Genomic DNA, 42,196 nt, shown 5'->3' with positions numbered 1-42,196 from the left:
CCACCGGAGTTATAACCTTCGATCTTTGACCTTTAACCTCTAACCTTTAACCTCTAACCTTTAATCTTTAACCTTTGACCTTTAACCTTTTTTCACCTTATTCAAACGGTAAAGATAGGTAATTACTTTTAGGAGATATGGCTAATTCGGTTTCTGGGTCGAAAAAGTGAATTTTCTCTGGATTTAGGGATAACCATACTTTCTCTCCCCTATTTACCAATTTTTCTGGTGGTAATCTTACTTGTAGTAAATCTGTTGTTAAATATTCTTTTTGAAAGCTTGTTTCAATCAGTTTGACTGCCAGATAACTATCGTTGCCGAGGTTTTCTGTCCATTCTACTTGTGCTGGTAAATTCTTAGTCGCAGGTAAACTTAAATGCCAGTGTTCCGGACGAACTCCTAATATCAGGGTTCGTCCGTTATATTTTCGTAAGGCGCTACCCCAGGCTTCTGGTAAAGTTAAGCGGAAATCACCTTTAGTAATCAAACAAGGTGACTGAAATTTAACTGTAATAAAATTCATTGGTGGTGAACCGATAAATTCTGCTACAAAACGATTTGCGGGACGATTATAAATTTCTAATGGGGGAGAAACCTGAATTATTTCACCGCGATCAAGAATTGCGACGCGATCGCCCATTGTCATTGCTTCTGTTTGGTCGTGAGTAACGTAAATTGTAGTTATACCTAGTTGACGTTGCAACTTGACTATCTGGGCGCGGGTTTGAGTTCTTAATTTTGCATCTAAATTAGAAAGCGGCTCATCCATCAAAAATACTTGGGGATTGCGAGCAATAGCTCGTCCTAAGGCTACTCGCTGTCTTTGTCCCCCAGATAATTCCTTGGGATATCTATTTAACAACTCTTCAATTTGCAATAATTGCGCTACACTACTTACTTTCTCGTTGACTAAGTTTTCTCGATCCGAAACGTATCGCAAACCTTTTGGTAACTTTTTTGTTGTCGCTACCAGTAGATTTACTGCTATTTTTGATAATTTTCCTTGCTGTTTTTCTGCACTATTTGCTTGCAATCTTAATCCAAAAGCGATGTTGTCATACACCGTCATGTGGGGATAAAGAGCGTAATTTTGAAACACCATTGCAATGTTTCTTTGAGAAGGAGGAAGGTAGTTTACAAGACGATTCCCTACTGAAATATTACCTCCCGTAACATCCTCTAAACCTGCAATTAACCGCAGCAAGGTGCTTTTTCCACAGCCAGAAGGTCCCACCATTACCATAAATTCGCCATCTTTGACGGTGAGATTAATTCGCCGCAGTACATTCACACTTTCGGTACGATGAGCGCCCTTAGAAGCAACATTTTCAGCTTTGCGATTAGGAAAACTCTTGTAAACGTTTTCTAAAACAACTTGCGCCACGAGTCCTGACCATAGCAATATTTTTTAATTGTTGACACTGAACGATGACCTTTCGCCGAGTAGAACGGTTTGGGCTAATAATACAACTTAGATTTGGGAAAAGAAAGTAAATAGACTTACATTAAGTATTATTGCCATATTTAAATCTCATTAAATACTCAGCAATATCACTGTTGTTAAATATTTATAAGTATGAATTTAATTTAAATCAAATTTCATTCAATTGTATTTTCTAAAGCTTTCTTTATCAATCTTTTACACCGAAAATATATATGTAAATTTTAAATTGTCGGTGTCAGTGATTGCACTAAAGTTAGAGTGTGATGCCGCTCAACGAAGATTTAAGGGTGTCCGCGCAGATAAGTCGTCGGCACTCCGCCGACCGGCGTTCCCCGGTGATGTTGTGGAGACACTTTAATATATGTATATTACAAAAGAAATTGTCAAGTATAAAAGCTACGTAATACAGCCATATTATCATTCTCATGAAGCATTAGATAAACGATGGGGATATCGAGTATGGAAAGGTTATGAATTGATGTGCGTTGATGAAATTGGGTGTAAATCGTTTCAAGAAGCTATAAAGATTGCAATCCAGGAAATTGAAAAAGGTTCCCTGTGTCGATCTTGTTGATTTTAATGGTACACTAGTACTGAAAAACAGAATCAGTAGTCAGCGGTACACCGCCGGCGTTCCCCAGTCAAGGAAAGTTGCCGAACGATTGATTATAAATGTTTGTTAGTAACTTTCCCTTGGCTTTTATCATAAAAATAGGTTTTAGGTGAGAAACTAATTTTTGATTTGATTAACAAAGTTTGAAAAACGGGTAAAAATTTAACATAACATAAATGAAATTCATCACAGCAAGTATAATTTAATTTTTTAATTTTTATTTGTTGTTGGCAACTTACAAATATTTAATTGGAGATATTTAGGAGGATTAAATGAATAGTTGTGTATTGATGGCAGAAATTATTCAAGAACCCGAACTGCGTTATACAGCAGAAAATCAATTAGAGATTACGGAAATGCTGGTACAGTTTGGGGGATTGCGAGAAAATGACCCTCCAGCCAACTTAAAAGTAGTGGGTTGGGGTAACTTAGCCAAAGAAATTCAACAAAACTATCATATTGGCGATCGCGTGATTTTGATTGGACGTTTGAACATGAATACAATTGAACGTCCGGAAGGTTTCAAAGAGAAGCGTGCTGAAATGACGGTTCAGCAAATTCAGCATTTGGGAACAGGGTTTGAGATGAACTCTACGGGAGATAATTCTTTATCGGGTGAGTTTCCCATCAATGGGATGCAAACACAACAAACTCAAACAATTCCGATTACCACTCCCCAGCCATCTCCCGTAGCTACAACCACTATACCGATAAATAAAGTTAATACCCCACCTCCCCAGAGTATTCAGCCGCAACCCGCACCCCAAACTGACAATTACGAACCTAGTAGCTATCCAGCAAAGGTACAAGAAGACATTCCCGAAGATGAGATACCGTTTTAGGTATTGTTAGATGTAGAGACGTTGCATTGCAACGTCTTTAATTTTTCACCGCATCACAAATAATTTTGCATTTATAGTTTACAAAACAAACACAAAGCAAATATTCGTTACATTTGTTACCGTATCTATTGCAACATTTGTTATAACCTATCTAATATCTATAATATTTAGAATATTTAGAATATTTAGTTTTTGTTGGAAACAATTTTGGTGTTGTTTAATCAAAATATTATCAAGTGGTGATTTCAGGTGATTTGGGACGTAAGCCCGGCTAGGTCTGTACAGGAGTTTCGTTTTTAATCAAAAATGTAAATAAATCAGGATTTAGGCAAAAATGAACGACAGTAGAATCCAGCAACGCCAAAAGAATGTTGAAAAATCAAATAACTAAGTACTTAGACAGAATTAATTATATACCTTGTTTTTCTGTTCCCTGTTGCCTGTCTCGACAAATGAACTTTCCGGAAAGTCCAACTAGCTTGAAAAAAGGCAGCTTTGCTGTAGGGAAGAATTTTTTTCATTCATTCTGGTGTACGCAGTTGATGATGGCTACTTATTTAACTTTTCAGCCACTTTTGATGCCAAAATCCTAAAAATCACTTAACATTACTGACAAATCCCAAGCTCCTGTTAAAATCCAGTTAAATTAAAGTTAAGAATCTACCCCCGACTTCCATGAGAGAAACAGTCTTAGATGTTCGCAATCTGCAAGTTGAATTTTCCGATGATGGTAACGTTGTCAAAGCAGTAAACGGAATCTCTTTTGAATTGCATAGAGGAGAGACTTTGGGAATAGTCGGGGAGTCGGGGAGCGGTAAATCTGTGACATCTCTGGCTGTGATCGGTTTGTTGCAGAATCCTGGTAGAATTAGCGGTGGTGAAATTTGGTTTCGTCCTCAAGAAAATGGTGAAGCACTGAATTTAGTGAATTTACCAGCAAAAGAGCTGCAACTCTACCGGGGTGGCGATATTGCGATGATTTTCCAAGAACCGATGACTTCGCTCAACCCGGTTTATAACATTGGATTTCAGCTAACAGAAGCAATTTTACGACATCAGAATATTTCTCAAACAGAAGCACGTGAAAAAGCAATTGATAGTTTGCAAGAAGTAAAGCTGCTTCCTAGTGACGAGCAAATTCGTGAGAACTTAATTAAAACATCGCCGAAATTACTAGACGAACAACAGCTTCCACAGCTTGTTAAACAACATAAACAAGCAATATTAGAACGTTTTCCCCATCAACTTTCTGGGGGACAGTTACAACGGGTGATGATTGCAATGGCAATTTCGTGTAACCCATTGCTGCTAATCGCTGATGAACCCACAACCGCTTTAGATGTAACAGTACAAGCGACGATTTTAGATTTACTCGCAGAATTGCAAAAACAGCGCAATATGGCGATGATTTTTATTACCCACGATTTGGGATTAATCGCGGAAATTGCGGATAAAGTCGCCGTGATGTACAAAGGAAAAATCGTTGAACAAGGTAATGCAGTACAAATATTTACAAATCCCCAACATCCTTATACCAAAGGTTTGCTCGCTTGTCGTCCAACTTTAGACCGTCATCCTCAAAAATTGCTGACAGTTTCCGACTACATGAATGTAGAAGAAACGCCCACAGGGGATGTAATAATTAAAGCAAAACAACCAGCAGAACCACCGGAAGTAACTTCCGCAGAAATTGCTCAAAGATTAGCAACATTAGAAAAACAACAGCCGCTTTTACAAATCCGTAACTTGAAAGTCGGTTATCCCATCAAGGGAATGTTTGGTGGTACTAAACGCTATTTTATGGCAGTAGATAACGTTTCCTTTGAAGTTAAACAAGGGGAAACCTTGGGATTAGTGGGAGAATCGGGTTGCGGTAAAACAACCCTTGGTAGAAGTTTACTGCGATTGGTAGAACCTTTAGACGGTCAAATAATTTTTGAAGGGAGAGACATCACTAAACTCCAAGGAAAAGCATTACAAAAACTGCGTCGAGAAATGCAAATCGTCTTCCAAAATCCTTTTAGTGCTTTAGACTCGCGGATGAAGGTAGGAGAAGCGGTAATGGAACCTTTGGTAATTCACTCTATTGGTAAGAATAAAAAAGAACGACAGCAGCGGGCAGTATATTTATTAGAAAGAGTTGGATTGAGTGCTGATGCAATGAATCGTTATCCGCACCAATTTTCTGGAGGTCAACGTCAACGAGTTTGTATTGCACGTTCCCTAGCTTTGAATCCTAAGTTTATCATTTGTGATGAGTCCGTTTCTGCTTTAGATGTATCGGTACAAGCGCAAGTATTAAATCTGCTTAAAGAATTACAGGATGAGTTTGGTTTAACGTATATTTTTATCTCCCACGATTTGAGCGTTGTCAAATTTATTAGTGATAGAATTTTGGTGATGAATCGCGGTGAAATAGTCGAAAGTGGAAATGCACAACAAATTTACCGGGAGCCAAAAGAAGAATATACTCAAAAATTGATTGCATCTATTCCCACAGGTAGCTCTGAAAGAATGCGAAACCAGCAATCTGTTAATAGTTAAGAAGTCGGGTTTTGATCAGCTTTTTTTGGTATTAGCGATAGAATATTCTAAAAACCCGATGTTGCTGAATCCAGGTATGAATTTTAAATGTAGAGAGACGTGATATATCACGTCTCTACAATAATTTCGGTTTTCCAAAAAATCCGCTTCATAGATCAAATCAGCAAAACCAAAAAGCCGACTTCTATGATGATAGCTGGGGAAATTTTGTGCCGACTTAGTTAAGAGTTAAGAAATAAAAAACAAATTCTGGGTTAAAACCGTTAGGATTAGATAATAATCTGAATTAAGTTAATTAAGTTAAAATAAGTCTTTAAATTTGAAGTTGAGTTGCTTATGTCACGTTCTCGCTTTGCTTCCCCTCGTTTACGTTACCTTAAAGCTCGGTTATCGGTTTTAACCCGTCCGAGTTTTCTAATTGCAGCGGTTTTTTTAGCTGGGATGGGATTTGTAATTAGAGAATATTGGACAAATCCCGACTTTTTAAAATTTGCTCAAAATCAAACAGCATCTTCACCGACATCATCAAATCAATCTTCACTGTCGGAAGAAGATAGAGCTATTGCTGCTGATATCGATAATTTATCAATACTTGATTACGACCAAAAAAAAGCCGAGATACCGATAATTACAAATTTTCCAGATAGTAATAAATTAAAAAAACAAAACGAAGAGCAATTATCAAAAATATTAGAGTTATCTAAAAAGAATGAAACAACAAACGAAATCAAATCAAATACAACATCAGAATCTAATAATACTAATAATTCGTTAACATCGTCGCAAAACCCTTTTATAAGTCAAGCTGAGAATTTATTAAAATTTAATTTTCGTAGCAAAGAAGAGGGTGGAAACACTAATAATTTAACTAATAGTTTATCTCCATTTGCTTCTGGTTTACAAACTCCTCAAAGTTCACTTAATCTGGGTATAAACAGTGGTAATTCAGCGAATCAAAATCAGAATGGAGTTTCCGAAAGTGCTTTAAAGGCAGCAATAAATCAGTCAAATAATCAAAGTAAAGAGAATTCAACAACAACATCAATTAATACTTCAAACAATCCTTCAACTAATACAAATAATTTTGGTCAATTACCGCTAAATAATAATAGCTCAACTGTGCCAACTTCATCACTAAATCAACAATTGCGGCAAAGCGAAACTACTCCCCTTGTTGATACTACTATTTTTAATCAACCTTTGAATAATCAACAGCAAAATCCCTATAGCAATTTCAATCAATCTGGTTTAAATAATCAAATACAAAATCCTAACAATAATTTTTATAATCAACAAAATTTTAATAATCAATTACCTGTAACGAATTATAATCAACCAAATCCAAATTTTAATAATCAATTACCTGTAACGAATTTCAATAATCCAACTTTGAATAATCCAACTTTCAATAATCAAATACAAAATCCTTATAATAACTTTAATAATAATCAACTACCTACAAATAACTACAATCAGTCAAATTTTAATAATCAATCTTTAAATAATCAAATACAAAATCCCTATAACAACTTTAATAACACTCCAATAACAGGTAATAGATATAATCCAGAAATACAGCAAAGGGTTAATAATATCTATAATAGATTGACTAATAGAGACAACCCAACAGTTAATCCTAATACTTATAATTTACCGATTAACAACGGCAATACCAATTTTCAACAACCCAATATACAACAGTTTAATTCTCCTTATTCAACTCAAACTCCCCTACAGTATCCGAATAGTGGGTATTAAATTGGTCAAAATAGCTGAAAATAAAATTTGTCCACTATCCAGATGTAGAGAATTAAACCACTCCCTACGAATAAAATTTTATTTTTACCTAGCGCAAAAACCCTTTACAAAGGATATTACAAACAATTACGATTAATGTAATAATATTAATTCTTAATTAATTCTGCATTATTCTCAGCTTTTATCTCATGTCGCAAATCATCTGGATAGCCAGACACGCTAATCGTCTCGACTTTGTAAACCCCGAATGGTTTTTAACAGCCGAAAGACGTTATGACCCACCGCTATCAGATGATGGTATAGTACAGGCGCAGCAATTAGCAAACCGTCTCAAGAAAGAAAACATTAGTCATATTTTCGCTTCCCCATTTTTACGCACCGTACAAACAGCAGCTATAATTGCCTCGGTTCTAGATTTATCGATCAAGTTGGAAACTGGATTGAGTGAATGGTTAAATCCCGATTGGATGACTGAAGAACCAAGAAAACTTTCAACTCGAAAATTAGCTCAATTTTATCCTCAGATCGACATTAGCTACACATCACAAATCGCAGCCAATTATCCCGAAACTCGCGAAAAAATGCGTCAACGTTCCGCACAAACTGCTAGATGTTTAGCAAGGGAATATTCTCCCCAAGATATTTTATTAGTTGGACATGGTGCATCAGTACTAGGTGCAGCCATGGGTTTAGTAGGAGATATTGCGATCGCAGAAGTCAAAGCTTCTTTGTGTAGCTTAGTAAAAGTCGTTCGTCAAGAACCAAAATGGTTATTGGAGTTAAAAGGAGATACTTCCCATTTGACAGAAGTCGAACAAGTGGTGAGGTTTAATTAAATAAGGTTAAAGGTTAAAGGTCAAAGGTCAAAGGTGAATTTTTAGTAATAACTATGAACCAACAACCGACAACCGGCAACCATCAACTAACAACCATCAACCAACAACCAACAAACAACAACCATCAACTAACAACCATCAACCAACAACCATCAACTAAATTATGACATTATTATTAGCAGGAGATATCGGCGGTACAAAGACTATTCTGCGCTTAGTTGAAGCCTCAGATAAGCCTGTATTACGTACTTTGCACGAAGAACGCTATTCTAGTAAAGATTTTCCCGATTTAGTGCCGATAGTAAAGCAATTTTTAGCCGCAGTTGATACACCGACACCACAAAAAGCTTGTTTTGCGATCGCGGGCCCTGTGATCAACAATACGGCTAAATTGACAAATCTTGCTTGGTTTCTGGATACTTCCCGTTTACAAGAACAATTAGGTATTGCTCAGGTTGCTTTAATCAACGATTTCGCTGCTGTTGGTTATGGTATTTTGGGTTTAGAAACAGAAGATACTTTAACCTTGCAAGAAGGTAAACCGAATCCCGAAGCACCTATTGGTATTATTGGTGCGGGTACTGGTTTGGGGCAAGGATTTTTAATTAAAACTGGAAGTGCTTATCAAGTGTTTCCTTCAGAAGGGGGACATTCTGATTTTGCTCCTCGTACAGAATTGGAATTTCAACTGTTGAAATATTTGCTTGATAAACACGATATTCAACGGGTATCGGCAGAAAGAGTAGTTTCCGGCATGGGAATAGTATCAATTTACCAATTTTTGCGAGATCGAAAAATTGCCGCAGAATCACCCGAAGTTGCTCAAGCTGTGAGAACATGGGAACGAGAAGCAGGACAAGAAAAAAGTGTAGATCCCGGTGCCGCAATTGGTACGGCTGCTGTGGAAAAGCGCGATCGCCTTTCTGAACAAACCATGCAGTTGTTTGTGGAAGCATACGGTGCGGAAGCGGGAAATTTGGCTCTGAAACTTTTACCTTATGGTGGTTTGTATATTGCTGGTGGAATTGGACCAAAAATCCTTCCCTTAATCAAAAACGGCAGTTTTTTATTGAATTTCAGTAGTAAAGGTAGAATGCGAAGCATCTTGCAAGACATTCCTGTACATATAATTCTTAACTCTCAAGTTGGTTTAATAGGTGCTGCAATTAGTGCTTCTAGGTTATAACGGGAGCGAACAAGTTAAGTAATATCAGCATCTTCTTAAGCAACAACTATGACAAAAAAATCTTTTTTACCTTTAATTGCGGCTGGTTTGGTACTCAGTAGTCTGACAGCAGTAGAAGTACAAATGCAGCAAACAGCTATAGCTCAAGCTAGCCAGTCACAATGGAGAGTATTTAATTCCCCAGATGGTAGTTTCAAGGTATTAATGCCGGGAATGCCAAAAGCAATGAGCGAAACCAAAAAAACCTTTATGGGAGAGATTAATTTAAACATCTTTCTCGCTCAACCTGCTAAACAGCAAGTAGCCTATGTTGTCGCATACAACGATTTTCCCCATAGTTACGGGGATTTGGCAAACCCCGAAATTGTGTTGAACAATGCGCGGGATATGGCTTTAAAAACAACGCAGTCAAAATTAATCAGTCAGCAAGACATCCGTAGTTCCAACAATCAGCCTGGTAAAGAAATTGAATACGTAAATTCTGGCGGTAAAATCACTAGAAACCGGATGTTTTTTGCTGAAGGGCGTTTATATCAAGCGATGGTAATTACCACAAAGGAGCAGGAAAAGTATCTGAGTAAAAGTATTCGAGGGTATTTGAATTCTTTTCAAGTGGTGTTGAGGAAATAGGTTAAAGGTTAAAGGTTAAAGGTTAAAGGTTAAAGGTTAAAGGTTAAAGGTGTAATAACTCCTAACTCCTAACTCCTAACTCCTAACTCCTAACTCCTAACTCCTAACTCCTAACTCCTAACTCCTAACTCCTAACTCCTAACTCCTAACTCCTTTACAACTTTTAAGGTATGCAAACTTGTATCCGCACAATTACTGATAAATCCGCCCATTTTTTGTATACTTTGCAGATATTCTAAAGCTGCTGCGGTAATGAGTTCTCCGGGCATTAATACGGCAATTCCCGGAGGATAGGGACAGACAATTTCGGCACAAGTACGGTTGATTGTTTCTTCGATGGGTACAGTTTCTGTAGGAGCGAAGAATGCTTGACGTGGTGATAAGGATGTGCGGGTATTCAAGTTGGATATTACATTTTTCAACCCTTTGTCGATCGCAACAAGGGGTTTACTCTGTTTACTGTATTTGTTTGCGAGAATGGTAAAGGCTTTGACTAATTGTTCTATATCCGTTGCGGTATTCCCTAAGCTGATAATAAATGTGAGATGTTGTAGTGAAGCGAATTCTGGGGTGACGTTAAATTGTTCGTCTAAAATTTCTTCTGCTTCAAATCCTGTGATTCCTAATTGAGAAACGGTTACGGTTAAACGGGTTTTGTCTAAATTAACATTTGCTAGTGAGAGCATTTTGCTCGCTTGAGAAATTTTCTGGGAGCAAGATTCTCTCACTACTTGGGGAAAATCAAAAACTGATAATCCGGGTATTTGACTGATTTTATTTCTGGCTTGATCTGCAAGTTGTATAGTATGGGTAAGTAATTCTCTGCCATAAAGTGCTATTTGTTGCCGTGCTGCATCTAAGGAAGCGAGTAATAAATAACTGGGACTGCTGGACTGTAGGAGTTGTAAGGCTTTATTGACGCGGTTAATATTTATTCTATTGCCTTGTACGTGTAGCATCGATGCTTGAGTCATGGCACCGAGGGTTTTATGGATAGATTGTACGGTTAAATCGGCACCTGCGACCAAGGCTGAAATGGGTAATTCGGGATGAAATGCGAAATGTGCGCCGTGGGCTTCGTCTACTAATAAAGGGATATTGTATTGATGGGTGATTTTGGCAATTTCTATAATATCTCCACATACTCCGTAATATGTCGGATAAACCATGATTACAGCTTTGGTATCGGGATGTTTTTCTAATGCTGCCTGCAAGCTTTGGGGGGTGATACTATGGGCAATATCTAAAGTTGAATCATATTCGGGATTGATAAAAATGGGGATTGCGCCGGAGAGGATTAAACCTGATATTGCTGAAAGATGAACGTTGCGGGGCAGGATGATTTTATCACCGTCATTGCAACTTGCCAAAATTGCCGCTTCTATTCCGCAGGTGGAACCATTGACAAGAAACCAAGTTTGTGATGCACCAAAGGCTTGGGCTGCAAGTTGTTGTGCTTGTAGGATAACTCCGTCTGGTGTAAACAAGTGATCTAATTGGGTCAATTCGGTTAAATCAGCGCGAAATACAGCTTTACCAAAAGTTTCTGCCAGTTTTGGTGAAATTCCTTTACCTTGCTTGTGTCCGGGGGTATAGAAGGGACTGTGGGGACGTTTAGCGTTGGTTGTAATTGCGTCAAGTAAAGGTGTTTGATTTTGATTGAGCATATATTTAAGATTAAAGTTTCGCTGTAAATATAGTTAAATATAATGCTTGTGCTAAGTAGGGGATTGCTCTCCATGAATATCGCGCTACCCACAAACCGCCAATATGACCATTTTTGTTTGCGCGATCGCGAAATTAAATAAATTATTAATTTAGTTGTAGTTAACGCTTATATTTTATAGTAACTGTATGGTAACTTGATTGTGATTTTTGTCCAAAGCAAATTCTTATATATATTTATTTATATCGGGGTGTTTATTAAGAATGGAAATCTTGCAAATAAACCGTTTGGTCGAAAATATTCATGTTGAATTGCTTCCTAAACTTCACATAGAAAGTGTCCATCCCCATGAACCGATAAAAGTTCGTCACATACCCGAACCGTGGATACTTATTGGTACGGGAAATTATGCAGCGGTAGTTTATCATCCCGATTTTCTAGAGGTAGTTGTAAAGATTTATGCACCAGGAAGAGATGGTTTTGAGGAAGAAGTAGAAGTTTACAAACGCTTGGGTAAACATCCTGCTTTCTCGGAATTATTCTACGCTAAAGATGGTTTTTTAATTTTGAAACGGCTGCATGGAGTTACTATATGGGACTGTATTCAACTTGGTATTCGAGTTCCGAAGCGAGTTATAAAAGATATTGACAAAGCTTTAGATGACGCTAGAAATTGCGGTCTTTTTCCTCACGATGTCCATGCACGTAATGTAATGATGTATGAGGGTAGGGGATTAGTTATAGATATATCAGATTTTCTGCAAGAAGAATATTGTTCTAAGTGGGATAGTTTAAAGAAAGCATATTATTGGGTATATCTACCTTTTATTTATCCGGTAAAATTACGAGTACCGCTTTTTTTGTTGAATTTTATTCGTAAAGGCTATCGTTTTATATCTTCTTTGATGAAAAGGGTGATGGGGAATTACAAAGATTTTTAGTTAAGTATTTGTAATCAAGGGAACAGGGAACAGGGAATAGGGAATAGGGTTCGGGGGGAACAGTAAACAATTACCCATTCTAATCACGGATTAAAAAGGATTACACGGATTACACGGATTTTCATTACCAATTACCAATTACCAATTACCAATTACCCATTCCCAAAAATTATTTGTAAAAATAATAATCGTAACTATAAATATTATATTAACTGTATTTAATCCAACTTTACTTATACTGATATTGTGAGTCAAAGTATGAGTGATACGAATCAATATGGTATTTTACTTAACCAAAATTAGGTAAGGGCGAAAAATCAACATACTCATAGAGATAAGCATTGAGCAATATATCTTGAAGGATAGTCATAGGTCATAAGAAATATACTATAGGATGATGGCAAAATCCATAGTTGGAGATAGATTAAATAAGTGACAAAAACAAATGGCAAAATTATATAATTCAATATTAAAACTCATGTATGTCTAATTATGAAAAATCTTGTATCCCATTATCAAAATATCAAAGAAAAACTTAAATTTTCTCTAGAAACTGCAAATACAATCGAAGAAATAGTTAAAATAGTTCAAGATGAAATCAATCAACTTACAGACTTGAATGGCGAATATATCAAAGAATTGACTCCACCACAAGCACGACTTGCTAGAAATATGTTGCAGGGGATAAAGGATAATTTGAGGATATTAACTTCGGTTGAATTAGCAAATTTGAATGTAGATATTGCCGAACAGTCTTTTAATATTTCCGAACTTCAAGCCGAGTTAAGTAAAAATATTTTATCTCCGTTGACAACAGCGATTCAAACCCAAAGAAATGTTCAAAATTGGACTTCACCTGATTATTACAAACAGATATTTTTACAACCATTACAAAAAAGTCGTGTAATTATTAGTAGTTTACTTGCAGCAGGTTTAGCAGGAACTTTAGAAGGAGGAATAAATTGGGGTTTAGCAGGAGCGATAATAGGTTTGATAACGGGAAGTGTGTTTAGTAAAGTTGTTAAACCAAAGCAATCAACGGATACAGATGTTAATTATCAAAATCAACCTATTAAAAGTCAACCAAAAATAGTAATAGATATCGATAAATTACTGGCTTATTTATACCAAAATTTCCAATCTATAGACCAAACAATTGCTGGTTATGGCTCAAAAGAAGAAAAATTACCAGAATTAGGTTTAGAAAACAATTTAGATTTATTAGAGTATCTCCAAGAATTAATGGCTGATGCACTCAATGAACAAACTCAACTACCAATTGCAGTTCGTAGACGCATCGAACAAGCAATGACAATATTGAGAAATTACGGAATAGAAGCACATATTTATCAGCCTTCTTTAGACACAGAAAAATCTTGGGATATGTTTTATTTTGAACCGAGTATTGACCCAAATATTACCGATTATGTGACACTCAAACACGCTTTTGTCAAAGATGAACGGGTGCTTTTACCAGGGAGTGTTATTGAACCCGCATCATCTAATTAACGAAAAAATCTAACCCAAGAGCTTATTCCTACTGCCTACTGCCTACTCCCTTATCATAATGATAAATTTTTCCACACACCTGCTTAGGAGATAATATAAACAAATGCAAGATTACCATAATACAAGAATAATTGGGTTTGATTTAGGACATGGAGAAACTGCATTAACTTGGGTACGGGCGGACAATCAAGAAACTCCTCCTCAAAGCTTTTTAATTAACAATCGCAAAAGCCAAATCACCGCGATCGCGCATCATCCCCAACGGGGAATCATCATCGGGGAAATGGCTTGTCAGTTAGCTGATGCAACTGTTTTAGAAATTGCTTTTAAAAGCAGAAAATTTGACGATTTATCTTACCAAAAAACGATTAAAGAATTTGTTAACGCGATTTACCAACATATAATTGATACAAATCAAATTCAAACTGAAGACACTAATTACTTTTTCGTCGGTTGTCCTTCAGGATGGTGGATAGAAGAAATTCAAACTTATCAACAGTTACTTTCGGAAACTGTACCTAATTCAACGATTGTAAAAGAATCACGTGCTGCTTTGATGCACGCTAAAGAAAGTGGTATTTTTACGATTCAAGAATTAGAAAAGTCGGTATTAGTAATTGATATTGGTTCTTCGACGACAGATTATACTTTAGTAAAAGGTATGTCCGATACCCCTATAGATTTTGGACATGATTTAGGTGCATCTTTAATCGAAAAAGAAATCCTCAAAACAACTTTGCAATTGCATCGACAATATCGTGAACAAAAGGAAGATGTTTTCAAATTAGGCAAACATCTTGATGATGAAGAAATTTGGACATTAGAAGAAATAGAAAAATTAGAAACAATACTTAAACAAAGTCCTGTATATAAAAATCGTTGCGAACTTCGTTGTCGAAAAGCGAAAGAAGAATACTTTAATTATCAAGACACTTATGAAGATGATTTAGTAAATGTTGGTAGTGAAGATATTCAGAGAAAGTTTAAATTTTCACCTTTAGTAAATGGTAAGATTATGAATGCCATTTTAAATAAACCTTTACCAGAATTAGAGAATAAAAGTTGGCGGGATGCATTCACAAGTCAATTACAAATAGTCAAACAAAAATTAAACGAACAAACTATTATACCCAGTGCAATTTTACTTACTGGTAGCGCTTCTAAAATGGGTTTTGTTTTCGAGATTTGTCGCGAAATATTTCCTAATTTACCTTGTAAACGCGATGGTGAACCAGAATTATGCATTGCTAGGGGATTAGCACGTTGGGGAAGAGTGTATATTCGGACATCCGGTTTTATGGATGAAATTAGTAAATTTTTGGATGATGAATTAACGAGTATTGTGGGAAATCATGTACCATCTTTCCTTGATAAATTAGCCGCAGAATTAGCAATTGGTTTAGTAGAAGAAGTAGTTAAACCTTGTGTTAAATCTTGGCGAAATCGAGAAATTGTAACTTTGAAAAGCTTAGAATTAGAAATTGAAAAACAAGCTAAAAGTTGGTTAATGGGAAGCGATGGTAACGGTAAAGTCACCAAATGCTTATTAGCATGGTTGGGAAACGTCCAAGATGAAGTAAGGGAAAAAACTGATACAATATGCAGTAAATATGGTTTACCTTTGGGTACATTTGGAAGTAAAACTATTGACTTGGGAGATCATACGGGGAAAGTTCCCACATCCGTATCATTCGATGATTTAAGTGGACTTTCGGTATTTATCGGACACCTGGTTACGATTATTGTGGGAGTGGTTCTCGCTGGTTTATTCCACGTGATTATATTTGCTGGAATCATCGCTCCCATTATCGGAATTATTGCTTATTTTGCTGGTCAATCATTAGTTAAAGAAACAGATATTCCCAGTTGGATACGTAAATTTGTTTCCGATGCTCGAATCAACGATTTAGCACGTCAGAAACAGCCAGAATTACAACAAAAAATCCACGAAACATTGACGAAAGATCCGACAATTGCCATCAAATTAGGTAAATCTATTAGTGAGTGGTTGAAAGAAACTGTACAGGAACAAGCAGATAGAGCGAGGTTGTTGATTGCTTAGATAGTGGATAGTGGATAGTAGGTTGGGTTGAGGAAGAAAATCGAAAATTTCCTAAAATAAACTTTTAGGACTTACGCATTGACTATTACACAAAATATGAACCTGGAGAAAGCCACATCTATCGTAAGGGTTTAGCATTGCTAAACCCCTACATTATGACTATATACTCATAAATTATCAAAGCCTGAAATGAGCTTTCTTACGTGAACGCATATCATAATCAATTTGTACAGTGCGTAAGTCCTAACTTTTTTCTTTCTTTGCTATTAACTATCTAAATCCTTAATCTTTTGATAATCTACTCGTCTTTGTCTTAACCAATATCTAATACGTGCTGCTGCTTGATTAATTCCTGATACATACTTAGATTTGCCATCAGAATTTATTCTCTGCTTCTTGTCATCGGACATTTTAAAATATACTATCTTTCCATCCATAGTTGTTAAAGATAATATATCTGCATATTTTCGCTTTTCTTCAGGGTTTTGTTGATTCAATGAAGAACGTTCTCTTGTTTTAACAGAAACTATGCTATCAAACAAATATTCACAAGTTTCTTCATCTACATAATCACCTTTTAAAAAATTCCAATAACATCGATAGTAAGAAAGGAAATTTTCACATAGATATATTAAAAAACATTCATATACTCCATATCTATATTTTCCGTCATTTCCTTTTTCTTTATAAAAATCATTTTCATTTATCAATATCTCTCTATAATTTTTGTTAATCTTTTCTAGCTCTCTATCTGTAGTCAAAATATAACTATCCAATTTTTCAGCAGAACTAATTCCAACAAAAGAGAGAATAGGTTGTTGGTCTACTAAATGTTCAATTTTTAGTTTCTGCATTCCTAAACTAATTAAAGATGTTTTATCTTCTTCTAACCACTTATCGATCTTTTCTTCTAAATCGGAAATGTCATAAATTTTAGATTCTCTAATTTGAGATTCTAATGCTTCTATCTCATTTTCTTTTTGATTACATAATTCTTGTAAAACGCTAATTTTTTCTTTATAAAAAATTCGGAGAGATTTTAATTTAATCCAAGAATATAATAATATTACAAATATTAATATAAGGAGAATAAATAAACTAAAATGTTTCCTGATAAATACTGCGATGAAAAATGCTGTGATAAAAAACAGGAAAGCCATTAAAAGTATAATTGAAAAAACTATTTGTTTAGATATATTTGTATTTATTAATCTATTATCTATTCTATTTGTAAACAATACTATTTTTTTGACAATAGCTTTTAAATCTCTACTTATATCATCAAAAATAATTTGGATTATTTTTTTTGATAAATAGGGAGGTACTGGAAGTGGATGTACTAAGAAAAGTTCGATTTCTGCTAAAAATAATTTAGCACTTTCTAACTCTTTTTTTAGAGTTATTAACTCCGCTTCTAAATTAGTTTTAACATTTTCTAAAATAGGATAAGAAGCATTCTCCCGATTTTCTTTAAGTAATTCAAAATAAATTTTAATCAACTTTCTTTTATAGTCGTATTCAGAATCCATTAGAATTTTCTAACCGTTTTACGAGCAAAGATATTTTTTTATCTGCAATCAAATCACTTAATTTTAATGCTTTAATTCTTATTTTTTCTTTTGTATTTACTAATTCATTTAATTGAAATAAATAGTCTTTTTCAGTAAAATCAACAAATTCATCAGAGCGTGCCTTACCTCCTTGAGAATAATAATGGCAGTAATTAAGTACCAAACTTAAAACTTTAACTTCAAAAACTGTAAAATCAAATTTTTCATCGTCAGGAATTTTTCGTATAATTCTTAAAATTTCTTTGCCATATTCAGGATGCAAACCTTCTAAAGATTCACTTTTTTTATGAATCCATTTGATAAGACCACAAAAACTATTTTTATCGTTATTCGGTTGTAATATCTGATTTATTACCGTTTGGGTTAAATTTCCAATAGAAACATTCCCCCCAACATGATTATTCTCAAAAGCTTTTTGTTCGATTTGCTTTTGATTATCTTCAGGGTAATTGCTCACAAATTAGCTCTCCTGACTTAAATTACCAAGTTTGATATTTTGCGCTTTGATATCCTTGAGCATTTCTTGTTCTACGGAACTACCAAATGTAGCTTTCTGGTTCATATCTTCCGCTTCTAAATCTCCTGATAATTCTATATTACTTGCCATTACCTGCCGAATTACTCCTGTTGACTCAAGCTGCTTAATCGATTCCCGAATTTGATGAGCAAAGGTTTCATCTTCACTAATTTGAGTTTCAAGTTCTGCTTGAAAAATAGACTTATTTGACTCTGTAGGTTTGTTTTGTGTTCGTGTCAACAGACCTTCAGTTCCGACTACTTTGAATTTCTCACGAATCATAGTTAATAGTCGGGTAACTTGTTCGTAAGCACTCTTTCCTATGTTTTTTCCACCCTCTTTCAAAGCTTCTGCAAAAATTAGAGTTGTAACTGTGGTCGCTAATGCTACAGGTTCAATTTTTGATAAGTGGTATTAGCAGGTTTACTTTTGTAGTCTATATTTTTTCAATTTAGTTAGCAATACTTAAATTTAAATTTTTTCACCAATGATAAACCCTATTCCTTTACCTGTGACACCATATAAATAACTGATAATTTTACTCAACTCATGCTCAACCCTACCCTTACCATCCCCCAAGCTTTCAAAGTCACTTACGAACAATTCAAAGAATTAGCGATCGCCAATCGTGATTTAAGATTAGAAAGAACCCAAGAGGGAGAATTAATCATAATGCCTCCAACGGGAAGCGAAACAGGAAATCGCAATTTAGGTATTGAAGCACAACTGTGGCTGTGGAACCGTCAAAGCAAGCTAGGAGTAGCTTTTAATTCATCTACTGGATTTAATTTACCTAACGGTGCAAATCGTTCCCCGGATGCGTCTTGGGTCAAATTGGAACGCTGGGAAGCACTTACAGCAGACGAGAAACAAGGTTTTGCACCCATCTGTCCCGACTTTGTTGTGGAATTGCGATCGGTTTCCGACGACATGAAACCGTTACGAGAAAAAATGCCAGAATATATGGTAAATGGGGCAAAATTAGGATGGTTAATTGACCGTAAAAACCGCAAAGTAGAAGTATATAGACAAGGTTGTGATGTGGAAATATTAGATAATCCTGCTTGTTTATTGGGTGAAGATTTATTACCGGAATTTGTCTTAGATATGTCTGAAGTTTGGTAGTATTTAACGTCTACTAGAGCTTGCGGTAAGATATGATTGCAGTGAGGTTTTGTGGCATCAATGCCAGTAGTAAAGCAAAATGACGCAGACTAAAGCCATCACCGACGCGATTACCAATTTGGCAGATGCAGAAAACCGCTTTAGGTTAGTCCGTATTGAAGACGAAGAGTTCTTCGCTGAGTGGTATGAAGAATTACCAGCCCTTACGGAAGCAGACCAAAAGAATCTTGATGTTTTGCGGCGCAGGTATCTTTACCACCGGGCTGGGGGAAATTTGCTGGAAGGAACGGTTATGCTGTTGTTGGTTTCCCCATTATTGGCACTTGCCGGGTTTTATGATCCTCCGTTTCGCATCAAGGCAGAAGAATCCGTAGATGTAGTATTGGATGACGGTGAGGAGATTCTGCGCGGACGGATTGATGTGCTGGTGTTGCAAGATAGGTTTTGGGTAATGGTACTGGAATCAAAAAAGACCACCCTATCAGTATGGTCGGCAGTGCCGCAAGCCTTGGCATATTTGATGGCAAACCCCAATCCCAATCTGCCCGTATTTGGCATGGTGACGAATGGAGACGATATTGTGTTTGTTAAGATGGTACAAGCAGATACACCGCGTTACAACCTGTCACGAGTCTTTGCCCCGTTTACTTCAGCTAAAGAACTTTACATTGTTTTACAAATTCTCAAGAGATTTGGTCAGTTAGCCACTTCCATGAAGCCTTGAAAGCCAGAATAAAAACCCAAAGTTTCTTCATAACCAATTCCCGACAAGAACATAAGGAGCCCAAAAATACGGACGATGTTCTTGAGCTAAAATTGCTAACTGAGCCTTTTGCAATGCTGCGGCTTTAGTTACCCCACCGTCCAATTGTCGGTATAATTCACCCATAAAGTTGCTAGTAGATTCATCATCTACCGTCCACAGAGTTGCTATTGTGCTACGTGCGCCTCCCTGTACCGCAACACCAGCTAATCCCAAAGCCGCACGTTTGTCTCCTGTCGCGGTTTTACAAGCACTCAGGACGAGTAATTCGATAGTTTCCGGTCGGTTTTGGACTCTGACTCTGAGTAAACTATCTAACTCTTTAACTTTGAGTAAGTCTTGCCAAACTGAAATATAAGTTTGTTCGGGATCGGAACTAAATTGACCGTGAGTTGCTAAATGAACTACAGAAAAAGGATTTGATTGAATTTTATTTTGTAAGCTTTTTTTAGTAAAATCTTGATTTAATAATTCTTCACTTTTTTTAACTCCAGCTTGGACTTGTTTCAATTCCTGTCCCACATTTGGAAGTGAAGAAAAGGATTTTCCTTCAATTACTTGTTCTGCTTCAATTCCAGCAACTAAAGCATTCAGAGGTACGTTTTTTAAAGGTTTGGGATCAACAAGTTGTAAACCAGGAGTTAACGCGATCGCGTATTTTTCGATCAAATATTTCTGTTGTTGTTTGTCGTAAAGAATTCCCATAGGAATATTCCGCAAGGAACCATCCAGTACAAACACTAAGGTTTCGATATCTTTGCTGGTTAAATATGATTCAATAGGTTGAATCAACCAGTCATACAACTGTTGTGAATATTGCTGAACATCCGGCTCTCGACTAGCAACGGGTAAATCTTGCTGTAATTGTTCTACAGTCTTTTCTAATACATCTTGAGAGATTTTAGTAGTCTGACGATAAATTGTATCTTGTCCTGGCAACCTAGTGATAATTTCTAATCGGTCATCTAATATAATCGGATAAATAACAGCCGTGGATTTTTGTTTTTCCACCAATTCATCAACACCAACTTTTGGCTGTACACAAGGTGAACGAAAGAAGTTATTTAATTCTGCTAATTGTAGAGATTCGATTACCTCACGGGCTTGAACAAGATTATTTTGCTGTTTAACATGATTTTCAGCAGATTTTAGCAGTAAATCAACATACTGCCGATACACAGGTTCTACACTTTCGCGGAAAGAAAACTGCACATCGGGATTAATTGCCACCAAATCGTTGCGGAGAGACTTGAGAGCGTTATATGCTCGATTGTAAGCGACTGTTGCTGCTGGAATATCGGATTGCTTTTGCAGTATCCTTCCTAACTGCCAATACCATTGATAAGCAATATCTTGAGCATTAATAGATTCCGCTTTCCTTAAAGCGTGCTGTGTGATATCTTTAGCATCAGATAACTGTCCAGTTTGTTCGTACAGTTCACCCATAGTACCCAAAGCATAAGATTCACTGCGTTGGTCTTGCAAATTGTTAGCCATTTCCACTGCTTGTGCTAACATCCGAGCAACATCTTCTCGCGGAATATCATACTCTATCATTTTGCTCAGACTCTCGGCAAAATTAATCCGCATATTCACTGATGTGCGAGAAGCAGGTAAGTTGATCTGAGACTGAATTTGCGGTAATAAAGCTTTAGCCGTGCTAAATTGATTTTGCTCAACTAAAAGTCTCAATTGATTTAATTGAGCTTGCAGAGCGATAGTAGATGTTATGGGTGTTGTAGATGCAATTTGCGTCGCTTGTTGATAAAATTCAATTGCTCTTTTAGCGTAAACTTCAGCGTTCTTTGAATTACCCAAACTAATTTCAGTATATCTTTGAGCGCGGCTTATATTACCCAAACTAAGTAAGGCATTACTTTGAGCATTTATATCGTCAACTTCTCTAGCAACTAATAAACTTTCTTCGAGGATTTTCTGGGAATCGTTCAAATAACCCAAACTTTGCAATACATTCCCTAAACTAGTTAATCCTCTAGCTTTCAGAGAAGAATTTGCTTGTTTTTGTAGAACTTCTTGTACCGAGTTTAGAGTATTCCTTGCTTGCAGATAATTTCCTAAAGCTTGCATTGCTTGAGCTTGATTAATCCGGTTTTTAATCAGTGCTGATGTATCATCTAAGTGTTGATAAATTTTAGCCGCTTCTTGCCAAGTTTGCAAAGCAGTTTCAATTTGTCCCTGTGCTAACTCCAGCTTTCCTCGAACCTCCATTGCTTGAGCAACAACTTGCGATCGCTCTAGTGAAGAACCGGAATTTCCCAGAGTTTGTAAGAGTTGAATACTTTGTGTAATCGCTTCAGTTGCTTGTTGCCATTGTCCTAATTGCTGATACCCTAAAGAAAGATTGCTCAAAGCGATAGCTTGATTTAATTTATGATTATTAGCTTTAAATTCAAGGATTGCTGTTTTTAAAAACTCAACCGCTTCCAAATATCTTCCTGATTCATAAAGTACTTGACTTTCCTCCAATAAATTAGAACCTTTAGAACCTAGAATTCGATTAACAACAACCTTGCTTCCTGAATTAGAAAACAATCGGATTTTAGACTTAACAAAACCTAGCGCTAAATTATGAGATAAATCAAAAAAAAACGATAGATAGATACACAGAAATGTAGTCAATAAAGCTAATAAAAAACCTTTAAAAAATCTCATATAAACTTCTTAACCTCATATTTAGTTTTTCTCAAAAAGATTTCCTCAGCGTAACTCCGCGCTTTCCTCCGCGTTCCTTTGCGTTTAATAAAAACAATTTAAAATAAATTATATTGCACAAAAAAATACAACCCATTTTCTTGCCAAGTATTAGTTTGAGTATCAACAGAAACCAAAGGAATACCCCACTCAACAGCAGCCGTCAAATTCTTACCTTGCGTCCAACGTAAACCCAAACCAACAGCAGCTAAAGTACTAGTATCATTTTCATCTCGACTCGATGAATTATTCCAAGTAGTACCAACATCAAAAAAAGGCGTAACTTGCAGAACTCCATCCCAGCCAGACACCCGCAAAATCGGTAGTTGCAATTCGACAGAACCGAGAACACCATTATCTCTCAACAGAAAATCTTGACGATATCCCCGCACACTATTTATACCACCCAACCCGAATTGTTCCGCAGCTAGAAGGGTTGTAGAAGCCAGTTGCACATCACCACGGACTAACAGTAGACTATCAGGTGCTAACAAACGTACCCATTGAGCTTGTCCTCGCCAAGCAAAAAAACGACTATCAGGCGTATCATCATTTATTGTGGCATTAAATGCACCAGTTCCCAAACTAAACTGTGAACGAGCAGCAATCACTTCTTGAGTGTTACGGGAAATCCATTCTTGAAAAAATCTTAACGCAGTTATTCTGGTACCTCCTTGTTGATCAACCCCCGGTGAAAGTAGAGAAAGAGGAATATCTTCTCGTTCAAACACAGACGAGGAAATATCACTTTCCCTTCGAGAAGCAGTGATTCCCAGAGCAAATTCTTGACTGGGAGTTTGCAATAGAGGTTGACGGAATGTGAGTTCGTAATATTGAGAAGCAGATTCAATATCTAACGTATTAAAAGGACGTTCAATTACATCGGCTGATGTATTACCATAATTAAAAGTAAGAGTACCGTTGCGCGGATTGAGCGGTAAGCTGTAGCTCGCATCTACGGTATTACTGCCATCAGTATTATTGTATGCTACTGATATACCATCTCCAAGCCCTAGTAAATTTGCTTCATTAATTTGCAATTGTCGTCGGAAACTACCAACACTCGGTGAACGACCATTGTCAAGTACTATTTGTGTATTGAATGTATCTGTTTCCCTTACCTTGATAGTCAGCAAATTAGAGCCGAGACGTGAACCAGCAGACAGTTCAGCAGACAAGTTTTCAATTAAAGGATTGATTTGTAATAATTGTAGAGATTCTAATAGACGGTTTTGATTTACAGGAATAGATGTGGCTAAAGCTATGCGGCTACGAATATAATTTGGGTTGAGTCGTCTAGTACCAGTAACCTGGATTTCCTCTAATCCACCTTCGATTATTTGAATTTTGACAACACCATCTCTAAGAGTTTGTTCGGGAATATAAGCTCCAGAAGTAATGTATCCTTCTTCAATGTACAGTTCGGTAATTTTAGAACGAGCTGCTAATAATTGTGCAAAAGTGATGGGTTTGTTGGTAAATTCAGTAAGTAATTCGGTAAACTTTTCTGAACTGAATACTGTACTACCAATGACTTCAAACTTCTTAACAGTGAAGGTTCGTGATATTTCGGGTAGTGATTCCTCTGGTGTGGTTGGTGGTTGTGAAGGTTTGAGTAGTTCGGATGGTGGTGGTAGTGGTGGTGGTTTTGGTAAAGGTGATGGTTTGGGTACAGGTGGTTGCACATCTTGGGGTGATGGAAGTTCCGGGAATGAGTTTATGTTATCTACTTTCTGAGCGCTGCTGGGTTTAGTTATCAAACTGGTGAGCAATATAAGTAAGCAAGATATTGCAAAAGTATGAGTAATTTTAGCTATGATTAGCATTTTTTCATACATATATGATGTGTGGTTAAAAAGTTGTAATAAAGGGATTAGGGAGTAGGGAGAAAAGCAGAACGAGTTTTTTTGATTAATATTTTAAATAATTTTATGGGAATTTATTCGTACAGAAGTCCGTGGGGTATATGTCAAGTTTTTAGGAGTATTTTCTGGTTTACCGATAGAATATCGTAAAAACCCGACTTCTGTTCTAAATTTTTCCTGGGGTAAAAAGTCGGGTTTTTACAAGTATTTTCTGGTTTTACCGATTAGTAACAAGTTAAGGAAAAGCAGGAATTGTCAAGAGTAAAGGAAAAGGCGATAAATCAAGGGTTTGAGGTTTTTTCTTATTGTCTTGACAACATCAAGGTTTTGCTTCTCTGGAGCCGCAAAAAATAAAACTGGATCGTTGCTCGACCCTTGTTATACGGCTGACGCGGTGAGATGCCTTGACCGAATTGCTACAATTATATCTTGACATCATCAAACGCGAACAGGACTTAACTATGGTTCAAATCACAGAACATCTTTACATCGTCAGAGATGAGCAGATTCTAAGCGGTGAGCCAATTATCAAAGGAACTCGCACACCCGTTAGAGCGATTGTTGAGAGTTGGCGGTTGGGCATTGCTCCTGAAGAAATTCCGAAGGGGTTACCTCACCTCACGCTGGCACAGGTATTCGATGCATTGAGTTATTACAGCGACCATCAAGATGAGATTAACGCCTATATTGAGCGAAACCGAATCCCTGATGACTTGATCGATCCATTAGTGCGCGATCTATGAGTAGTGTATTCATTCGTTTGTACTTGGATGAAGATGTCAATGTGTTGGTGGCAGATTTGCTGAATGCGAGAGGATTTGACGTTCTAAGCGTAAGAGATGCAGGGCAACTTCAGGCAAGCGATGCAGAGCAACTCGTTTACGCAGTTAGTCACCAAAGAGCATTGGTCACACACAACCGTAGCGACTTTGAAGAGCTTATCCAGACTTACTTTGATACAAATCAAAAGCACTATGGCGTAATTTTAGCTGTCCGTCGTTCGCCTCAAGAAATCGCACAACGATTACTGACGATTTTGAACCAAGTCACAGCAGATGAGATGGAAAATCAAGTTCGATATATCTGATTGCTTAGTTGGGCTGCTTACCTTTGGGTTGCCAAGATTTAGCATGATATTCGCACCGAAAGGGCTGCGTCATAGGGCTTACCGGAAAGCTCACTCCTGCTAGCGAGCTTTCCGGCTCGCACTACCTGATTTAGGACTGCTACAGTACTTACAAACAATAAGGTAGCAAAGCAAGAGTAACTTTAGCTACCATGACACTTAATTGGTTTATTCTTGGAAGTATTATTATAAGTAGTGATTGATGAATTAGCTGTAAGCACTACTTCTCTTTTGCTATTTAATATTACACCTGTGGCTTCAACAATAGATTTAGGAGTAGAAATAGTTGGTTTAGTTGTTACAGGTGGTAGGGAACCTTTGTGATTGCTGGGTTTAACAGACACCCAATCTACTTGTGCTGTATCGGGAGTGAGAATATCTTTGGGATTGGTTGGTAAACCACCACGTCCAATGATGGTAAAACTGCTTTGAGCGTAACCTGGGGAGTAGCAACCTGCTCGTACTTCAGTCTCAACTGGGATTGTTGGTAATTCTACTAAACCACTGTTGGGGTCAGTATTGGGAGTAACGATTTCTACAGTACCGCTTAAAGAAGGGTTTTGTTGAGAAATTGCTGTAATGTCGTTTGTTAATAATTTATTTGCATCTAGTTGGTTTGGTTCGTCAGTTTCTAATAAATTGATCAAATCTTCTCGACTAAGTGCTGCTATACCTAAAATACCAGCAGCGTTGATATTAACTCGACCTCCTTGACCTGCGAATGCATTAGCCGAAATGTCGCTATTTTCTTGAGGTATGGCAATGATAAAGCCTTGTTTGGTATTGATTGTGATATTACCACCATTGCCCATTCCCTCAGCAATACCTCCTGTGGTAGAAATTTGACTATTATTGCTTAGTAGCAAAATATTCTCTACAGTTAAGTTAATGTTGCCTCCCTGACCTGATGAAGCAGTAGTAGCTTGAAGTAGTCCTTGATTATCTAACTTCAGGTTACGTGAATTAATTACTAAATCTCCTGCATCTCCTGTATCACCCCTTACGGTTACTTGACCGTTATCTTTAACAGTTAAAGTAGGAGTCGTAATTGTCAAGTTCCCCGCATTATTTACACCATTAGTTTTGGCAGACACGCTGCTAGAAAAACCATCTGATGATTTTCCACTCACTTTTACAGAATCGGTAGCGTATATATCTAAAGCTCCACCAATACCACTTCTGAGGGTATCGGCAGAAACCTGTCCTCCATCTTCCACAATTAATTTTTTGGTAGTAATCTTTGAGTTTCCCGCATTTCCATCACTTTCTGTCCGATTTGTCAAGCGACTGTAAACCTTACTACCCGTTAATTCTCCGCTCACTTTCACTATATCGGCGGTTACGGTCAAATCTCCACCATCTCCTCTACTCAGATAGCGAGTACCAGCAGATACCTGCGCTCCATCATTAATAATTAACTGCTTGGTAACAATTGTTAAATGTCCTGCATCCCCATCACCTTCAGTTGCAGTTGTCAAGCGGCTACGCTTTTCTACACTGTCTTTAAATCCTCCGCTCACTTCAACTGATTCGGTAGCAGTTATATGCAAATTACCAGCCGACCCAAGACTTAGAATCTCTGGATTTTGACTATTACGAGACCCAGCACCAGCAGATATTAATCCACCATCGCGGACAATCAACTTTCCTGTCTTTATAGTTAACTCTTGGGCATTTCCAGTACTAAAAGTCGGATTATTGATCCGACTTACCTGTTCACCACTTGATGACACTCCAATCACTTCAATAGAATCAGCAGTTATAGTTAAATTTCCCCCATCTCCTGCACTACGAGGAAAAGTCCCAGCAGATATCTGCGCTCCGTCTTTAAGAACCAGTTTTCCTGTATTAATAGTCAAGTCCCCAGCAGTAGCAGTTTCATTACCTGCCGTTTGGGTTGTCAAGCGACTCTGAAAAAAATTGGGTATTTCTCCAGTTAATTCCACGGATTCTGAAGCTTGGATAATCAGATTTCCTGCTGCACCGTCTCTAGAAGATATACGACGAACCCCATTATCCAAAGAAGCAGCTGTAGATATTAGCCCTCCATCTTGAACAACCAACCTTTTGGTAGTAATTGTCACATCTCCAGCTTTACCCGCACCTTTTGTTTCAGTTATCAAACGACTACGAGACTCAGCTGAAGCCGATGCACCGATAATTTCTAGAGCTTCAGAAGCACTAACAGTTACATTTCCACCCGGTTTTGAACCCAGTGTTTGAGATTGAATGTGGGAACCATCAGCAATTCTAATATTCCTTCCTTGTAACTGAATACTACCACCACCTTCGCCACTAGTATTAATAACAGCTTCCTGAGATAGTCGAATATCTTGAAAGTTTTTTACGTTTTCATAGTTTAGAACGTAACCATTTTCCACTGGGTTTAACGTAACTAAGCCTGAATCGGCGACACTACCCAATTCAACTCGACCACCCGCAGCGGTTAATTTACCACCATTCAATTCGATATCCCCACCCACCAGTGCTAAAGTTTTACCTGGATTCACCTCTAAACCAACAGATTCACCTTCAGTGTTATTTGCTCTAGATTGATTATTGATTCTTCCAGGATTCGTTCCATACTGCAAACCTAGGGGAATATTTACACTTAATAAAGGTTGGATTTGAGCAGCATTCGCACTAAACTCAATACCATCACCAAATTTCAAACTATTTGCTGTACTTGCTAAAAAAGACCCACCAATTTCTAATCGTGCATTTTCACCAAAAACAATACCGTTGGGATTAATTAAAAACAAATTAGCCGTACCGTTAGCTTTAATTAACCCATTAATATCAGAAACCGAGCTACCCGTAATCCGAGTAATAATATTTTGAATATCTATAGCATTATTAAATAAAGCTGTTCCATTCGTAGGAACAGAAAAATCTTCAAAACTGTGAAATAAATTACTTCCTGCTTGTGTTCCTCCATTAATATTAAACGTGTTGCCATCTTTTGTAATATTGGAGTTATTCGGTAACGTGTTATCTGGAGTAATTTGAGCAACAACACGTTCTTGTAAACAAGCAACTAACACGCTTCCCAGCAGCAACTTACTACACCAACACTGCCAATTTTGAATTATCTTTAACATTATACCCTCTGCGTTTCTTTGCGTTTACCCCTGCGTGACTCTGCGTTTTAAATATCATCTTAATTCAAATCATAATGCTCCACAATCGGCTCTTTGGCAAAATCTTGCAAACCAACTGCATTTAATAAATTAAACCAATCTTGATTAATCATGGCATTTTGCGGATTAGCACGGCGCAATTGACCTAAATTAGTTAAAGCATCGTACCAAATATCATTAGCACTATAAGCAAGATATTCCCTTGGTTTTGCTGTTTTTAATTGATTATCAAGAGTCTGTGTTAACACCTGTTTTTGCACAAATCCATCCACATAAAAATTATCAGATGTTGCTTGTGTATCGCCGCAATAAATATGAAAATACCAATGATATATTTGATTCGCTTTTAATGAATATTGCGGTTTTGCTGGTGGAGTAACGCTAATAATACCGGGTTTTCCTGATAAAGTCAGAGGTGTTCGATAAATATTTTCTACTTGCCTACCATCTTGCTTTTGTAATACGAATTCTGCTTTAGTTATGGTTTTAGGTAGTTGGGGAACATAAAACCAAAAAGTTGGATAATCTGCAACTGTTGATGCTAAAAATGATTTTCCTTGATTACCGGGTACTAAAGCAGTCAGTCGTGTGAGAGAACTGGGACATTCTGGATTACGTCCGGCTCCTGCTCTACGACGACCTGTAGGTGCGCCATTTCTAGGCAATTTCGGTTGTTTGAAGGATTGTTTTGCGGAATTTTCAATGGTATTTTCAGATGATGATTGTGCTTGTACTGTTGGTGAGTAAATTAAACTAAGGAATAATAAAGGAATTATAAGTATCTGGCGGTTGAAACCGCTACTATACAAACCAAGTCCCTGAGCCGCACGCTCCCTCCGCGTGAACGGGTTCGCTAGTTTTGGGGACGGAAACCGACACCCCAAACTAGACTCACCACCGCTATGGTGGACTAATAATTTTTTAACCCGTGAAGACGGGTTTTGTTTGTGTAGCTGCGGTTTCAACCGCCAATTTTTATTTTTTTTGTTCATAATTACTTTGGTTTCAACCATAAAATTATCACTATTTGAGTAAGTAACATCCCTAATACTGAAGGAATAAACGGTACCCACCCGGCGACTGTAAAAATACTAAAACAGATAATAAACAGGGTAAAAAGTGTGACTATAACTGCTAGTCCCAGATGCAATGGTTTTAAAAAACTCCATGTTATTATTCCTCCAATTAATGACCATACAAATACCCAAATAACTTCCACCCATCGAGACCACCACCATAATAAAGGTCTGCGGTCTAAAACTGTACTGAGAATTTGACTTATCATCTGCGCTTGTAGGAAAACTCCTGGTATTTGCTTGTGACTGGGTTTTGCAGTAGCGCTAAAGGGTGTTTTCCAGAAATCAGTAGTGTTGGTGGGAGCGGAAAGACCAATCAGAATAATCCGGTTTTTGAGTAATTCGACTGACTCTGATGGTATTTTTTCATCTAATATATCTCTCAGAGCTACTTGCTCGGCAATTTTTTCTACAGAAGGAAGTGAACGATAATTCAATAATATTTGATAACCGGATGCATCTACTTTTTGATAACCACTTGTGTGTCGCTTTAATTGCTTGAATACAATATCACCAATTTGTAAATAACCTTCAGGTGTCACATCTGATGTTTTACCTTGTTTATCTAAATAATCGAGTGCTAATTGTAGACTAAAGGCATATTCTGCGCTGCATTTTGATTCGATTGGAGGAGTTAAATGCAAAAGTTGCCGACGAGCAATGTTGTCTTGGTCTTCGACTAAATCACTAAAACTGATACGTTCTGGGGAAACTCCAGAAGGTGGTCGAATACCTTCACTTTTACCGTCTTCATCGGTAGTCGCAACTTTACACACAAAAAATAGACGATTATCTTGCTCAAATCGAGTTGCTAAATTTGGATATTTTGGGTCTATATCCCCATCACGGTAAATATCCAAACCGATAGTTGTTGGTTGGTATTTATCCAGTTTTTCTAATAATTGAACAAGTGCTTGATTGGATAGCGACCATCGCATTTGCATTCCTTTGTCGAGTTGATACGAAATATCCGCTTCGTCAATCGTGATAATTAAAAGACGTGGGTCTGCTCTTTCGGTGATAAATTGCGATCGCAATTGCATAAAATGGTCAAAAGCTTGTAATTCTGAGGTTTGCAGATAACCCAAATACCGCACTCCCATGATTAAAGTAGTTACCAATAAGCTGGTCAGTAATATTGTTAAAACACTTTTGGGTGTGATAATCTTTCTGTGCAATTGCCAAGTCATCGGTGGTTCTAGAGGATTTTGACAAATTATTGGTAACCAAGTTGCACAGGGATATTCACCTTCTATTGCTTCAAGTCTTTTTCGTGCTTCGCGTAAGGCTGAGTATAAAGGTTGTCCGCTAGAAAATCCTGTTAAAAAATGTTTCAAAAATTCCTGTGCTACCACATCCGGAACAGGTTCCCGCATCACAATCACTTGGGGAATGTGTAAATCTTCTAAGGCTTCTGCTAAACCTAAACCATCACAGGAATTGAAAATTGCCAAACGCAAACCGTTTTCAATTGCTTTTTTGAGTCCATGTTTCAATCTATCTAAAGTAATTGTTGTAGTTTTATTTATTTGTAGCACTCCTGTTTCTCGACTGTAACTATGTCCAGCAAAAAATAAAATATTCCAATTTTTTTTCCAAAGTTCATTACTTAATCTCTTACGTTCTGGTTCAATTAAAAAACTAATTTTAGCTTTGCTCGATAATTTTTCTAAAAAAGATTTATCTTTACTAATATCAATTCCTTGACTATTACCAAAAATTGCTAAAATATTAATTTTATTATTTTTGGTATATATTTTATTTGGTCGTTGTAATTCCAAGGAACTCAATGCAACTTCGGCGTTCGGATAATCATCAAAAAAGTTCCACAAATGCCAAGGAAGTCGTCGCAATAATTTATCACAAGTTGCAATTATAAAACGAATTTCTTCATTTGGATTCAATTGAGTACGTAATTTTTGATCTAAAAAGCGAAACTGCTCGGAATTAAGCCAAGCGTTAATTTTAAAGGATAATTGCTGACACAATTCATGAAATTCAACTTCAGAAACATTTGTGACATCAGTATCATCAATTTCAAGTCGTACAGACCAACCACAATTACGATATAGAGCCGAGTATAATATTTGCCAATTGCGATAAAGTTGAGAAATTTCTGGTGCTGCTGGTAAACTACCACGAAATTCCATTGCACGGGAATCTGAAGTCAACCCAAGTTGAACTGTGATATCGGGAAAGCCTTTATGTAAATCTCCCTGCCCCAAATTCAAGACAACTACCTTACTCATTGCACGACAACATTAAAGTATCAGATGACAAAAGTTTCCTCGATTGTGAAATCACCATCAGACACTTGAATATTAAAGCTTTCTCCAGGATAACCCCGAAAGCGTTTTAATTGAACAAAATTATCATTACTTCGCGATTCAACTTGTTGAATAATTTCTCCTAATTCTGATATTAAATTCAGTCTCAGGTTAGATGACAAATAAGTTTTTCCAGCTATCGGATGCAACTGTACTATTATTTCTACTTTCTGTTCGGATAATGGGGCGATCCCGCTTTGCGGGCTGCGCTTCGCTATCGCAACAACCAACACAACCGATTGATGTTTTAGTTGTAATCCCAAGTCGATGATTTTTGCTCGCACCACATTAGCTTCAGGCTTTGATGAAACACTTCTAAAAGCAAGTTTTTTCTGATCTAAGCTACCGAAAATTTCTTCTAAAGCCATCCAACTGGTTTCAAAAAGATTATCGAGCCATTTACTTAAATTTACTCCAACTTTGACTGTCTTATATTGCTGAATATGATGCAAATGGGAGAGAAAACCTTCTAAGGATTCCAATTGATTGATAAAAATCTCGCCATTATTAATTGCTGTTTTGATAAATCCTAATATATTAGCTGTTTTGAAATTTTCATTTAATTGTACCGCTACATAGCCAATTCTATTTGTGGCAACTTCTGGAGGAACAAAAAGTATTTCTGATGAAGGTAATACTGGACGACATTCTAATTTTCCCAAATTTCCCACTTGTAAATCAGCAACATCCATCAATTCTTGCATGAAGGGATTATAACTATGACTACTTTCCCAATTAGTTTCCCAACCCATACAACCCAGATAATATTTTACCGCTAGCACAGCTAAAGTATTGAGATATACTTGTTCTCCTTTTTGGTGATTACTGTGTTGACGACGGAATTTTTCTGCCGCATTGCGAGCTTCTAAACCTAAAGGTACAGTAAAAGTTAAAGAATTTGATAGACTGTGCATAATTTGTTGCTCTCTACTTTAAAGTGCGTAGTCTTGACAATAAGTTTTGATTTTATCTGCGAATTTATTTAAGCATCGGTAATAAAAGCAACTTACTGTCGAAATATTTAAGTTGTATTCTGCGGCTATTTCTTTCCAGGATTTACCCAACATTCTTTGTTGAGCCAAAATTTGAAAGTTAGCTTGAGGATGTTCTCTGATATATTCCTTTTTTAAAAGATTTTCTGGATCTAATTTGAGATATTCCATTAAAATTTCTTTGATATCCTGTGGTTCTTCAGTAGCAGCAAGGTTATCCACATCAATATCAGTAATATTCGTAATGTTTTGCTGACCAAAAAATTTTCTAGTTGCTTCAAAAAAAAATCGTCTCTCCAACAGAAAATTTACCCATCTCATGACTGAACTACGTTCTGGGTCATATTTGTCGATATTTTGACAAATATATAGAAAAAGCTCTTGTAATGCTTCATGATAAATATCTTCATAGATTTCCGTTGAATATTGTCTTCTTTGTGGATAACAAAGTTTACCCGATTGCATGATAATATGAACCAGTTTTGTCAAAGCTAGTTGTCGTTGTGCTGATAAATGCGGGTATTGCTGTGCTGTTGAAGCCAGTTCCTCAAGCAGAACATTTATATTATCAATCGAGGTCGGATTCATCTGACGCTCCAAAAGTTTGCTTTCCCTCTATTTTTAGATATGGCTTTATGAGGTCAGTTTTATGCAAAACTCGATTTTTTGTTACAAATGTTTATGTTTAGTAAATCCAGAAGTCGCGTTTCTACACACAATTTTTGTAGGATTACGCCATAAGCTATCGCGCATTTAATTGATACAGGACTTACGTAACCGACACATTATCACAATAACTACTCCCTTCTCGGTAGAAGATTACCGATTAAAAAAAACCGCAGAGACGCAGAGAACACAGAGGAAAGAAGTAAAAAGAGATAGGTAATCTTAAAAGCGTGTCTTTGCGTTAAAAAATATATAATTCCAATGCCAACAGTTCTAAACCCGACGGCAAGAAGTCGGATTTTTTAAGATAAATATCCGTAATAACAAATAAACTTTGTAAAAACCCGACTTCTAGACGCGACTGCATCGTTACACATCGGCAATCAACCTTGCTTTCCTTAACAAAAATTGCAACACACTCTCTTCTTTAGAAATAATATCAACTGTACCTTCCATTCCCAGTTGAATCGCACACTGATGGTTGCTTCGACCTAGGGAAAGAGTTTTTGGCTCAATGGTTACTTCATAAAAGCCACTGAGACCAGCAGTTTTTTGGTTATTAGCAGTAGTATTATTAACATTTGCTTGGGGTATAATTGCATCCGCAGAAATTCTCTTTACCTCACCTTGAAGAGTTCCGTAGTCTGGATAAGGACAAGCCGAAACCCGCATTTTTACTTGCTGACCTGGTTTTAATTTATTCTTATCATTGAGTCCTACTGCTGCTTTAATTTCTAAGGGAGCATTACTAGGGACAATTTGAGCAATTACCTCTCCAGCAGGTACAATTTGACCAGGATTTCGTAAGTTTAATTTGGAGATAATACCATCTGCTGTGGCAGTAATCACAGTCTGATTCAGGTCGATATTTACTTGACTTAGTTCGCGAGAATCACGCTCTAACTGCTTTGTCATTTCAATCTGTTGCCCAATTAAAGCTTGACGCTCTTTATGCAAAGTTGCCACACTCGCTTTTCCTGCGGCTTGTTCCTGAGCAATGCGTTCAGACGCGATCGCAATTTCTGCATTACTAGGATTAACAACCGCTTGTACCCGTTGCAATTTGGCTTTAGCTGCTTCAACTGTTTGTTCATACTGACGAACAGCTAATTGAGCTTCCTCGAATTGGTCTTTTGATAAGGCTCCTTGTTTGGCTACAACTTCGTATCTATTGCGTTTGGTTTGAGCCGCTTTTAAACTGGCGAGCGCGGTGTTAACGTTTGCTTGAGCTTCTTCAACATCAGCATTAGTAGTAATTTGTTTGTCTCGATAATCTCGACTGCGATAGCTTAATTCAGCACGAGCAGCAGCAACAACGCGATTGATGCGATCTGTTTCGGCTTTAATATGACTATCAAGGGCATTAATTTGAGCGTTGATTTGCACGAGTTGTAATTGACTCTGGGCTATGTTACTTTCCAATTGGTTCTTTTTAGTTTGTAGTTTTGAGTTGTCAATTGTCGCAATCACATCTCCTTTTTTAACCGTTTGATTTTCTGTAATCAAGACACGCATTACCTGACCTTCTGTAGCAGCTTGAACCAGTCGTAATTCACCCGCAGGACGAACGGTAGCCTGTCCTTTAACTGTTACTTTATATTTAGTCACAGAAGCAATGGGAATGGCTAAACCCACAGCACAAACAATCGTTAATGCACCGATAGTAGTCCAACGACCAATAGGTGGAAGAAACTCATCGTCTTGAATTGACGGTAAATAGTCTGGATTGGAGTGGCTAATCATGATAATTGGAATGGGGAATTGGTAATAGGTAATTGGTAATAGGTAATAGACATCTCCGAAAAAGAATGTAGAGACGCGAAATTTCGCGTCTCTACAAGGTTTCTGGATGACGCATAATTAATTTCCACCAGATGTCTAATAGGTAATTGGTAAATTTCCTATCTCCTGTTCCTTGCCTTCTTAACTTGATATTATTTGATGATTGCAGGAGATTTACCATTAGAGTGAGAATTAGAGGAGTTTAAGATTAAACTTGTTGTTGAAATAGTTGTTGAAACAACACCGTCTAGGAAATGTAAATGCTCACCAGGCAATTGCCGCAGAGTTTCTGGAGTACCTTGAATTTTCAAGTGTCCTTCCTCTAACAGTACAATCCAATCGGCTCGTTCAATCACCTTGGGACGATGGCTAATCAGAATTGTGGTTTTACCTTGTCGGTGGGAAAGTAGTCTATCTAATACAAGACTCTCACTTACTGGGTCGAGAGCGCCGGTTGATTCATCTAAAATTAATATCGGTGGGTCAGTAACTATGGCTCTGGCTATAGCTAACCTCTGTTTTTGACCACCAGAGAGATTCGCGCCAAATTCACCTAAAATAGTTTGATATTTATCTGGTAATTTACTAATAAACTCATCTGCACCAGCAATCTCGCAAGCTTGAACAATTTTTGCAAAACTAATTTGAGGATAGCTGAAGCGGAAATTATCGATAATTGAACGACTCCAAAAATGTGCTTCTTGAGGTACTAACACTACCTGTTGTCGTAAACATTCCATTGACAGGTCTTGTTGATTATAAATTCCATAGCGAATATTCCCAGATTGAAGAAAATATAAACCAGCAATTAATTTCGCAAGGGTACTTTTACCACAGCCAGATTTACCAATTAAAGCAATGGCTTGACCACCAGGAAAAGTCAAGGAAAAATCTTCCAACAGGTCAACTCTACCTGCATGATGAAAATTTAAGTTGGTGCAGATAATATCTGTATTCCCTTCAATTTCAGCCCAAGGTTTTTTCTCGTCCTTTCCATCTTCTGGAGTTGCATCAATCACCTCAGTTAAACGTTGAATAACAATCTGAGCCGTAATAAACTCATCAATTAAGCCAATCACCGAACTCAGAAAGCCCAGAAAATTGGCACTCATACCGCTAAAGGCTAACAATTGACCAATACTTAAAGTGTCATTAATCACTAGATATGAACCTAGCCAGAGTAAAGCAATACTCGTACAAGTAGAAACAATACTAGTAATTGTGCCGCTGTAAAGTCCCAGTTTCATCGTAGTCCAGCCTAAATTAGCTAGACGACCATAATTCCTTTGGTATTCCTGCCAAGCTTGGGGAGTTGCTTGAGTAGTTTTTAGCACCTGCACACCACGAAAAGTTTCTACAAGAAAGCCTTGGTTTTCTGTACTTAAAACGATTTGGCTGCGGGTTTTTTGTCGTAAAGCAGGGAGAAACAACAAGTTGAGCAGGGTAACAATTATAAAAGCACCTAGAGAAGCCAGAGTTAATCCCCAACTATAAAACAGCATAAAGCCCAAGGAAATCAAGCCAATAAAAAATTGACTGGGTAAACCAAGGACAATTTCGGAAACTAAGGCATTAATATGATCCACATCAGCAATACGACTAACTACTTCCCCACTACGTCGTCCTTCAAAATAACTTAGAGGTAAGCGCAACAGTTGCCGTCCGTATTCTAGAATCAGTCCTAATTGCAGCCGTTGACCAAAGTGACCGATTAGGTGCGACTGAACCAAACCGATCGCACTGCTGAATAAACTCATGACAATCGCACCGATTGCGACTACCGTTAGTAATTGAGTATCTCCTCGTACTAAGACATCATCGGTGAGCAGTTGCATCATCAACGGGGAGACAAGGGAGAGCAAACCGATGGCAATATTAATGGCGATCGCCTGAGCAAGAATAGCGCGATAAGGCAAAACCCGCTTGAGATATCGCCAAAAACCACCAACTTTATCTTCGGGTTGTTCGTAAAAGCGGCTATCATCAGGTTCAAGTAGCAGCATAATGCCATTACCCCAACCCTCAATCAACTCTTTACGAGTCAGATAACGGATACCTACACCAGGGTCGGCAATTACGTATTTTTTCCCTTTTTGTCCGTATAAAACTACCCAATGATAGCCTTTCCAGTGAATCACCGCAGGTAAAGGAGCCTTATGCAATTGGTCGAGCAATTCTGGATTAGCTTTGACTTTACGAGCATTAAATCCCAGGATTTCTGCCCCTCGATAAAGTCCTAATAAAGTCGTTCCCCGCGAGCCTGTACCAACCGCTTCCCGAATACGACCGATGGCAAAGGTGCGTCGGTAGTGTTTGGCGATAGTTGCTAGACAAGCCGCACCGCAGTCTTCTTCACTGTGTTGGAGTACAGTTTCATATCGCATCTTTAATAACCTGTATTAATTAAATATTAAGAATAGGGGACGAAAAATATTTCGCCCCTATTAGCTTTAAGTTAGAGCGTATAGCTCAGCTTGGACTTATCCTGTAGAAGCACTTGAAACAATTAAACAATCTATTTGTTAATTTCACAATTTGAGCAAAAATCTTAGAGGATGTTTTAAAACTATCCGGCGGTTTAAACCGCTACTACAAAAACAAAGTCCACCTGCGTGGACTATTTAATTTAAAACCCGCCTGCGCGGGTTTTGTTTGTGTAGCCGCGACTTATAGTCGCCAGATAAAGTATTAATTTAGACTTTTAAAACATCCTCTTAGGACGGATAAAGAAGCTAAATTTCTCAAATGCGTTTGAGAGAACTAATTGAGTCGTTCGGAATAACATAAGGGTGCCTTCCCCCTGTGAGAACTGTTCTCGGACCTCCATAGTTTATATCACGATAAAATGCCCATGTTTCTCCTGGTGAAATGGTAATAGATGAAGTTTTGTCGTTGAAGTTGTACTTACGAAGGTCATTAGTACCATAGCGAAATGTCAATTTACGTCCTCTAAAATTGGGATGTTCATATAGCTGTGCAACACCTCCACTACAAGTAGCAGCAACTTCATTAGCAAGTTCTTGAAACAGTTGTTGATTTTGAACTTCTTTCATGTTTTTTCTCCTGATAAGTATGAATTGTTTTGTTATCAATTAACAAATAGATTGTTATCAATAACTAATTTATTATTTAAACAATCTATTTCTTTTGACAATCTAAGCAAAAATCTTAGAACGGATACAGAAGGTAAAAAAGACTTACAACAATTACAAATCTGGGATGGTAAGTGACGCTACAAGTCTTATAAATACATACCTTCATTTCTTAAAGCGTCACGCACCCTACAACTATTAATTTACCGACGTTGCTAAGTCCTAGAAGATTTATCCTACACGTTTGAGAGAGCTAATTGAGTCGTTTGCAATCCCTCTTTGCCGTAATTGATATAAATTGTAGTCTCCTTTTCCTAGAGTTACAGCCTTTCCTGTTCTACCTACGTTTTGATAAAAAGTCCATCGTTCATTCCCTCTTATTTTAATAGATGAGGTCTGGTCGTTAAAACCCCACCTCCGAAGGTCGTTTGTACCTTCATAAAACGTCAGCTTTCGTCCTCCAAATCCATCATTCTGGTACAAATATGCAACACCTCCACTACAGGTAGCAGCAACTTCATTACCAAGTTCCTGAAACAGTTGTTCATTGTGAGATTCTTTCATTTTTTTCTCCTGATACATTTTTAATTTTGTTGTTAATTAACAAATAAATTGTTTCCAACAATAAATAATTGGTTAAAGAAACAATCTATTTATTTGTTGCTTGTAATTAACTGTGTCTTTGCTAATTACAATTTAATATTGCTAAATTTTTTGGAGAAAAACAAGGGGTTTAAATTGATTTTAAACGCATAATTCAAGCAGTTATGTTTTGATGATTTGAAACTTTTGAATTTAAATTTAAATATGTTTTTATGACCCTAAAAACTCGCTTTTTATGCAAAATCGTTATTTTTAGCAGCAGATTATCGACGAAGAAACCGGGTTTATACAGCATAAGTCCGATGAAAATGATATTTCTAATTCCCTAGTTTTACCTGGCTAATTCTACTCCGTCCAGGCACATTAATAGCTGAAAATCTTGATTTACAAGCATTCAGCCAATAATTGTAAAGTATTGTAACGAGTGGCAGAATTACGGGACTTTTGATTCAAATAAGTAAGCAGACTTGGGAGATTAAAAATTTCTCACTCTACAAGTTTTACCAGGAGGAATCGCTGTGGAAAATCAAGGACTTTATTTAACGGCTTTTCAGCACAAGCTGCTACTAAAGAATCTAGAAACTGACTTGCGTCCAGAGTATCGCTGTCGCATTGAAATTATGCTGCTTGCGGATGCAGGTCAATCTCAAGCACAAATCTGTAAAGCACTAGGATGCGCTCAAGAAACCGCACGTCACTGGATTGCAATGGCACAGACAGGTAACGCGCATCGTTGGAATGACTGTCCGGTGGGACGACCAAAAACCGTAAATCAGCAATATCTTGAGCGTCTCAAAAAACTAGCAAGCAGTAGTCCCCGCGATTATGGTTATTCGTTTGAACGCTGGACAGCGCAATGGTTAAGCAAGCATCTAGGGAAAGAATTCGGCATTCAGGTTAGTGCTTGTCATATTAACCGTCTGCTGAAAGAAATGGGGCTTTCGACTCGACAAAGACGGGAAACTACAGCTAAATATTCGAGCATTGCTATTCACGACATCCAATCAAATTCTCAGCCTAATTTTGTTTGTCCGCTTAATTTTGTTGCTCGGTTCATGGCACAAGATTACTGATTTAAAAACCTTATTAGACACGGAGAACGCGGAGGAAAGAAATAAGGAGAGTAAAACTAGTAAGTATTTTTTTGTAGACCCCAGAAGTCGGGTAACTTTCACGAAACCCGACTTCTATCCCGTGATATTAAGGAGTTGTTATATGTCAGTAGTTTACGCAATCAAACCAGAAGAAATTCTTCATGAAATCAAACTTTCTTGTCAAATTCCTACTGTAGTTGAGAACATTCTCACTCGTAAAATCATTATCAATGCGGCACAAGAAGTAGGTATTAAAGCAGAAGCGGAAGAACTTCAACAAGCAGCGGATAATGTACGGTTAATGAGTCAGCTTAAGAGCGCTGATGCAACTTGGACATGGTTACAAAAGCATCGTCTTTCTTTAGATGATTTTGAAGAATTGGTTTATGTTACTGTGATTTCTTCAAAGTTAACAGAATACTTATTTGCCCAGAAAGTTGAAGCTGTGTTTGTTGAAAATCAATTGGATTATACACAAGTAGTTCTATATGAAGTGGTGTTTGATGACGAAGATTTAGCCATGGAAATGTTTTATGCAATTGCTGAAGGTGAAATAACTTTTCCTGAAGTTGCTCACGAATATATTCAGGACACATCTTTACGTCGTACTGGTGGATATAAAGGAATACTTAATCGTACAGATTTAAAGCCAGAAATATCAGCGGCTGTATTTGCAGCTACTCCACCTCAAATTATCAAACCAATTATCACATCTGAGGGAGTAAATTTAATTTTTGTAGAAGAAATTATTCAGCCGGAGTTGAATGAAATGCTACGCTCGAAAATCCTTAACAATTTGTTTTCTGAATGGCTCAAAGAACAGATGGAACAATTGGAATTTGAAATTATAAGGTAAGAAGTAAGAGGATGTTTTAAAAGTATCCAGCGGTTTAAACCGCTACTACACAAGCAAAGTCCGCCTATGCGCTAAGACGCAAGCTGCGCTAACGCGGACTAACCCCGCATCAAGGATATTTAAAGCCACCTAGGTGGGTTTTGACTGTGTAGACGCGGTTTCAACCGCCAGTATTAAATTAGACTTTCAAAATATCCTCTAAGAAGTCGAGTTTTTATAACACTTAAAACCCGACTTCTGAATTTTCCGTGGGGGTAAGAAGTCGGGTTTTTACAGGGTTTGTGATTTGTAAGAGATATTTTTCCTAAAAACCCGACTTCTGAACGTAACTACTAAATTAAGCTGATTCTTTGGGTTGAAATTCCAGCGATACACCGTTCATGCAATAACGCTGACCAGTAGGTTTCGGACCATCAGGGAATACGTGACCCAAGTGTCCGCCACAATTACTACAATGAACTTCGATTCTAGTCATAAACAACTTTTTGTCTACCGATGTCTCAATTGCGCCTTCTATAGGTGCGTAAAAACTCGGCCAACCAGTACCGCTATTAAATTTAGTTTCTGAAGTAAACAGAGGCTGACCGCAACCGGAACATATGTAAGTTCCTTCGTCATAATTTTTGTCTAAGGGACTTGTACCAGCACGCTCTGTACCGTGTTTACGCAAAACTTGAAACTGCTCTGGTGTCAAAAGTTGCTTCCATTCTTCTTCTGATTTATTTACTTTGAATTCACTATTTGAAATTGTCATAATTGCTAAAATTCCCAAAAAATAGCCTAATACTTATAATTATATTTAAACGCAATATTTCGTTACATGACACTATCTTAGGAAAGGGAGATGGGGGGATGGAG

32 protein-coding genes are annotated in these 42,196 nt (G+C 37.3%); 15 read left to right on the top strand and 17 right to left on the bottom strand.

Annotation, left to right across the window (positions count from 1 at the left end; all coding sequences use genetic code 11):
• Nucleotides 1-97 precede the first annotated feature (97 nt).
• Entirely contained in the window at nucleotides 98-1,384 is a 1,287-nt protein-coding gene (locus tag IQ247_RS16435) for an ABC transporter ATP-binding protein (RefSeq protein WP_193921770.1), read from the bottom strand.
• Nucleotides 1,385-2,329: 945 nt separating this feature from the next.
• Between IQ247_RS16435 and IQ247_RS16430 the strand changes: the two genes are divergently transcribed.
• From IQ247_RS16430 to IQ247_RS16405, 6 genes are all read left to right on the top strand, one after another.
• A complete protein-coding gene (locus IQ247_RS16430; RefSeq protein WP_193921768.1) occupies nucleotides 2,330-2,899 on the top strand; it encodes a single-stranded DNA-binding protein in 570 nt (189 codons plus the stop codon).
• A 675-nt stretch (nucleotides 2,900-3,574) separates the two neighbouring features.
• A complete protein-coding gene (locus IQ247_RS16425; protein ID WP_193921766.1) occupies nucleotides 3,575-5,443 on the top strand; it encodes an ABC transporter ATP-binding protein in 1,869 nt (622 codons plus the stop codon).
• A 336-nt stretch (nucleotides 5,444-5,779) separates the two neighbouring features.
• Nucleotides 5,780-7,201, top strand: coding sequence for a hypothetical protein (locus tag IQ247_RS16420; protein WP_193921764.1), 1,422 nt, complete (start codon nucleotides 5,780-5,782; stop codon nucleotides 7,199-7,201).
• A gap of 188 nt (nucleotides 7,202-7,389) precedes the next feature.
• Nucleotides 7,390-8,037 carry a histidine phosphatase family protein gene (locus IQ247_RS16415; protein ID WP_193921762.1) on the top strand — a complete coding sequence of 216 codons (648 nt, stop codon included), beginning with the start codon at nucleotides 7,390-7,392 and terminating at the stop codon, nucleotides 8,035-8,037.
• 163 nt (nucleotides 8,038-8,200) lie between these two features.
• Nucleotides 8,201-9,223: a glucokinase gene (locus IQ247_RS16410; protein WP_193921760.1), complete on the top strand. Its 1,023-nt coding sequence runs from the start codon at nucleotides 8,201-8,203 to the stop codon at nucleotides 9,221-9,223.
• Between the two features lie 48 nt (nucleotides 9,224-9,271).
• Complete coding sequence (locus tag IQ247_RS16405; protein WP_193921758.1) at nucleotides 9,272-9,853, top strand: hypothetical protein; 582 nt, start codon at nucleotides 9,272-9,274, stop codon at nucleotides 9,851-9,853.
• A 131-nt stretch (nucleotides 9,854-9,984) separates the two neighbouring features.
• Here the strand turns inward: IQ247_RS16405 and IQ247_RS16400 are convergent, their stop codons facing one another.
• Nucleotides 9,985-11,520: an aminotransferase class I/II-fold pyridoxal phosphate-dependent enzyme gene (locus IQ247_RS16400; RefSeq protein ID WP_193921756.1), complete on the bottom strand. Its 1,536-nt coding sequence runs from the start codon at nucleotides 11,518-11,520 to the stop codon at nucleotides 9,985-9,987.
• A 262-nt stretch (nucleotides 11,521-11,782) separates the two neighbouring features.
• On the opposite strand from IQ247_RS16400, the gene IQ247_RS16395 reads away from it, so the two are divergent.
• The 3 genes from IQ247_RS16395 to IQ247_RS16385 all read left to right on the top strand — a co-directional run bounded on the left by IQ247_RS16395 (nucleotide 11,783) and on the right by IQ247_RS16385 (nucleotide 16,031).
• Complete coding sequence (locus IQ247_RS16395; RefSeq protein ID WP_193921754.1) at nucleotides 11,783-12,460, top strand: serine/threonine protein kinase; 678 nt, start codon at nucleotides 11,783-11,785, stop codon at nucleotides 12,458-12,460.
• Nucleotides 12,461-12,952: 492 nt separating this feature from the next.
• Nucleotides 12,953-13,969, top strand: a complete 1,017-nt coding sequence (locus IQ247_RS16390; protein ID WP_193921752.1) for a hypothetical protein — start codon at nucleotides 12,953-12,955, stop codon at nucleotides 13,967-13,969.
• A gap of 103 nt (nucleotides 13,970-14,072) precedes the next feature.
• Complete coding sequence (locus IQ247_RS16385) at nucleotides 14,073-16,031, top strand: Hsp70 family protein (protein WP_193921750.1); 1,959 nt, start codon at nucleotides 14,073-14,075, stop codon at nucleotides 16,029-16,031.
• 266 nt (nucleotides 16,032-16,297) lie between these two features.
• Here IQ247_RS16385 and IQ247_RS16380 read toward each other — a convergent pair whose 3' ends face one another.
• From IQ247_RS16380 to IQ247_RS16370, 3 genes are read right to left on the bottom strand one after another with little or no spacing between them, the layout of a single operon-like run.
• On the bottom strand, nucleotides 16,298-17,560 hold the full coding sequence (locus tag IQ247_RS16380) for a hypothetical protein (RefSeq protein ID WP_193921748.1): 1,263 nt from the start codon (nucleotides 17,558-17,560) through the stop codon (nucleotides 16,298-16,300).
• The gene (locus IQ247_RS16375; protein WP_193921746.1) at nucleotides 17,550-18,059 is read right to left on the bottom strand and encodes a hypothetical protein; all 510 of its coding nucleotides are present in this window, start codon (nucleotides 18,057-18,059) and stop codon (nucleotides 17,550-17,552) included. The genes IQ247_RS16380 and IQ247_RS16375 overlap by 11 nt, the downstream gene beginning before the upstream one ends.
• 3 nt (nucleotides 18,060-18,062) lie before the next feature.
• Nucleotides 18,063-18,401: a hypothetical protein gene (locus tag IQ247_RS16370; protein WP_228059794.1), complete on the bottom strand. Its 339-nt coding sequence runs from the start codon at nucleotides 18,399-18,401 to the stop codon at nucleotides 18,063-18,065.
• A 267-nt stretch (nucleotides 18,402-18,668) separates the two neighbouring features.
• On the opposite strand from IQ247_RS16370, the gene IQ247_RS16365 reads away from it, so the two are divergent.
• Nucleotides 18,669-19,244: a Uma2 family endonuclease gene (locus tag IQ247_RS16365; RefSeq protein WP_193921742.1), complete on the top strand. Its 576-nt coding sequence runs from the start codon at nucleotides 18,669-18,671 to the stop codon at nucleotides 19,242-19,244.
• 79 nt (nucleotides 19,245-19,323) lie between these two features.
• Complete coding sequence (locus IQ247_RS16360; protein ID WP_193921740.1) at nucleotides 19,324-19,968, top strand: type I restriction endonuclease subunit R; 645 nt, start codon at nucleotides 19,324-19,326, stop codon at nucleotides 19,966-19,968.
• Between the two features lie 27 nt (nucleotides 19,969-19,995).
• On the opposite strand, the gene IQ247_RS16355 is transcribed toward IQ247_RS16360, so the two are convergent.
• Together IQ247_RS16355 and IQ247_RS16350 are read right to left on the bottom strand one after the other, a co-directional pair.
• Nucleotides 19,996-22,680, bottom strand: a complete 2,685-nt coding sequence (locus IQ247_RS16355) for a CHAT domain-containing protein (protein ID WP_193921737.1) — start codon at nucleotides 22,678-22,680, stop codon at nucleotides 19,996-19,998.
• Nucleotides 22,681-22,778: 98 nt separating this feature from the next.
• Nucleotides 22,779-24,545, bottom strand: coding sequence for a ShlB/FhaC/HecB family hemolysin secretion/activation protein (locus IQ247_RS16350; RefSeq protein ID WP_193921735.1), 1,767 nt, complete (start codon nucleotides 24,543-24,545; stop codon nucleotides 22,779-22,781).
• A 443-nt stretch (nucleotides 24,546-24,988) separates the two neighbouring features.
• On the opposite strand from IQ247_RS16350, the gene IQ247_RS16345 reads away from it, so the two are divergent.
• Together IQ247_RS16345 and IQ247_RS16340 are read left to right on the top strand one after the other, a co-directional pair.
• Nucleotides 24,989-25,327: a DUF433 domain-containing protein gene (locus IQ247_RS16345; RefSeq protein ID WP_445974527.1), complete on the top strand. Its 339-nt coding sequence runs from the start codon at nucleotides 24,989-24,991 to the stop codon at nucleotides 25,325-25,327.
• Complete coding sequence (locus IQ247_RS16340; protein ID WP_193921733.1) at nucleotides 25,324-25,671, top strand: DUF5615 family PIN-like protein; 348 nt, start codon at nucleotides 25,324-25,326, stop codon at nucleotides 25,669-25,671. Before IQ247_RS16345 ends, IQ247_RS16340 begins: the two co-directional genes overlap by 4 nt.
• Nucleotides 25,672-25,853: 182 nt before the next feature.
• On the opposite strand, the gene IQ247_RS16335 is transcribed toward IQ247_RS16340, so the two are convergent.
• The 9 genes from IQ247_RS16335 to IQ247_RS16295 form a co-directional block, all read right to left on the bottom strand.
• Nucleotides 25,854-28,811: a two-partner secretion domain-containing protein gene (locus tag IQ247_RS16335; RefSeq protein ID WP_193921731.1), complete on the bottom strand. Its 2,958-nt coding sequence runs from the start codon at nucleotides 28,809-28,811 to the stop codon at nucleotides 25,854-25,856.
• 59 nt (nucleotides 28,812-28,870) lie between these two features.
• Nucleotides 28,871-29,842: a DUF928 domain-containing protein gene (locus IQ247_RS16330; RefSeq protein ID WP_193921730.1), complete on the bottom strand. Its 972-nt coding sequence runs from the start codon at nucleotides 29,840-29,842 to the stop codon at nucleotides 28,871-28,873.
• 2 nt (nucleotides 29,843-29,844) lie between these two features.
• Nucleotides 29,845-32,175, bottom strand: coding sequence for a CHASE2 domain-containing protein (locus IQ247_RS16325; RefSeq protein ID WP_193921727.1), 2,331 nt, complete (start codon nucleotides 32,173-32,175; stop codon nucleotides 29,845-29,847).
• Between the two features lie 20 nt (nucleotides 32,176-32,195).
• Entirely contained in the window at nucleotides 32,196-33,167 is a 972-nt protein-coding gene (locus tag IQ247_RS16320) for a DUF1822 family protein (RefSeq protein ID WP_193921726.1), read from the bottom strand.
• An 18-nt stretch (nucleotides 33,168-33,185) separates the two neighbouring features.
• A complete protein-coding gene (locus IQ247_RS16315) occupies nucleotides 33,186-33,833 on the bottom strand; it encodes a sigma-70 RNA polymerase sigma factor region 4 domain-containing protein (RefSeq protein ID WP_193921725.1) in 648 nt (215 codons plus the stop codon).
• 447 nt (nucleotides 33,834-34,280) lie between these two features.
• Complete coding sequence (locus tag IQ247_RS16310) at nucleotides 34,281-35,654, bottom strand: HlyD family secretion protein (protein ID WP_193921724.1); 1,374 nt, start codon at nucleotides 35,652-35,654, stop codon at nucleotides 34,281-34,283.
• Nucleotides 35,655-35,845: 191 nt separating this feature from the next.
• Entirely contained in the window at nucleotides 35,846-38,077 is a 2,232-nt protein-coding gene (locus tag IQ247_RS16305) for a peptidase domain-containing ABC transporter (protein WP_193921723.1), read from the bottom strand.
• Nucleotides 38,078-38,434: 357 nt separating this feature from the next.
• Entirely contained in the window at nucleotides 38,435-38,746 is a 312-nt protein-coding gene (locus tag IQ247_RS16300) for a beta/gamma crystallin family protein (RefSeq protein ID WP_193921722.1), read from the bottom strand.
• Nucleotides 38,747-39,016: 270 nt separating this feature from the next.
• Nucleotides 39,017-39,349 (bottom strand): beta/gamma crystallin-related protein, encoded by a 333-nt coding sequence (locus IQ247_RS16295; protein ID WP_193921721.1) that lies wholly within the window; start codon nucleotides 39,347-39,349, stop codon nucleotides 39,017-39,019.
• Nucleotides 39,350-39,906: 557 nt separating this feature from the next.
• On the opposite strand from IQ247_RS16295, the gene IQ247_RS16290 reads away from it, so the two are divergent.
• Nucleotides 39,907-40,461 carry a helix-turn-helix domain-containing protein gene (locus IQ247_RS16290; RefSeq protein WP_193921720.1) on the top strand — a complete coding sequence of 185 codons (555 nt, stop codon included), beginning with the start codon at nucleotides 39,907-39,909 and terminating at the stop codon, nucleotides 40,459-40,461.
• A 142-nt stretch (nucleotides 40,462-40,603) separates the two neighbouring features.
• Complete coding sequence (locus IQ247_RS16285; RefSeq protein ID WP_193921718.1) at nucleotides 40,604-41,338, top strand: peptidylprolyl isomerase; 735 nt, start codon at nucleotides 40,604-40,606, stop codon at nucleotides 41,336-41,338.
• A 337-nt stretch (nucleotides 41,339-41,675) separates the two neighbouring features.
• On the opposite strand, the gene msrB is transcribed toward IQ247_RS16285, so the two are convergent.
• The gene (gene msrB / locus IQ247_RS16280) at nucleotides 41,676-42,092 is read right to left on the bottom strand and encodes a peptide-methionine (R)-S-oxide reductase MsrB (protein ID WP_193921716.1); all 417 of its coding nucleotides are present in this window, start codon (nucleotides 42,090-42,092) and stop codon (nucleotides 41,676-41,678) included.
• Between the last annotated feature and the right edge of the window lie 104 nt (nucleotides 42,093-42,196).

Origin of the sequence: Plectonema cf. radiosum LEGE 06105 (genome assembly GCF_015207665.1) — a bacterium.
GTDB classification, from domain to species: Bacteria; Cyanobacteriota; Cyanobacteriia; order Cyanobacteriales; family Nostocaceae; genus Rivularia; species Rivularia radiosa_A.
The sequence above is the reverse complement of the archived record's forward strand: the minus strand, read 5'-3'. Positions and strand labels throughout refer to the sequence as shown.

Bases quoted from the DNA above. Each gene is read 5' to 3' on its own strand.
- IQ247_RS16295 (WP_193921721.1), bottom strand. From the start codon at position 39,349: ATGAAAGAATCTCACAATGAACAACTGTTTCAGGAACTTGGTAATGAA.
- IQ247_RS16380 (WP_193921748.1), bottom strand. From the start codon at position 17,560: ATGGATTCTGAATACGACTATAAAAGAAAGTTGATTAAAATTTATTTT.
- IQ247_RS16305 (WP_193921723.1), bottom strand. From the start codon at position 38,077: ATGCGATATGAAACTGTACTCCAACACAGTGAAGAAGACTGCGGTGCG.
- IQ247_RS16410 (WP_193921760.1), top strand. From the start codon at position 8,201: ATGACATTATTATTAGCAGGAGATATCGGCGGTACAAAGACTATTCTG.
- IQ247_RS16370 (WP_228059794.1), bottom strand. From the start codon at position 18,401: ATGATTCGTGAGAAATTCAAAGTAGTCGGAACTGAAGGTCTGTTGACA.
- msrB (WP_193921716.1), bottom strand. From the start codon at position 42,092: ATGACAATTTCAAATAGTGAATTCAAAGTAAATAAATCAGAAGAAGAA.
- IQ247_RS16425 (WP_193921766.1), top strand. From the start codon at position 3,575: ATGAGAGAAACAGTCTTAGATGTTCGCAATCTGCAAGTTGAATTTTCC.
- IQ247_RS16420 (WP_193921764.1), top strand. From the start codon at position 5,780: ATGTCACGTTCTCGCTTTGCTTCCCCTCGTTTACGTTACCTTAAAGCT.
- IQ247_RS16415 (WP_193921762.1), top strand. From the start codon at position 7,390: ATGTCGCAAATCATCTGGATAGCCAGACACGCTAATCGTCTCGACTTT.
- IQ247_RS16340 (WP_193921733.1), top strand. From the start codon at position 25,324: ATGAGTAGTGTATTCATTCGTTTGTACTTGGATGAAGATGTCAATGTG.
- IQ247_RS16355 (WP_193921737.1), bottom strand. From the start codon at position 22,680: ATGAGATTTTTTAAAGGTTTTTTATTAGCTTTATTGACTACATTTCTG.
- IQ247_RS16405 (WP_193921758.1), top strand. From the start codon at position 9,272: ATGACAAAAAAATCTTTTTTACCTTTAATTGCGGCTGGTTTGGTACTC.
- IQ247_RS16395 (WP_193921754.1), top strand. From the start codon at position 11,783: ATGGAAATCTTGCAAATAAACCGTTTGGTCGAAAATATTCATGTTGAA.
- IQ247_RS16300 (WP_193921722.1), bottom strand. From the start codon at position 38,746: ATGAAAGAAGTTCAAAATCAACAACTGTTTCAAGAACTTGCTAATGAA.
- IQ247_RS16320 (WP_193921726.1), bottom strand. From the start codon at position 33,167: ATGCACAGTCTATCAAATTCTTTAACTTTTACTGTACCTTTAGGTTTA.
- IQ247_RS16350 (WP_193921735.1), bottom strand. From the start codon at position 24,545: ATGCTAATCATAGCTAAAATTACTCATACTTTTGCAATATCTTGCTTA.
- IQ247_RS16315 (WP_193921725.1), bottom strand. From the start codon at position 33,833: ATGAATCCGACCTCGATTGATAATATAAATGTTCTGCTTGAGGAACTG.
- IQ247_RS16365 (WP_193921742.1), top strand. From the start codon at position 18,669: ATGCTCAACCCTACCCTTACCATCCCCCAAGCTTTCAAAGTCACTTAC.
- IQ247_RS16335 (WP_193921731.1), bottom strand. From the start codon at position 28,811: ATGTTAAAGATAATTCAAAATTGGCAGTGTTGGTGTAGTAAGTTGCTG.
- IQ247_RS16390 (WP_193921752.1), top strand. From the start codon at position 12,953: ATGAAAAATCTTGTATCCCATTATCAAAATATCAAAGAAAAACTTAAA.
- IQ247_RS16310 (WP_193921724.1), bottom strand. From the start codon at position 35,654: ATGATTAGCCACTCCAATCCAGACTATTTACCGTCAATTCAAGACGAT.
- IQ247_RS16325 (WP_193921727.1), bottom strand. From the start codon at position 32,175: ATGAGTAAGGTAGTTGTCTTGAATTTGGGGCAGGGAGATTTACATAAA.
- IQ247_RS16360 (WP_193921740.1), top strand. From the start codon at position 19,324: ATGACGCAGACTAAAGCCATCACCGACGCGATTACCAATTTGGCAGAT.
- IQ247_RS16400 (WP_193921756.1), bottom strand. From the start codon at position 11,520: ATGCTCAATCAAAATCAAACACCTTTACTTGACGCAATTACAACCAAC.
- IQ247_RS16385 (WP_193921750.1), top strand. From the start codon at position 14,073: ATGCAAGATTACCATAATACAAGAATAATTGGGTTTGATTTAGGACAT.
- IQ247_RS16330 (WP_193921730.1), bottom strand. From the start codon at position 29,842: ATGAACAAAAAAAATAAAAATTGGCGGTTGAAACCGCAGCTACACAAA.
- IQ247_RS16285 (WP_193921718.1), top strand. From the start codon at position 40,604: ATGTCAGTAGTTTACGCAATCAAACCAGAAGAAATTCTTCATGAAATC.
- IQ247_RS16430 (WP_193921768.1), top strand. From the start codon at position 2,330: ATGAATAGTTGTGTATTGATGGCAGAAATTATTCAAGAACCCGAACTG.